The sequence below is a fragment of the Demequina maris genome (assembly GCF_000971155.1).
GTDB classification, from domain to species: Bacteria; Actinomycetota; Actinomycetes; order Actinomycetales; family Demequinaceae; genus Demequina; species Demequina maris.
This window is the reverse complement of the sequence record NZ_BBLX01000006.1, coordinates 168,804-225,350: the sequence shown is the minus strand read 5'-3', so window position 1 is coordinate 225,350 and position 56,547 is coordinate 168,804. Positions and strand designations below refer to the sequence as shown.

The window sequence follows — 56,547 nt, the reverse complement described above, 5'->3', positions numbered from 1 at the left end:
GCGGGGCCGAGCGCGGCGTTGGACTTGAGGTCGCTCAGCAGCAGCACGAGCAGGCCGAGGACCACGGTGCCGGCCGAGGCGGCGATGGGCTCGAGCGAGCGGCGCCACGCCTTCGCGAGGGCCGAGTAGGGCGAGCGGATGCGCAGCAGCTCCTCGCGGTAGCGGGCGACCAGCAGCAGCGCGTAGTCGGTGGTGGCACCCACGACGAGGATGAACATGATGCCCTGGCTCTGGCCGTTGAGCGTGATGACGTCCGCGGAGGCGAGCGCGTAGACCGCGATGATCGCGCCGGTGAGCGCGAGCATCGACGTCGCGAGCACGAGGAACGGCAGCACGGGGCTGCGGTACACGATCAGCAGGATGACGAGCACGACGCCGAGCGCGACCAGGAGCAGGATGCCGTCGATGCCGCCGAAGGCCTCGACGAGATCCGCGACCAGGCCCGCGGGGCCCGTGACGTAGCCGGTGAGGCCCGTGTCGGCCTCCTCCCACGCGGTGCGCAGCGTGTCGACGTAGAGCTGGCCGAGCGACTCCTCGCCGACCATCTCGTCGAAGACCTCCGCGTCGACCGCGAGGGACACGAGGATCGCCTCGCCGTCCTCCGACGGGATCGCCGTCGGCCCCTGGCCCTGCGGGCCGGTGAGGGTGACGTCGCCGACGGTGCGGCCCTCGGGGTCGCCCTCGAGGGGCATGGTGAGGACGTCGTCGACGAACGCCTGCACCGTCGCGACGTCCTGCGCGCCGCCCTCGACGGCGAGGAGCGCGGGGACGGACTCGGTGGGGGCGAACTCGGCGTGCGCGTTCGCGGCCTCTGTCGACTCGGCGCTGGACGGCAGGAACGCGGCGGAGTCGTTCTCCTGCACCTCGGAGAGCTTGCCGAACGTCTGACCGCCGGCGCCGCCGATCGAGAGCCAGCCGAAGATGACCAGGACGATGAGCAGGGGACGTGCCCAGGATCGTAGTTTCACATCCGGAATGATGCCCGATGCCCCCGGAAGTATTCCCACCCTCGCCAAGAGTTACCATCCTGTGATGCAGATCGTCCCCCTCGACCTCGGCACGCGCCTCGTCCCGTACGAGGAGGCGTGGGCGCTGCAGCGCGAGATCCATGCCCGGGTGGTCGCCGGCGAGTCGGAGGACACGCTCCTCCTCGTCGAGCACGAACCCGTCTACACCGCGGGCAAGCGCACGGCCGCGTGGGACCGTCCCGTGGACGGCACCCCGGTGGTGGATGTCGACCGCGGCGGCCGCATCACGTGGCACGGCCCGGGCCAGCTGGTCGGCTACCCGATCGTGCGGCTCGCGGAGCCCGTCGATGTGGTGCGCTACGTACGTTCCCTCGAGCAGGCGGTCATGGACGTGTGCGCGTCGTTCGGCCTCGAGACGATGCGCGTCGAGGACCGCTCCGGCGTGTGGCTGCCCGGGACGGACGAGCGTCGCGAGCGGAAGATCTGCGCGATCGGCGTGCGCGTGGCCAAGGGCGTGACGATGCACGGCTTCGCGCTCAACTGCACGCCCGACCTCGGCTGGTTCGACCGCATCGTCCCGTGCGGCATCTCCGACGCCGACGTGACCTCCCTGTCCGCCGAGCTGGGACGCGACGTGCCGCTCGCCGAGGCCGTCGAGCCGACGGTGCGATTCCTGGAAGCCGCCCTCGCCGACGTAAGGTGGGCCCAGGCGCCCACCGGCGCATCGTCCGACCTCCCCACGAAGGAGCCCGTGTGACCATCGCCCCCGAGGGCCGCAAGATGCTGCGCGTCGAGGCCCGCAACGCCGCCGTCCCCATCGAGCGCAAGCCCGAGTGGATCCGCACCAAGGCGACCATGGGTCCCGAGTACAAGGACCTCAAGGGCCTGGTGAAGACCGGCGGCCTCCACACCGTGTGCGAGGAGGCGGGCTGCCCCAACATCTTCGAGTGCTGGGAGGACCGCGAGGCGACGTTCCTCATCGGCGGCGACCAGTGCACGCGCCGCTGCGACTTCTGCCAGATCGACACCGGCAAGCCCGCGGACTTCGACGCGGACGAGCCGCGCCGCGTCGCGGAGTCCGTCCAGCAGATGGGCCTCAAGTACTCGACCGTCACGGGCGTGGCCCGCGACGACCTCGAGGACGGCGGTGCCTGGCTCTACGCGGAGACCGTGCGCCAGATCCACACCCTCAACCCGGGCGTGGGCGTCGAGCTCCTCATCCCCGACTTCAACGCGGACCCCGACCAGCTCGCCGAGGTGTTCTCGTCGCGCCCCGAGGTGCTCGCGCACAACCTCGAGACCGTGCCCCGCGTCTTCAAGCGCATCCGTCCCGGCTTCCGCTACGAGCGGTCGCTGTCGGTGCTCACCGCGGCGCAGGAGGACGGCCTGGTCACCAAGTCGAACCTCATCCTCGGCATGGGCGAGACGTTCGACGAGGCGGTCGAGGCGCTGCGCGACCTGCACGCCGCCGGCTGCGACCTCATCACCATCACCCAGTACCTGCGCCCCTCCCCGCGCCACCACCCCGTGGACCGCTGGGTCAAGCCGCAGGAGTTCGTCGAGCTGTCGGACGTCGCCGAGGAGATCGGCTTCCTGGGCGTCATGTCCGGCCCGCTCGTGCGCTCCTCGTACCGCGCCGGCCGCCTCTGGGGCCAGGCGATGAAGCGCAAGGGTCGTCCCATCCCCGCGTCGCTCGCGCACCTCGGCGAGGAGACCGAGTCGCGCCAGGAGGCGTCCGCGCTGCTCAAGGCGCGTCCCGAGCTCGGCTGATCGGCGCATCGTCCCGCGGCCGCCGGGGCCGTCCCTGAGCGCGCGCCGGCTGCGACTAGACTGTGCCGCATCATGGCTAAGAACGACGCACCGAAGCCCAAGAAGCAGCGCTGGTACTCCCTGATCATCCAGGCGTACAAGGTCACGGCCCCGCACGACAAGTACCTGCTGCCCGGCATCCTCGCCATCCTCATCGGCGGCATCGCGCTCGCGGTGCTGATCGGCCTGCTGGTCGGCGGCACCGCTGCGATCATCTACGCGTCGATCTTCGGCGTGCTCACGGCCGCGCTGGGGGCGATGTACTTCCTCACCCGCCGCTTCGAGCGCAACGCGTTCATGCGTATGGAGGGCCAGACCGGCGCGTCGCTCGCGGTCGCCCAGACCATCCGCTCGGGCTGGAAGTTCGAGGACCAGCCGGTGAACATGGACACGCGCGGCAAGGGCGTCGTGTTCCAGGGCGTCGGCAAGGGCGGCATCCTGCTGCTCGCCGAGGGCGGCTCGATCATCCACAAGCCCGCCGAGCAGTCCAAGAAGCGCATCGAGAAGCTCGTGCCGGGTGTCCCGGTCACGATCATCTACGTCGGCACCGGCGAGGGCGAGGTGCGCCTCGCGGGCCTCACCAAGGCCATCCGCCGCACCAAGAAGGCCCTGGGCCGCAACGACCGCCCGACGGTCGAGGCGCGCCTCAAGGCGATCGGCGGCGCGAAGCCCCCGATGCCCAAGGGCATCGACCCGGTGCGCGCGCGTCCCGACCGCAAGGGCATGCGCGGCCGCTGAGCCACCCCTGTCGGAGACCGTCCGTGACCCCCTGCGGGGAGCTCACGGACGGTTTTTCGCTTTCTGGGACTCCTGCGGGGAGTTCAGCGACGCCGGTCAGCCGATCGCGACGCTCACCCCGGTCGCGGTCGAGCCGAAGCGCACCTCGGTGAGGTCGCGCACCCGCACCAGCCCCTCGGTGGCCGGGGTTGCGAGCGATCCCACCACGATCACGGTCGCTCCGGCGGCCCTGGCCGCGCGGATGCCCGCGTCGGAGTCCTCGAGCACCACGCAGTCCTCGACGTCGAAGCCGAGCGCGTCGGCGCCGCGGCGGTAGGGCTCCGGGTCGGGCTTGCCGTGCTCGACGTCCTCGGCCGCGATGAGCGTGGCGACCTCGGGGAAGCCGAGGCGACCCATGCGCCGCAGCGCGGCGTCGCGGACCGCGGAGGTGACGACGGCCCAGCGGCCCGCCGGGAGGTCGTGCACCGCGGCGACCGCGCCGGGGATCTCGACGTCCGCGTCGAAGCGCTCGTTCTCCCACTCCTCGATGCGGCGGTACCACGGCTCGATGTCCGCCTCCTCGCCGAGGAAGTGGCGGAGCGTGGCGCGCGCGGGCACGCCGTGGACGTACGCGAGCACGTCGGCGACGTCGAACCCGGCCTGGCGGGCGAAGTCGCTCCACACCACGTCGACGGTGGCGGTGGAGTCGATGAGCGTGCCGTCCATGTCCAGCAGCACGGCGGCGACGTCGAGCTCGATCATGACGAGGTCCTCTCTCCCCCGACGCGCACCACGCGGGTGCCGGCGAGGCGGTCGTGGAGCCCGCGCCCGTCGGGTCCCCACACGACCGCGGGGATGACGAGCGCGAGCAGCCCGGTGCGGATCGCGGCCTTGCCGAAGCCGACGGCGAGCGCGCCGTCCTCGCGCACCACGCGCACGCCCATGAGGCGGTGCCCGATCGTGGTGCCGAGGGTCGACACCAGCAGCAGGTGCTGGACGGCCCACACCGCGAGCGTCGCGAACGGCACGCCGGCGAGCAGGGCCCGCTCGATACCGGTGACGCCCTCGGTCGCGTAGGACGGGTCCGGGAAGAACGCCGACGAGATCAGGAGGCACAGCACCCAGTCGATGGCGATGCCGGCGAGGCGGCGCGGGACGAGGGCGGAGGGCACGGTCTGCTCGGTCACCGAGCAAGCCTAACGGGACGATGCGCGCCCGCCCGGCCGTCGCATCGTCCCGCCGGAGGCCCCTTCCGATACCACCCCGCGAGGGGTGCCACATGTAACACTCTCGAAACATCGCGTGTATGCGCAGGCAACGGAGCGCCCCTAGGGTGTGAGGTGCCACCGAAGGCCTGTCCAACCTCTTCAAGGAGTACCGGATGTTCAAAGACGCCAACGAGGCGATCGAGTATGTGAAGAACGAGGGCGTCGAGTTCGTCGACATCCGCTTCTGCGACCTGCCCGGCCAGATGCAGCACTTCAACATCCCCGCGTCGCAGTTCACCGAGGACGTGTTCACCGAGGGCGCGATGTTCGACGGTTCGTCGATCCGCGGCTTCCAGGCGATCAACGAGTCCGACATGAAGCTGCTGCCGGATGTCGCCACCGCGTTCATCGACCCGTTCCGCACGGCGAAGACGCTCGTCATCAACTTCTCGATCGTGGACCCGTTCACGAACGAGCCCTACTCGCGCGACCCCCGCAACATCGCGGCGAAGGCCGTGGAGTACCTGAAGTCCACCGGCATCGGCGACACCGCGTTCTTCGCGCCCGAGGCCGAGTTCTTCATCTTCGACTCGGTGCGCTTCGACACCGCGCAGAACGAGGGCTACTACCACATCGACTCCTCCGAGGCCTGGTGGAACACCGGCAAGGAGTTCGAGCAGGACGGCACCCCGAACCGCGGCTACAAGACGCGCTACAAGGGCGGCTACTTCCCCGTCTCCCCCGGCGACCAGTTCGCGGACCTCCGCGACGAGATGTGCAAGGTCCTCGGCGAGGTCGGCCTCGAGCTCGAGCGCGCGCACCACGAGGTGGGCACCGCCGGCCAGCAGGAGATCAACTACCGCTTCAACACGCTGCTGCACGCGGGCGACGACATCCAGAAGTTCAAGTACGTCGTCAAGAACGTCGCGTGGCGCGCGGGCAAGACGGTGACCTTCATGCCGAAGCCGCTCTTCGGCGACAACGGCTCGGGCATGCACGTGCACCAGTCGATCTGGAAGAACGGCGAGCCGCTCTTCTACGACGAGTCGGGCTACGGCGGCCTCTCGGACATCGCCCGCTGGTACATCGGCGGCATCCTGAAGCACGCGCCGTCGCTGCTCGCGTTCACCAACCCGACGGTCAACTCGTACCACCGCCTCGTGCCGGGCTACGAGGCCCCGGTCAACCTGGTGTACTCGGCGCGTAACCGCTCCGCCGCGGTCCGCATCCCGATCACCGGCTCGAACCCGAAGGCCAAGCGCATCGAGTTCCGCGCGCCCGACCCGTCGTCGAACCCGTACCTCGCGTTCGCTGCGCTCCTGATGGCCGGCATCGACGGCATCAAGAACCGCATCGAGCCCCCGGCCCCGGTCGACAAGGACCTGTACGAGCTGCCCCCGGAGGAGCACGCCCAGATCCAGCAGGTGCCGGCCTCGCTCCCCGCGGTGCTCGACGCCCTCGAGGCGGACCACGGCTTCCTCACCGAGGGTGGCGTGTTCACCGAGGACCTCATCGAGATGTGGATCGACCTCAAGCGCACGCAGGAGATCGACCCGCTGCGCTTCCGTCCGCACCCGCACGAGTTCGAGCTCTACTACGACTGCTAAGCAGCTCTCGTAGCGCTCTTCGGAGGCCCGCCATCCCGTCAGGGGTGGCGGGCCTTCCGCTTTCCCGGGACGCCCGTCCCCGCGCTCCACTGACACATGGGTCCACGATTCTGGGCCGAAAACGGCGCCCATGTGTCAGCGGAGCGCAGCCGGGGGCGCGGGCACGCGGCGGACGCGACGGGTCAACCCCCGACGGCCCTCCACATCAGCGTCACCGGCGACTGGTCGATCACGGTGGGGAACCGGCCCGCCTCGACGTAGCCGTGACGGGCGTAGCGGGCGTTGTTGGCCGGGTTGCTCGACTCGAGGTAGGTGGGCATGCCCTGCGCGTCCCAGCGCTCGAGGTCGGCCGCCAGGTGCGCCATGCCGAGCCCCCGGCCCGCCGCGCGCGGGTGCGTCGCGAGCAGGTTCAGGTAGGCGTGCGGCGGGCGGAGGGCACGATGCTCCTCGAACCGGGACCACAGCGTGAGGAGGTCCGCGACCCGGGACGCCGGCAGGGACGCGTCGAGGTGGCGACGCAGTGCCTCCGCCTGGTCCTCGGACATCTCGGGCTCGCCGTCGGGGAGCCACACCGAGACCGCGTCGGCCTCGCCCGAGACCCACACCGTCCCGTGGCGCATCGCCCCGTCGACGAAGAACCGCCAGAACGCCGGGATGTGGTCCAGCGCCCCGTCGGGCCGCGCTAGGGCCACCTCCCACACGGGGTCGTGCGCGAAGGCCAGAGCGACGGTGTCGACCACCGCGTCCAGGTCGTCCGCCGTGGCGGGGCGAGCGGCCATCGTCCTACCGCACCGCGTCGACGAGCGCGCCGGCCATCGCGACGATGCGGTTGTCGTCGGCCTCCGGCGTGAACCCGAGCCGTGCGATCACCACGCCCTCGGACGGCACCACGACCACCTTCTGACCGTCGTGGCCGGACGCGAAGTACGTGTCCGCCGGCAGCTCCTCGTCGATCACGGAGCCGTCCGCGCGCGTGTTCGACCACCAGCCGGACGCGTAGCCGTCGGAGCCGGGCTCGATCTCGGTGTCGACCGCGACCGTGGACGCGGCCATCCACCCCTCGGGCAGCAGCCGCTCTCCGTCCCACACGCCGTCCTGCAGCACGAACTGGCCCACGCTGGCCCACTCGCGCGGCGTCGCCCACATGTACGAGCCGCACACCGGGGTGCCGGACGCGTCGGCCTCGAGCACCGCGCTCCCCAGCCCCAGCGGGGCGAACAGCTCGCGGCGGGGCAGGTCCGCTCCCCCGCGGCCGTCGGTCACGACGTCGCACAGCAGGGTCGTCGAGCCGCTCGAGTACTGGAGGTAGGACCCAGGAGAATGCGCGAGCTCCTGCGAGGCGACGTACGCGCCCATGTCGGGCTCGAGGTACAGCATCCGGGTGATCGGGGTGCCGAGATCGTAGGTCTCGTCCCACTCCAGCCCGCTCGTCATCTGCATGAGCTGCCGGATGGTGATCGCGGAACGCTCGTCCGTCCACGCGTCCACGAGGTGGTCGTCGTCGAGCGACACCTCCCCCTGCTCCACGAGCCGTCCCACCAGCAGGTTGGTGACGCTCTTCGTCATCGACCAGCCCAGCTGCGGGGTCTCCGGTCCGAAGCCGTCCGCGTAGCGCTCCGCCACGAGCGCGCCGTCCTTGAGCACGACGACCCCGCGGGTGCCCAGTGCCGCGCGCTCCTCCTCACCGAGGTCGTCGCCGAAGCCGTACGCCAGGGCGTCGGCGACCGCCGCATCGTCGCTGGTGACGAGGGGCGAGGCCGCGTACGGGTTGGCGTCGGCGGTGACCGCGGTCGGCTCCGGGAGGCCGGTGGGACGCTCGGACGCGAGCGTGCAGCCGTAGCCCACGGTCGCCCACGCGTCCTGACCGGCCAGCACCCCGAACACGCCCGCGCTGGCGCCGCTGCCGTCCGACGCCACCTCGGTGCGCATGACGGGCACCAGGGGGTTCGGCGGCAGGTCGTCCGCCGCATCGTCCCGTCCGGCGATCGCCTCGAGCGCGCACGCGTTGTGGGCGGCGTACCCGGTGCCGGTGACGAGCAGCGGTCGCTCGTACCAGTAGGCGGCGGTGATGCCGACGGCCACGGTGGCGGCGCCGGCGAGCAGGATCGTGCGGATGCGTGGCATGGAGGCCGGGGGTCCCTTCGGTGTCGACCCGATCGCGCCCGGCTCCCGCCGTCCTCGTTGAGGCGGGCCACCCTGGTGGCGCCGATCGAGCGGGCCAAGACTACGACACCCTGCGGGTGCCTCCCGACACGCGGGGGACGATGCGGCGGCTCAGTCGCCCTCGAGCGCCTCCCCCGGCGCGGGCGCCGGCGCGGCCCCGCGTGCCCTTCCCCCGATCACGGCGACGACCACCGGCCCGAGCACCGCACCCGCTCCCACCACGGCCACGAGCGACCACGGCGATCCGGCGGCGCCCGCGAGCGGCGACGCGATCGCCCCCGCCGTGAACTGGCAGATGCCCAGCAGGCCCGACGCGGCGCCCGCCCGGTCGCGCGCCGCTCCCATCGCCAGCGTCGTCGCGGACGGGATGACGAGGCCGACGCACGAGATCGCGAGGAACAGCCCCGCCATCACGAGGGCGAGCGTGTCGACCGCGACGCCGACGGCGAGGATCGCGGCGCCCAGCAGCGAGGCCACGTGCCCCACCGCCAGGATCCGCACCGAGCCGACGCGCGCGATCAGGTGCCGCGTCGTCATCGAGGCGATCACGATCCCCACGGCGTTGAGCGCGAACACGTAGCTGTACTGCTGCGGCGTGAGGCCGAAGCCGTCCTGCAGCACGAACGACGAGGCGCCGATGTACCCGAACAGCACCACGCCCAGCGCCGTGATCGCCCCGAGGTACGCGAGGAACGGCCGGACGGTCAGCACCGAGCCGAGCTCGCGCGCGATCGCCCCCGGACGGGGCGCGATCCTCCGCTCGGGCGGCAGCGTCTCCGGCAGGGCACGCGCCGCGACCGCCGTGAGCACCACTGCCGCGCACGCGAGCACGACGAACATGCCGCGCCAGCCGGTGAAGCGCGCGAGGAACCCGCCGAGCAGCGGTGCGACGACCGGGGCGACCGCGGCCACGGCGCCCAGCGTCGCGAACGCGCGACCCGCGGCGGCGCCCGGGTACGCGTCGGCGACGATCGCGCGGGTCACGACGATGCACGCGGCCGCCGCGAGCCCGGTGAGGAACCGCAGCGCGAGGAGCGTCTCGATCGTGGGGGCGAGCGCGCTGAGCACGTGCGCGACCGCGTAGGCGAGCGCCCCGGCGAGCAGCGGCAGCCGCCGCCCCACCGCGTCGCTCAGCGGGCCCAGCACCACCTGCCCGCCCGCGACGCCCACGAGCACCGCGGACAGCGTGGCCGCGGCGGCCGCCGCGGAGGTGGCGAGGTCGTCCTGCAGCGTCGGCAGTACCGGCATGTAGACGTCGGTGGTGAACACGACGAGCGCGGTGAACGCCGCGAGCAGCAGCACCAGGTGGCGCGGGACGTCCCGGGCCGACGCCTCGCTCACCCGTCCGCCGGGCGCTCGAGCAGCTCGACGAGGTTGCCCTCCGGGTCCGCGACGAACGCCATCCGGATGCCGGGCTCGGGCGACGGCCGCGGGGTCATGACCGGGCGCGCGCCGAGCGCGAGCAGGCGATCGAAGGCCTCGTCGAGGCCCGCGACGTCGAACGCGACATGGCCGAAGCCCTCGCTGAGCGCCGCCTCCGCGGGGTCCGCGGCCCGCAGGCCCGGGCGCGACCCGGGACGATGCAGGAGCTCGAGCCGGCGGCCCGCGCCCGGCTCGCGCAGCATCACGAAGTCGAGCGCGACCGCGTCGACACGCCCCTCGAGCTCGACCTCGTAGCCGAACGCCGTGGCGTACCAGGCGGTCGCCGCCGCGAGGTCCGCGACGTTGAGACCCACGTGATCAAGCCGGGGACGGTCACCCATGGATGTTCAGCCCCTCCCGGTCCTTGCAGAGGTAGCCGGCGATGCGGCCCTCGGGGTCGCGTCGCGCCCGGATCTCCTCCAGCCGCGCGTAGTGCTCGGGGCTGAGGAAGCGGTCCTGCCGGGCGGTGAAGTCGGTGTCGCCCAGGTAGACCCCGACTCCCCCGTCCCGCGCGATCGCCGCGGTCCGCTCGTGGACGCGCGCCCGGTAGCGCGCATCGTCCGCCGCGTCCGGGTAGATGAGATAGGTCGCGACGTACACGTTGCCCTCGACGGAGAAGGCCATGTCCGGCAGCTCGCGGGTCGGGGCCCAGCCGTACCAGATCGAGAACGAGTGCTCGGTGTCGAGCTCGCGCCAGATGTCGAGCAGCAGCGGGGCGAGCACGTCGGCGGAGGCGTTGGTCCAGGCGCAGTCCACCGCGTACCGGTAGCCGTCGGGGTTCTGGTCCATCTGCGCGACGCTCTCCTGCGCCATCGACGTCGGGCCGGTGACGTGCCCGAGCTCGCGCCCGGCGACCGGGCACTCGCCCAGCCCGGCCAGCAGGGCCTGCGCCTCCTCGGCGGAGCCCGCCATGCACGTCGCGTGCAGCAGCAGCACGGTGCCGCCGGGATGCGCGACGCCGTCGTACAGCGGCACGTCGGGCAGCCGGGTCGCCGCCATCACGGGCTCGACGCGACGGTCGAGGCGCGGCAGCACGTCGTGCAGCCAGTGGATCACCGCCTCCGCGTCGTCGAGGTGGAAGGTCCACGTGTCGTGCCACATGACCTCGGGCTCGGGGTACGTCTGCAGGTGGAAGCGGGTGACGATGGCCGGGAAGCCGGGTCCGGCGCCGCGCGCGGCCCAGTAGAGGTCGGCGTTCTGCTCGGCGTCCGCGCGCAGGTGCTCGCCCTCCGCGGTCACGACGTCGACCGCGACGACGCTCTCGCACGCCCAGCCCTTGGCACGGCCGTTCCAACCCTGGCCGCCCTGCAGCAGGTAGCCGCCGATCCCGACCGTCGCGCAGTGGCCGCCCGGGAACGCTCGACCGCGCTCGGCGAGGAACGGCGCCAGCTCGAGCGCGCCCATCGTCGCGGGGCCGGCGGCCACGACACCGGTCTCCTCGTCGTAGGACAGCGACCGCAGGTGGCCGAGGTCGAGCAGCAGCGCCTCGTCGCGCACGCTCCACGCCGCCCACGAGTGGCCGCCGGAGCGGACGCTCACGGACCAGCCGCGCTCGATCGCGAGGCGCACGCCGGCGACCACGTCGTCCTCGTCGGCGACCTCGAGCACCGCGGCCGGGTACCGGTCGGGCTTGCGGGCGTTGAACACGCGCCCGACGCGCGCCTCCTCGTAGCCGGGCTCCCCGCGCAGCGTCAGGCGGCCGCGCACGGTGGGCGTCGTCGCGGCGCTCATCCGACGACCGCCGCGCCGCCGTCGACCGGGATGTTCGCGCCGGAGACGTGGGCGGACTCGGGGCTCGCGAGGAACAGGATCGCGTTGGCGACGTCCTCCGGCTGGCCCCACCTGCGCAGCGGCACGCGCGACAGGATCTGCTCGGCCGGCCCGTCGGGATCCTCGAGCATGGGGGTCGTGTGCGGCGTCTGCGTCATCGCCGGCGACACGGCGTTGACGCGGATCCCGTGCGCGCCGCCCTCGACCACCAGCTGGTACGTGAGCGCGAGCACCCCGCCCTTGGCGGCGCCGTGCGCGTTCTGCGGCATGAACCACGCGCCGCGGCTCGCGGTGATCGACGCGACGTTGACCACCGACCCGCCGCCTCGGGCCACCAGGTGCGGCCACGCGGCGCGCGTCACGAGGAAGACGATGTCGAGCTCGTTGCGCATCGTGAACGACCAGTCCTCGTAGGACAGCACGTCGATCGCGCCGAAGCGGATCGCCGAGGCGTTGTTCACCAGCACGTCGACCCCGCCCGCGAGCGAGGCCGCCTCCTCGACCCACGCGGTCGCGCCCTCGGGCGTCGACAGGTCGACCGGGGCGACGGCGTCCATGGTGCCGCCCGCGGCACGGACGAGCGCCACCGTCTCCTCCGACGGCCCCGGGTTGAGGTCGCAGCCGACCACGTGCGCGCCCTCCCGGGCACAGGCGAGCGCGGTCGCGCGGCCGATGCCGCCGCCCGTGCCCGTCACCAGCACCGAGAGGCCCGCGAGGCGCCCGGTCACCTCGCGACCGCCCCGTCGGCCGGGCGCGGGGCGCCGCGGGATGCGGTTGTCGCATGCGATGGCTGAACGGTCACGTCTGCACTCCTTTGTGCGCGCCGGCTCCCGGAGGACCGGGCGACTTTCGTTTCATGAAAGCCACTTTCAGGCCGATGCTAGCCCGTCTCGCGCGACGAATCCAGCCGCCGACACGCCCGGCACGGCCGTCTGGACAGCCGCGGCCGGCGTGCCCTACTGTTTCTGAAAGTTGCTTTCACGATGTGAGAACTCAAGGAAGAGTGGGCACATGACGGGCTGGTTGGACCTGGAGGGCAAGGGCGCCCTCGTCGTCGGAGCCGGAGGCCTCGGCGGCGCGACCGCGCTGAGCCTCGCGGCGGCAGGCATGCGCACCGCGGTGGTCGATCGCGATGCGGACGCGCTCGCCGCCCTCGCGGGGAGGGCCGCCGCGGCGGGCACGGAGATCGTCCCCCTGACCGCGGACATCTCCACGCCGGAGGCCTGCCGCGCGGTCGTCGCCGAGGCGTCCGCCGCGGTGGGCGCGCCCCGGGCGTTCGTGCACGCGGTCGGGCGGAACGACCGCCGCCCGGTGCTCGAGCTGGGCGACGCGGACTGGGAGTCGATCCTCACCCTCAACCTCTCCACCGCGTGGTGGCTGGGCCAGGAGGTCGGGCGCCGGATGGTCGAGGCGGGCGCGGGCCGGATGGTGTTCGTGTCCTCGGTGTCCGCGCTGCTGGCGCATGCCCACCACGCCCCGTACGCGGCCACCAAGGGCGGGATCAACCAGTTGATGCGTGTGATGGCGCGCGAGTGGGCGCCGCACGGGATCACGGTCAACGCGGTGGGCCCCGGCTACATCGAGACCGACCTCACCCGCGCCTACCTCGACCGCGACGGCCACCGCGAGCAGCTCGAGTCGCTGGTGCCCGCGCGTCGCCTCGGCAGCCCCGAGGAGATCGCGGACGCCGTGACGTTCCTGCTGTCCGACCGGGCCCGCTTCATCACGGGCCAATGCCTCTACATCGACGGCGGCCGCACGCTCGTGTGAGCGCCCCCTCCCCCGCTTCGACGGAAGGACACAGCGTCGTGGACCATCCCCGGGACCTCCCGCTCGCGCAGGCGCGCGAGCTGGTGGAGCGCGCCGTCGCCAAGGCCGAGCAGCTGGGCATGCGGGGCGGCATCGCGGTGGTCGGGGCGAGCGGCGCGCTCATCACGGCGTCGCGGCTCGACGCCGGCGGCGCGGGCGGGATGGCGCGCGCCCGCTCCAAGGCCTGGATCTCCGCGACGCAGCAGATCCCGAGCGCCGAGCACCTGCGCCGCATGACCAGCCTGCCCGCGCCCATCTCCGCCGGCTTCGTCGCCGCCTCCCCGGAGGCCGTGTTCCCCGGGGCCGGGGGCATGCCGGTGCGCGTCGACGGCATCGTGGTCGCGGGCATCGCGGCATCCGGCGCGACGGTGAGCCCGTTCCTCCCCGACGGCGTCGCGCCCGAGGTCGTGAGCGCCGACGGCGAGCCGGCCAACCCCGAGGACCTGCTCATCGCGTACGCCCTCGGTACCCCGTACGCGGGCCAGCACGGCGACGACCGCGCGCGCTGGACCGAGCGTTTCGGCGACCTCGTGGTCGCGCCCGGGGAGGCGCTCGGGATGCGGGACGCCCCGCGGGCCTCCGCCCAGCTCGAGCTCGCCTGGGCCACCGCCCTGTGCGACGCGGCCATCGCGGCCGCCTCCGCGGCCGGGCTTCGCATCGGCGTCGCCGTCGTCGACGCGGGCGGCGACCCGATACGCGAGGACCGGATGGACGATGCGGCGGCGGGCGGGGTCGACGTGGCGCGGGCCACCGCTGCCGCCGCCGCCCGCTTCGCCGTCGCGAGCGGCGACCTCGTCGCGGCCTACGGCACCGCCGCATCGTCCCTCAGCACGCTCGCGCCCACGCCGATCCTCGCCGCCCCGGGCGGCGTCCCGCTCGTCGCCGACGGACGCGTGGTCGGGGGCATCGGCATCGGCGGCGCCTCCCCCGAGGCGTGCGCCGCGATCGCCGCGGAGGTGGCGCGATGACCGTCGGCACCCGGGTGGCCGTGCTCGGCTGCGGCGCGATCGGCAGCCTCTACGCCGCGCACCTCGCGCGGGTCCCGGGTGTCGAGGTGTGGGCCGTGGACCCCTGGGCGGAGCACGTGGGCGCGATCGCGCGGACGGGACTCCGGGTCACGGGCGCCGCCGACTTCACCGCGCCGGTGCGCGCGATCACGGATGCCGCCGACCTGCCCGCCTGCGACCTCGGCATCGTCGCGACCAAGGCCCAGCACACCCGCGCCGCGGTCGGGGCGGCGGCGCACGCGCTGGGCGACGCGGCCGTGGCGAGCGTGCAGAACGGCCTGGGCAACGAGGAGGTCGTCGCGGAGGCGGTCCCGCGGGTGATCCGCGGCAGCATCGTCACCGCAGGCGCCGTGACGGAGCCCGGCACCGTCCGCTACGACGCGCCGGGCGACTCGTGGCTCGGGCCGTTCGAACCGAGCCCTGCTTCGATGGCGGAGGTGCGCTGGCTGGCGGACCTGCTCACGGCGGGCGGGCTCCGCACCCACGCGGTGGACGATGCGCGCGGTCCCCAGTGGACCAAGGTCGTGTTCAACGCCGCGACCAGCGCGATCGCCGCGCTCACCGGGCTGAGCATCGGGCAGGTCTGCACGCATCCCGAGCTCCGCGCGCAGGTCGACGCGCTGATCGACGAGGCGCTCGCGGTGTGCGACGCCGCCGGGATCACCCTGCTGCGCGACCCTCGGGACGCGGTCGCGGAGGCCATCGCGGAGGCCTTCGGCCATCGGCCGTCGATGCTGCAGGACGTGGTCGCGCATCGCGTCACCGAGGTCGACGCGCTCAACGGCGGGATCGCGCGCGAGGGCGCGCGGGTGGGCGTCGCGACCCCGCGGCACGAGGCGATGGCCGCGCTGATGCACGGCCTCGAGAGCAGCTGGACGGGCGTGCCGACGGCAGCCCACGGAAGGGGATGATGACCATGACGATGCGGGTGCTGGGCCTGTCGTGCGGGAACCCGGGCGGCAGCGCGGAGATCCTGCTGATCGAGGCGCTGCGGGCCGCCGAGGCCGACGGGGCGGAGGTCGAGCTGGTGAGGCTCGACGACCTGCGGCTCGACGGCGGCGACGACGACGCGGAGTGGTTCTGGGAGAAGCTGATCGAGTGCGACGCGTGGATCATCAGCGCGCCCATCATCAGCCGCACGGTCCCGGGCCGGCTCAAGGTGCTCGGCGACCGCCTGCTCGGCCCCAACGCCGACGCGGCGATCATCGAGGGGCTGCTCGAGGTGCGCCGCAGCGGCGGCGAGCCCGCCGTCCCCTTCCGCGTCGACGAGCGCGTGCTGCGGCCACGGGTCGCCGGCTTCATCGCGTGCGGGGGTGCGCTCACCACGCAGTGGAAGTCGCTCGCCCTGCCCGTCATGCACACCCTCACGTTCTCGATGAGCACCGCCGTGGTCGACCAGATGGTCGTCGAAGGTGCCGGCACGCCCCGGTCGGTCGTGCTCGACCCGGGCGCGATCGCGCGCGCCGGGACGCTCGGCCGCCACGTGGCGAGCCAGCTCGGCCGCGGGCTGGGCGAGGCCGAGTACCTCGGACCCGCGGGCGCGTGCCCGATGTGCCACCTCGACGTCGTGATCCTGCGCGGCACGGACGTGGAGTGCGCGACCTGCGGTGCACGCGGCCGGCTCGCGGGTGACGGAATCGAGTGGACGGACCTGACGCTGTCCGTGATCTCCATGGACGAGCGGCACGCGCACTACCGGGAGATCGTCGAGACCGCCCAGGCCCATGCGCTCCGGCGGGCGGTCGTCGCCGAGCGTGCCGCGCCCTACGAGGGCTTCCCCGTCACGCGTCCGACCCCGGTCTCGCCACAGGGTTAGGTCACATCTTCGTCACGACGGCCAGGATTGTAGACAATCCGCACCTGCAGCCCTAGCATGGGCCTCGCTGGCGAAAGTTGCTTTCATAAAGTGAAAGTTGGCAGTTCCACCACAGATCGCGGACATCAAAGGAGATTCCCGTGAGCATGAATCGTCGTTCACTCAAGCGTTCGGCGCTCGCCGTCGGCGCCGCCACCACCCTGGTCGTGATGACCGCTTGCAGCAGCAGCACGAACGAGGGCACCGGCGACGCCTCGCCGTCCGCCTCGGATACCGCGATGGAGTCGGAGGCTCCCGCCTCAGACCTGCCCAAGACGCTCGTGTTCTCTCCCATCGGCCTCCAGATCCCCGCCATGAAGGGCCTGTCCGAGGGCGTCCAGGGCTACGGCGGCAGCCAGGGCTGGGAGATCATCGTCCAGGACCCGAACATGGAGCCCACCGAGCAGGTCCAGCAGGTGACCGAGGTCCTCGAGTCCGGCCGCGCCGGCGCGCTGTGGATCATCGCGATCGCCCCCTCCTCGATGACGGATGTGCTCCACACCGCGCAGGAGAAGGGCGTGCCGGTCCTCATCAACGGCGTTCCCGCCGACTACGGCTTCGACGGCGCACAGGCCGGCATCAGCTTCGACACCATCGACTACGAGGCCGGCGGCACCGCGCTCGGCGAGCAGACCGGCATGTGCATCAACGAGAAGCTCGACGGCAAGGCCACCGTGATCTACGGCGAGTCGGCTGCGGGCACGGCCGGCAAGAAGGAGTCCGACGAGGCGTTCCTCACGGCGCTCGAGGCGACCGCCCCCGACGCCGAGGTGGTCCAGAACTGGACCATCTCCGACCGCGCGGCCTCCCAGACCGACGTGGGCACCATCCTCCAGGGCAACCCGGACGTCAACGTCGTCGCCGCGGCGAACGACGAGGGCGCGCTCGGCGCGATCGGCGCCTTCAAGGCCGCCGGCAAGGACCTGCCGTGCGTCGTCAACTTCGGCGGCAACGACGAGGTGCTCGGCCTCGTCGAGGACGGCACGATGTACGCGACGGTCGCGCTGCAGTTCGAGGACGACATGGTGCAGTCCTTCAACACGCTCGCGGAGATGCAGATGGACCCGACGGCTGAGGGCCCGCTCCTCACCGTGCCGATCAAGTCGATCACCGCGGGCAGCTGATCGGCGCGTGGCGGAAAGACATGACGATGACCAGCCCTGCTGAGGCCGGCGGCGCGGCGACTCCCGGAACCCCGGGAGCCGCCGCATCGGCCGCGCCCACCCCGCCCCAAGGCCCCGCGCCCGCCGCGGCCCCACCCAAGGACAGCGCGGGCGTCCGCGGCATGATCTTCCTGCGCGACCGCGGCATCTTCGTGCTGTGGGGCCTCCTGATCGTCGGGTTCTCGCTGTGGGCGAGCCCGTACTTCGCGACGCTCAACAACGCGATCCTCATCGCCAACGCCGCGGCGATCAGCGCGATCTTCGCCGCCGGCGTCGCGGTCGGCATCATCTGCGGCGCGCTCGACCTGTCCATCCCGGGCGTCGCGGCGCTGTCGAGCTGCGTCGCCGGATGGATGATCATCAACGACCTGCCGGTGTGGCTCGCGCTCACCGTCGGCATCGTGATCGGCGCCCTCGTGGGGCTCGCCAACGGGCTGATCTCGCTACGCGGCTTCAACCCGATCATCGTGACCATCGCGATGCTGTCGATCACGTCGGCCGCCGCTGCGATCGTCGCGGGCGGGTACACGATCCCCGGCCTGTCGAAGCTCGACTTCATGGGCACCCAGCGCTACCTGGGTGTGCCGGCTCCGGTGTGGATCACCGCGGGCGTGTTCGTCGTGGGCACGGTGTTCCTCACCAAGACGCGCGACGGAATCCGCCTCATGGCGGTCGGCGGCAGCGCGGAGGCGGTCCGCCGCTCCGGCATCCACTCCGACCGCTATAAGGTCTTCGCGTTCGTGATCTCGAGCACCTGCGCGGCGCTCGGCGGTCTCGTCACCACGGCGACGGTGACCGAGGCGAACCCGGGCGCGAGCCCCGCGCTCATCTTCACCGCGTTGACCGCGGTCGCCCTGGCGGGCGTCTCGCTCGTGGGCGGCAGGGGAAGCCTTCCCCGCGTCCTCGTGGGCGCGCTGGTGCTCGCGACCATCTCCAACGGGCTCACCATCAAGGGCGTCCAGCCGTACTGGGCCACCGGCGTCACCGGCGTGCTCCTCATCGGCTCGCTCACCCTCGAACGGTGGGTCACGATGTCGGTGTCGAAGCGCCTCATGGCGACCGCCCAGGCATCCGTCCACACGGGAACGAGGTGAGCGGCATGCAGGAGAACACCACTCCGGCGCTCGAGCTGACGGGCGTCGACATGCACTACGGCTACGTGCGCGCGCTCGACTCGATCGACTTCCACGTCCGTCAGGGCGAGGTCGTGGGCCTGCTCGGCGACAACGGCGCCGGCAAGTCGACCCTGCTCAAGATCATGTCCGGCGCGCACCGGCCCAGCGCCGGCACCCTCAAGGTGCACGGCAAGGCGGTGGAGCTCCACTCCCCCAGCGCCGCCACGCACGCGGGCATCCAGATGGTCTACCAGGACCTCGCGCTCGTCGACGCCCTGGACATCGCGACCAACCTCAACATCGGCCGCGAGATCCTGCGGCCGGGCATCTTCGGCCTGCTCGGCTTCGTCGACCACAAGGCGCAGCGCAAGCGCTCGGAGGCCGAGCTCGACAAGCTCGGCGTGCGGACCGCGGCGATGACGCGTCCCGTGGAGATGCTGTCCGGCGGTCAGCGCCAGGTGGTGGCGCTCGCCCGCAGCGCCACCCGCGTCACCGGCGACCAGAACGGCGTGCTGTTGCTCGACGAGCCCACCGCGGCGCTCGGCTACGAGCAGACGCAGGTGGTGCAGTCGCTGGTGCGCCGCATGGCGGACCAGGGCATCGCGATCGTGCTCGTGACGCACAACCTCGCGCTGGCCAACGCGGTCTGCGACCGCATGGTGGTGCTCAACCGCGGCCGCAAGGTCGCGGACGTCGCGACGCAGGACACCGACAACGACCACCTCGTGGGGTGGATCACGGGCGCACGGGACTCCATGTTCGCGTGACGCCGAGGGGGGCGAGGCCGGCAGGGGAACGATCCCCCGCCGGCCTCGTTCCGTCTGCGGCGGCTTAGAGCGCCGCGGGCTCGCCGATCGCCAGCCGGCGCACGACGCCCTCGGGGCTGAAGGCCGCGAGCATGCCCGCGAGCTTGGCGGGGTCGGTGGTCTCCCCCTCGTGCATCGGGACGGCCACCCGCGGCCCCACCGCGCGCACGTAGTCGACGGCCTCCGCGAGCTTCAGCCACGGGGCGTCGATCGGGACCGCGAGCACGTCCACGGAGACCTCGGGAGCGACGAACGAGTCGCCGGGGTGAAGGAACGCGCCGCCGTCGACGAGGTATGCCGCGTTGGTGCAGCCGGGGACGTCGGCATAGACGTCGGCGTGGAGGTCCCCGAGCACCTCGACGGTCGCGCCGCCCAGCGCGAGCCGCTCGCCCGGGCGTGCGACGACGGCGGGCCGAGGCAGGCCCGCCACCGCGGTCGCGGTGTCCGGATCGACCACCAGCGCCGCACCGGGATTGGCCTCCAGCAGCGGCCGAAGGCGCTCGACGTCGACGTGATCGGCGTGCTGATGCGTGACCAGCACGGCGTCGAGGCCGCGCAGCTCCTCGAAACGCGAGTGCACGCCGGGGTCGATCAGCAGGCGTGCGGCGCCCGTGTCGACCAGGAAGCACGCGTGACCGAGGTGGGTGAGCTCCATGGGACCCCTTCGTCTCATTCTGCGAAACCGACTTCCAGCAAGTGAGTCTAGCCTGGGAGGTCGCCGCGCGGACGATGCGGCGGTCCGGCGACGTCGGCGGGTTGCGGCAGGATGTGCGGATGCCTCGCACGTGGACAGGGACCGGCGGATGGTCCCTCGCCTACGCGCGGGACCGGCTCAAGCTCGAGACCGACGGCACCGTCGAGGAGCTCGTCGGCACCGAGGCGTCACGGGTCCGGGTCGCGCGCCGCTGGCTCGAGCACGGACTCGTCGTCGCGTCGGCGGACGGCATGCCGGCCCTGCGGCTCGCCGGCCTCGACCCGCGCGACGCGCGCGAGATCCGCGCCGCGGTCACGCGCATCGTCACCCGCACGAAGCTGCGCGACGCGCTGGCCCTCGCCGCGCATCGTGAGCAGGTCTTCCACCGGCTGCTCGAGACGCGCGTGCGCAAGCAGCGCTGGATCGCCCACGACGACGCCGTGGCGATCCTGGCCGGGCTCCCCCACCACGCCGACCTGCTCGCCACCCTCACGCCCGACGAGCGGGCGGCGCTTCCCCGGCACCTCTCCGCGGCGGAGCAGCGGGCGCTCGCGTTCCTCGCGCAGGACCACCTCGCGCGCGTGGGCGCCGCGAACGAGGAGATCCTGCGCCGCGAGCTGATCGCCGGACGGGACTTCTTCGCGGGCGTCGAGCGCTCGCCGTTGACCGTCGAGCAGGCGCGCGCGGTCGTGTCCCACGACAACCGTGTCCGCGTCATCGCCGCGGCGGGGTCCGGCAAGACCTCGGTGATGGTGGCGCGCGCCGCGTACGCGATCCGCCGCGGCCTCACCACCCCCGACCGGATCCTCATGCTCGCCTTCAACGCCGACGCGGCCCGCGAGCTCCAGGAGCGTGTCGACGCCCGGATCGGCGCGCTCGGGCTGCGCGCGGACGGCCTCCGCGCGGCGACCTTCCACTCCTTCGGCCTGTCGCTGATCGCCGAGGCGACGGGACGCCGGCCCCGCATCGCGCCCTGGGTCGAGGACGGCAAGGACGTCGAGAAGGTCCAGGCGATCGTCGACCGCCTGCGCGACACGGACCTCGACTTCCGGTTCCGGTGGGACCTGTTCCGCCTGCTCTACGGCAAGGCCTCGGGATCCGCCGAGAACGGCGACCACGACAGCTACGACCCCGACACGCAGGTGAGCGGCTTCGCGACCTACCGCGGCGAGACGGTCCGCAGCGAGGGAGAGCGGCTCGTCGCCGACTGGCTGTTCCTCAACGGCGTCGACTACCGCTACGCGCACCCGTACCCCCACAACGTCGCGGACCGGGTCCACGGGCGCTACACCGCCGATTTCTACTACCCCGCCGCGGACGTGTGGCACGAGCACTGGGCGCTGGGCGCCGACGGGACGGCACCCTTCCGCGGCTACGCCGAGGCGATGGCGTGGAAGCGGCGCGTCCACGCGACCCACGGCACCGCGCTGGTCGAGACCGCGTGGCACGCGATCCAGGATCACAGCGGCTTCGAGGCGTTCGCGCGCGACCTCGAGCGCCACGGCATCACGCTCGACTGGAACCCCGACCGCCCCCTCCCCGGAGCCGACCCGCTTGAGCACGAGCGCCTCGCCCGGCTGGTCCGCACCTTCATGTCGCACGTGAAGGCGGGCGCGCTCACCCGCGCCGCGCTGCAGGAGCGCCTCGCGACGATGCCCGCGCTCGACACCCCGCGCACGCGACTGTTCCTCGACCTCTACTGGCGCATCCACGAGCGCTGGCAGGACGAGCTCGACGCGGCGGACGCCGTCGACTTCGACGACATGCTGCTGCGCGCCGCCGAGCTCGTCGAGCGGGACCCGGGCCTGGCGCGCTGGGACCTGGTCATGGTCGACGAGTTCCAGGACTCCAGCCGCGCCCGCGCCCGCCTCACCAAGGCGCTCCTGCGCGACCGCGGGACGCACCTCCTTGCCGTCGGCGACGACTGGCAGGCGATCAACCGCTTCGCCGGCGCGGACCTGTCCGTGATGACGGGCTTCTCCGCGTACTTCGGACCGGCGCTCACGCGCCGCCTGCAGACGACCTTCAGGACGACGCAGAACGTCGCGGACGTCGCGAGCCGCTTCGTGTCGCGCAACCCTGCGCAGCTCACCAAGACGGTGCGCGCGGCACGCGGCCCGGGCGGCGCGCCCGTCACGGTCGTGCGCGTGGAGCGGCACGATGCGCTGCCGGCGGCGATCGAGGCGCACCTGCAGCGGCTGTCCGGCGGGCCGGGCGCCACGGTGGACGTGCTCGGCCGGTACGGCTTCGACCGGAAGCTCGTCCCGGCCACGGCGCCCCCCGGCCTCGACGTGCGGTTCCGCACCGTGCATCGGTCCAAGGGGCTCGAGGCGGACCACGTGATCCTGCCGAACGTCACCACAGGGCGGTACGGCTTCCCGAGCACGATCCCCGACGACCCGGTGCTCGCGCTCGCGATGTCCGCGGACGACGGCTACCGGCACGCGGAGGAGCGCCGCCTGTTCTACGTCGCGCTGACGCGGGCCCGCCACACCGTCACGGTGTTCACCGTCGCGGGTCGCGAGTCGCCGTTCGTGCTCGAGCTGCTGGAGGACCCGGGCGTCGAGGTCCGCGGCACGGACGGCGGCACCGAGGAGATCAGGGTGTGCGCGGGCTGCGGCGAGGGCACGCTCGTGAGGCGCTCGGGCAGGCACGGCGAGTTCTACGGCTGCAGCACCTTCCCGCGGTGCCGGGAGACGGCGTGGGTGTAGCGACCGGCGTGTGGGGATCCCGCGCCTACCAGGCCTCCTGCATGATGGAGCGGTGACGATGCAGAGAGCGGTGCTGTTCGACGAGACCGGCGGCCCGGACGTGCTGCGCGTGGCCGAGGTGCCGGTGCCGAAGCCCGGGCCCGACGGCGTGGTCGTGGAGGTCCGCGCGGTCGGCATCAACCCCTACGACGCCAAGGCGCGGTCGGGGCTCATCCCCCTGGACACCCCCTTCCCGCGATCGCTCGGCGGCGACTTCGCCGGCGTCGTGAGCGCGGCGGGCGCCGACGCCCGGTACTGGGACGGCACCCCCGTCGTCCCCGGCGACGAGGTCCTCGGGTGGGGCGCCGGAACGCTTCGGGAGCACCTCGCGGTGCTGTCCTCGCATCTCGCGCGCAAGCCTGCGGGCGTGCCCTTCGAGGTCGCCGGCTCGCTCTCAACACCCGGTCAGACGGCCAACGCGGCGATGGGCGTGCTGGAGCCCGGCGAGGGCGACGTGGTGCTGGTGAGCGCGGCCGCCGGCGCGGTCGGCTTCCTGTTCTGCCAGCTCGCGCTCGCGGCGGGCGCCGCAGTGGTCGGCACCGCCGGGCCGGGCAACCACGCGCGATTGCAGGCCATCGGCGTGGTCCCCGTCGAGTACGGCCCCGGCCTCGTCGACCGCGTGCGCGCGGCTGCCCCCGCAGGCATCACCGCGGTGCAGGACAACTTCGGCCGCGAGGCGATCGACGCGGGACTCGCGCTGGGGGTCGCGCCCGACCGCATCTGCGCCATCGCCGACCGTGCCGCCGTGGCCGAGCTCGGGCTGAGGAGCCCCGGCCGCTACGAGCGCCGCGCCGATGTGCTCGACCGGCTTGCGCGCATGGTGGCGGACGGCGGCCTGGTGCTGCCCGTCCAGGCCGTCCTCCCGCTCGAGCGGGTCGCCGAGGCCTTCAGCCTGCTCGAGACGCGCCACCTGCACGGCAAGGTGGTCGTCGCGCCCTGACGACGCCGCGACGCCCCCGGAGGAAGGCCCCCGAGGGCGTCGCGATTCGACGAGGTGACGTCAGGCGCGCTCGGCCTCGTCGTCCGCGGGACCCGCCGCCGCGGTGGCGGGGATCGCCGCGGCGTCGGCGCCCGAGATCTGCTCGCCCGCGGCCGCGATCGCCGGCTCGAGGGGCTCGCCATGCGCGCCGCCCGGCATCGGCCGGGACTGCACCAGCAGCGCGGCCGACACGAAGGCGAGGAGCACCGCGCCCACCGAGATCCACATCGCGGTCGAGAAGCCCTGCACCGTGGCCTCGGCCATCTGTGCCGGGGTCGAGGCGCCGTTGTCGACGATCCAGTTCGCGGTCACGGTGGCGGCCACCGTGTTCAGGAGCGCGATGCCGATCGAGCCGCCCACCTGCTGGGTCGTGTTGAGCGTCGCGGACACGACACCCGCATCGGTCCCCCGCACGCCGCCGGTGGCGGTCGCCATGGACGGCATGAACGTCATGCCCATGCCGAGGCCCAGGAGCACGAGCCCCGGGAACACGTGGAGCCAGTAGGTCGAGTCGACGTCGATCTGGGTGAGGAACGCGAGGGCCGCCGCCGCGATGAGCATGCCCGGCAGCATGAGGCGGCGCGGTCCGACGCGCGGCAGCAGGCGGGCGGAGATGCCGACCGCGCCGGTCATCATGCCGACCACCATGGGCAGGAACGAGATGCCGGTCTTCATCGGCGAGTAGCCCTGGATCCCCTGCAGGTAGTACGTGAGGAACAGGAAGACGCCGAACATGCCGATCTGCGTGAGCCCGACCGCGGTGAGCGCGCCCACGCGGTTGCGCTCGCGGAGCAGGTGGAGCGGCAGCAGCGCGTGCGGCGTGCGGCGCTCGACGAGCACGAACACGACGAGAAGCGCGGCGCCGAGCGCGAGCATCGACAGCACCAGCGCCGAGCCCCAGCCGTGCTGCTCGGCCTCGCTCAGCGCGTAGACGATCGCGAGCACGCCGCCCGTCGCGAGCAGCGCGCCGGGGATGTCGAGGCGCGTGCGGATGCCCGCCGTGCCGTGGTTGTGCAGGAACAGCGATGCACCGATCACCGCGACGACCGCGACGGGCACGTTGACCATGAGGGTCCAGCGCCAGTCGAGGTACTGCGTGAGCGCGCCGCCGAGGATGAGGCCGATGGCGGCGCCGCCGCCCGCGACCGCGCCGTAGACGCCGAGCGCGCGGGCGCGTTCCTGGGGATCGGTGAACGTGACGTTGAGCATCGACAGCGCCGCGGGCGCGAGAAGCGCCGCGAACACGCCCTGGAGGGCACGCGCGATGATGAGCATCGCGAAGGTCTGCGAGACGCCGCCGAACGCCGAGGCGGCGGCGAAGCCGACGAGCCCGATGATCAGGGTCTGCTTGCGCCCGAACACGTCGCCGAGGCGGCCGCCGAGCAGGAGGAGCCCGCCGAACGCGAGCGTGTAGGCGGTGATGACCCATTGACGGTCGGCGTCCGAGATTCCGAGGTCCGTCTGCGCGGTGGGCAGCGCGATGTTGACGATGGTCATGTCGAGCACGACCATCAGCTGGGCCAGGCCGATCGCGGCCAGTCCCCACCAGCGGCGGGGATCGGGGGTGGTGTCCATGGGGTGCCTTTCGTGTCCGCGCCGGGGTGCGCGGCAGATCCGGGGAGGCGGCTTCGCCAGGAGGGGGTCCTCCCCCGCGGCATGGATGAGCGCGGGGGACGATGCGGGGGCCGGGGAACTTCCTAGCCGCCCGGTAAGTTACAAGGGCGACGCTATGCTGGAACTGACCGGCCGTCAAGTTGATTCCCAAGATTCGCGGAAGACGCACCAGAGAGGAAGCGATGTCCGAGACCGCCACCCGCCGCCGAGGGGACACGCGCGAGCGCATCCAGGACGTCGCGCTCGACCGCTTCACCACCAACGGTTACGACCAGACCTCGCTCCGCGAGATCGCCGAGGACCTCGGCGTGACCAAGGCCGCGCTGTACTACCACTTCAAGTCGAAGGAGGAGATCCTCGAGTCGCTGCTCGCCGAGGCCTCCTCCGAGATCGATGCGCTGGTCGAGTGGATGCGCGCCGAGCCGTCGACCCGGGAGCGTCGCCTCGAGATGATCCGACGCCTCGGCGACATCACCCACGGGGTCCCGGGCGACGTGATGCGCTGCGTCCAGCAGAACGAGGTCGCGCTCCAGAACCTCGCGTCCACCAGCCTCATCCACGACATCAAGGTGCGCCTGTGGGAAGCGGCGATGCCCGACGAGGCGTCGATCGAGGACCGTCTGCGGATCCGCATGGCGATCATGACCGTGCTGATCGCGAACAAGCCGGGCAGCGACCTCGGCGGCACCGCCGCCGAGCGCGAGGCGGCCGCGCAGTCGATCGCCGCCGACCTGGTCCCCTAGGAGCTCAGCCGGCCAGCTCCTCCTGACGGGTCGCGGCGGCGACCGCCGCATCGTCCGCCACGTACCCCGCGAGGTGGCGCTCCCCCACCCCGTCGTAGACCGACAGCGGCCGGATCAGCGCGTTGTCGGCGAGCTGCTCCTGGATGTGCGCGGTCCACCCGGCGATGCGCGACGCCACGAAGAGGGGCGTGAACAGCTCGGTGTCGAAGCCCATGAGGTGGTACGCCGGGCCCGACGGGTAGTCGAGGTTCGGGTAGATCCCCTTGCGCGCCACGAACTCGCCCTCGAGCGTGTCGTAGAGCGCGGCGATGTCGGGGCGGTCGAAGTGGTCGATGAGCGTGTCGAGCGCGGCCTTCATGGTCGGCACCCGCGAGTCGCCGCGCTTGTAGACGCGGTGGCCGAAGCCCATGATCTTGCGCCTGTGGGCGAGCGCATCGTCCAGCCACGGGACGACGTTCTCCGCGGACCCGATCTCGTCGAACGTCCGCATCACCGCCTCGTTGGCGCCGCCGTGGAGCGGGCCCTTGAGCGCGCCGATCGCCGCGACGACCGCGCTGTAGTAGTCCGACAGGGTCGAGGTCACCACGCGGGCGGTGAACGTCGACGCGTTGAACGAGTGCTCGGCGTAGAGCGTCATGGACACGTCGAAGGCCTTGCGGACCACCTCGTCGGGCTCCTCGCCGAACGTCATCCACAGGAAGTTCGCCGCATAGCCCAGGTCCTCGCGCGGCGCGATCGCGGGCAGGCCGCGGCGGTGCCGCTGGATGTATGCGACGACCGCGGGGACCTTCGCGATCAGCCGGAGCGCCTTCGCGCGGATCTCGTCCGGGTCGTCGCTCCAGGCGGTCGGGTCCTCGCCGCCGATCACGCTCACCGCGGTGCGGACCACGTCCATGGGGTGGGTCGAGTCGGGCAGCCGCTCGATGACGCCGGTGAGCCGGGCGCCCAGCTCGCGGTTCGCGTGCTCGAGCGCCGCCGCGCGCTCGCGCTCCTCCGGCGTGGGCAGGTCGCCGTTCCACAGCAGGTGGACCACATCCTCGAACGAGCACATCGTCGCGAGCTCCTGCACCGGGTAGCCCCGGTACAGCAGCGAGTTGGTCTCGGCGTTGACCTTGGACACGGCGGTGCGGTCGGCGATCACGCCGACCAGGCCCTTCCTGATCTCGGTGCTGTCGCTCATGATCACTCCTTTGTGATGGCCGAGGTGCGGTCGCGCGGGGTCAGTCCCGCGCGACGGTGAAGGTGTAGACGTCCTCGTCGAAATGCGCGTAGCCCTCGTAGTCCAGGAGGTCGTAGAGGTCCGCGCGGTGCTGCATGTCGCCCAGGCGCGCCGCGAGCGTGCCGTCCGCCTCGAGCGTCTCGAGCCCGCGCAGCGCGGCCCCCATCGCGAGCCTCAGGAGCGACACGGGCCAGATGACCACGTTCACCCCGACGTCGCGCAGGCGGTCCACCGCGAAGAGCTCGGACTTCCCGAACTCCGTCATGTTGGCGAGGATCGGCACGTCGACCGCCGCGCGCATCGCGGAGAGCTCCTCGAGCGTCGCCATCGCCTCGGGGAAGATCGCGTCGGCGCCGGCGTCGACGAGCTCCTTGGCGCGTGTCACGGCGGCGTCGAGCCCCTCGACGCCGCGGATGTCGGTCCGCGCCATGATGAGGAGGTGCGGGTCGCGGCGCCCGTCGACCGCGGCCCGGATCCGCTTGAGCGCGGTGTCGCGGTCGACCACCTCCTTGCCGTCGAGATGGCCGCAGCGCTTGGGGTTGACCTGGTCCTCGATGTGGAGGCCGGCGACGCCCGCGTCCTCCATCTCCTGGACGGTCCGTGCGACGTTCATGGGCTCGCCGAAGCCGGTGTCGGCGTCGACGAGCGTCGGCAGGTCCGTCATGCGGGCGATCTGCCGCGCACGGCCGGCGACCTCGGTCAGGGTGGTGAGGCCGATGTCAGGCAGCCCCAGGTCCGCGGAGATCACGGCGCCGGAGATGTACGCGCCGTCGAAGCCGCGACGCTCGATGAGGCGCGCCGACAGCGGGTTGAAGGCCCCGGGCATGCGGAGCAGCTCGCCGCTCGCGAGGCGGGCGCGGAACGCCTCACGCTTCGCCGCTGCGGTCAGGGTCGAGTAGAGCATCGCGCCTCCTAGAGCAGACCCTCGGGCGCCGGAGCGGCCGCGCGGACCGCGTCCGGCACGGTGAACGTGAGCGCGCCGAGCTCCTCCGACGAGAGCTCGGGCAGCCGCTGGGCGACGTCGAGGAAGCGCGCGATCTCGGCCTCGTCGAGCACGCCCCCCGCGAGGACGCGGAACTTGTTCACGTACTCGTCACGGCCGAAGGGGCGCGCGCCGAGCGGGTGGGCGTCTGCGACGGCGATCTCGTCGCGGTACACCGAGCCGTCCGTGAACGTCACCTCGATCGAGCCGCCGAACGCCTTCTCGGCCGGGTCGTTCGAGTGGTAGCGGCGCGTCCACTCCGCGTCCTCGGCGGTGACGATGCGGCGCCACAGCGCGACGGTGTCCGGGCGGGCGGCGCGCACGGGCTCGTACGAGCCGCGGTGGTCGAAGGCGCCGTCCTGGAGCGCGACCGTGAAGATGTACGGGAGCGAGTGGTCGAGGGTCTCGCGCGACGCGGCGGGATCGTACTTCTCCGGGTCCCCCGACCCGGAGCCGATGACGTAGTGCGTGTGGTGCGACGTCGCGAGCACGATGCGCTCGACGCGGTCCGGGTCCGCGATCTCCGGGTGCTCCCGGTGGAGCCGGCGCGCGAGGTCGATCCACGCCTGCGACTGGTACTCCGCCGAGTGCTCCTTCGTGTACGAGTCGAGGATCGCGCGACGCGGCTCCCCCGGCTCGGGCAGCGGCACCAGGTACTCGTCGTCGAAGCCGCCGAGCATCCACGCGATCAGGCCGTCCTCGCCCTCGTAGATCGGCGTCGGCGAGGTCTCGCCGCGCATCGCGCGGTCGACCGCCTCGACGGCGAGCTTGCCGGCCAGCGCGGGGGCATGCGCCTTCCACGACGAGATCTCGCCCTTGCGCGACTGGCGCGTCGCGGTGGTCGTGTGCAGGGCCTGGCCCACCGCCTGGAAGATCGTCTCCGCGTCCAGCCCCAGCATCGTGCCGATACCGGCCGCGGCGGAGGGGCCCAGGTGCGCGACGTGGTCGATCTTGTGCCGGTGCAGGCTGATCGCCTTGACGAGGTCGATCTGGATCTCGTAGCCCGTGACGATGCCGCGCAGCAGGTCGGCGCCCGTGAGGCCGCGCGCGGCGGCGTGCTGCGCCACCGCGACGATGGGCGGGATGTTGTCGCCCGGGTGCGAGTACTCCGCGGCGAGGAACGTGTCGTGGTAGTCGAGCTCGCGCACCGCGACGCCGTTCGCCCACGCCGCCCATTCCGCGCTCACGCGCGTCGCGAGCGGCTCGCCGAAGACCGTCGCGCCCGCGCCGCCGGCCGAGGCGCCGTGCGCCAGGGCCTGCGCCCGCGCCGCGGACGGCGCGCCTCGGGAGTACGAGGCGACCGCGACCGCGGCGTTGTCGATCACGCGGTTGACCACCATGTCGGCGACGTCGGGCGCCACCTCGACGGGGTCGACGGCGACCTCGGCGATGCGCCAGGCGAGCTGCTCGCGGCGGGGCAGCGCCTCGGCGGACGTGTGGGCGCGGACGGAGTGGGTCTTCACTGACGGTGCTCCTCGGGGACGGGCTGGCGGTCGATCGTGCGCAGGATGCTGGCAAGGCTGCGGTGCAGGTGGAGCTCGGTCGCATGCGCGGCCATCGTGGGAGCGCCCTCGATGATCGCGTCGAGGATCATGAGGTGCTCCTGGGTCGCCTCGCGCAGGCGCGCGGCGTCGTCGCTCGACAGGCGGCGCAGGCGCGCCACGTGGGCCCGCACCCCGCGGAGGGCCGCGAGCAGGTACGGGTTCGCCGCGGCGCGGTCGATCGCGGCGTCCATGCGGGCGACGAGGGCGTAGAAGCCGGCGCGGGAGCCGTCGTCGCCGAGGCGCTCCCCCGCCGCCCTGACCTCCTCGCGCAGCGCCTCGAAGACCGCGGGGTCGCGGCGCTGCGCGGCGAGGCTCGCGGCCTTGACCTCGAGCGCGGCGCGGATCTCGAACAGCTCGTGCACGTCGTCGAGCGACAGGCCCGCCACCACGAGGCCGCGGCCGCCGCGCGCCGCGACGAGCCCGTCGCCCTGCAGCCGGGACAGAGCCTCTCGCAGCGGCGTGCGCGACACCCCGAGGCGCTCGGACTGCTCGATCTCCGCCAGCGGCGCGCCCGGGGCGAGCGTGCCGTCGAGGATCTCCTCGCGGAGCAGCTCGTACACGCGCTCGCTGGTCCTCACGCCGCCTCCTCGCGTCTGTGCATACATCGAATCGCCAACTCCGCTGAAACTACCACCCGGATCCATTCTATGTATACAGAAGGGCGTGCTTCCCCCCGTTGCGCGGGCACGATCCACCTCTCGACCGTCGCGGCCCTCGCGCCCTAGGGTGAGCATGTGATCCAGGCCCTTCTGGTCGGTGTCGTCGCGCAGTCGTCGCTGCTGCTCGCAAGCCTCGTCGTGTACCGGCTGCGCGTCTCCGACAGGTTCGTCGGGCAGCTCGCCGGGCTCGGCTCCGGCGCCCTGCTCGCCGCCGCATCGTTCCAGCTGGTGCCCGAGGCGCAGGCCTCGCTGGACAACCTCGAGCTCGGCATGTGGCTACTCGTCGGCGGCGCGGTCTTCGTGGTCGCGGACGCGATCGTCGAGCGGCGCTTCGGCGAGTCCGGCGCGATGGGCATCGTCGTCGGCAACATCGCCGACGCCCTGCCCGAGTCCCTCATCTTCGGCATCCAGATGGCGGCCGGGCTCGTGAGCCCCGCGCTCGCCGCATCGGTGTGGGTGTCGAACATCCCGCAGGCGCTGCCCCCGGCCGCCGACCTCCGCGCGAACGGCTGGCCGGTGCGCCGGCAGATGCTGCTGTGGGGCTCCGTCGTGGTCGCCGCGGGCCTGTTCGCCGCGGCCGGCTACGGCGTCGCGGAGGTGATGAGCGACGCCGACGGCGCCCGCCTCGCGGCGTTCACGACCGGCGCCCTCCTCACGATGCTCACCACGTCGATGATCCCGTTCGCGTACCAGAAGGGCCGCGTCGCCGCCGGCGTGTGGGCGGTCGTCGGATTCGGGCTCACCCTCGCCGCGTCCTGACGACCCGCCCGGCGCATCGTCCCGACGCCGCCACCCGGCGCATCGTCCCTGGCCTTGCTAGGTTTCGAGAGGGACGGGAGGAGGGCGGATGGCGGACACCACCGAGCGCGCGCCCGTCAAGCTCTCGCTGCTGACGATGACCACGATGGTCGTCGGCACCATGGTCGGCGCGGGGGTGTTCACGCTCCCCCAGCGCTTCGCCGCGGCGACCGGGGTCACCGGCGCGCTGATCGCGTGGACCATCGCGGGCGCGGGCACCCTCACGCTCGCGCTGATGTTCCAGGCGCTGTCGAACCGCAAGCCCGAGCTCGACGCCGGCATCTACGCCTACGCGAAGGCCGGGTTCGGCGAGTACCTGGGATTCTTCTCCGCCTTCGGGTACTGGGCGACCACGTGCGTGGGCAACGTCGCGTTCTGGGTGCTGATCATGTCGACGCTCGGCGGGCTGTTCCCCGCGCTCGGCGAGGGCGACACGATCCTCGCGGTCGCGCTGTCGAGCGCGGGGCTGTGGGGCTTCTACCTGCTCGTGCGCCAGGGCGTGCGGGAGGCCGCGGCGATCAACCGCATCGTCACCATCGCCAAGCTCGTCCCGATTCTCGTCTTCATCGTGATCGCGCTCTTCTACGTCGACCCGCTGATCTTCCTCGACAACATGTCGGGCCCGAGCGACGAGCCGCTGTTCCAGCAGGTGCGCGCGACGATGCTCGTGATGGTCTTCGTGTTCCTCGGCGTCGAGGGCGCGAGCGTGTACTCGCGGCACGCGCGGCGGCGCCGGGACGTGGGCCGCGCGACCGTGCTCGGCTACCTGAGCGTGTTCGCGATCTTCGCCTCGGTGACGATGGTGTCGTACGGGATCATGCCGGTCGCGGATATGGCGGAGCTGCGGCAGCCGTCGATGGCGGGCGTGCTCGAGGCCGCGGTCGGGGGCTGGGGCTCGGTGTTCGTGAGCGTCGGGCTCATCGTGTCGATCCTGGGCGCGTACCTCGCCTGGACGATGATCGCGGCGGAGCTGCTGTTCGTGGCCGCCAAGGACGGCGACATGCCGCGCTTCCTCGCGCGGCAGTCCGCGCGCGACGTGCCCGTCGCGGCGCTGCTCACGACCTCGTGGCTCACCCAGGCGATGGTGCTCGTGGTGCTCGTGTCGGCCGACGCCGTGAACTTCATGGTCGACCTCACGAGCGCGCTGTCGCTCATCCCGTTCCTGTTCGCGGCGGGCTACCTGCTCAAGATCGCGGCGACGCGCGACGGCTACTCCGTGGTGCGCGAGAGACGGCGCGAGCTCGCGCTCGGCGTGCTCGCGACCGCGTACGTGGTGTTCCTGCTGTTCGCGGCCGGGCTGACGTTCGTGCTCGTGTCCTCGATCATCTACGCGCCCGCGTCGATCCTGTTCATCATGACGCGCCGCGAGCAGGGGCGGCGCTGGTTCAGCCCGCGGGAACTCGTGATCCTGGTTGTGTCGCTACTGGCGGCCGTGGTGGGGGCGGTCGGGCTCGCGACGGGGTGGCTCACCATCTAGGCACGCCTCAGACCTCCGTGTCGGGGATCCCGCCGTCGATCGCGGGCCCGAGCTTCGGCGGGCGATAGCGCTCGTCCCCGTCGTAACGCGCGCGGGCAGTCCGTGACAGCGTCTGCCCCCACGGCGCCTTCGTCGCGATCTCGCGGTCGAACGGCGGCCAGCGCGTGAAGAAGAAGCCCACGCGTCCCACGCCGATCTTGCCCTTGAGCGCGTTCCCCGGCAGCTCGCCCAGGTCGATGTGGAGGCCCTGGCTCACCGCCTTCCGGCCCATCCATCGGAGCGTGATGTCCGAGAGCCCCGGGTCCGGGCTGCCTCCGCCGATGTTCGCGTGGCCACCGGCGAACCACACCTGCTCGACCACCTGGTCCGGAGCGTCCTCGGGGACGATCCACAGCGTGGGCGCGAAGGTCTTCCGCTGCTCGTCGATCGCGAGCGCCTGGAACGCCGCCCGCACCGTCGAGGACAGCGCCGTGTCGTGGAAGCTCCACCGCTCGTTGAGCTTCTTCACCCAGCCCCAGTCCACGCCGGGGATGCCGAGCGAGCCGACGGTGTCGAAGACGCCGATGAAGCGGATGCCGAAGTCCGGGTACGAGTGCGCGTCCCGGAACCTCTGCGCCTCCTCGCCGGTCGGCGCGGTCGACTGCCGCCAGTCGCGGTACAGCCGGTACGCCGCGTCGACCTTGTCGCGATGCTCGGGACGGAGCACGCCGGCATTGCGGATGAAGCCCGCGAGGCTGCGGGCGGTGTACGCGCCGCGGCTGTACCCGAACAGGTAGACGTCGTCGCCGGGCTCGTAGTGCTCGACGATGTGCCGGTAGCCTTCGCGCACGTTCGCCGACAGCCCCCAGCCGAACGCCCCGCCGAGCAGCTGGGTCACGCGCGCCCCGCCGACGCCGACGCCCTTGACGTACCCGACCTTCTGCACGACGCCATCGGCGCCGACCTCCGGGATCACATCGTCGAGCTTGGCGATGTTGGTCTGGTTCTTCTGGTCGTGCTTGCTCCAGGTGCCGTCGCAGAGCACCACGATGCGCTTGGCCACGATGCCTCCCCCGATAACCGCGCCTCATTCAAGCAGACGCCTGCCAGGGGGAACTGTCAACCGGTGGGGCCGCTCAGGCGCGGTCGGGCAGCGCGATCGTGTGGTCGGTGTGCTCGACCTTCGCGGCCAGGTAGCGCGCGTTCGCGTCGGTCACGTGGACGCCGGTGGGCACCCGCTCGTCGACCGCGACGCCGAGCAGCTCGAGCTGCGCGCCCTTGTCCGGGTTGTTGCTGAGCAGGCGGATGCGGTCCGCGCCCACCGCGCGCAGCATCTGGGACGCGGGCGCGTAGTCGCGCTCGTCCTCGCCGTGGCCGAGCGCGACGTTCGCCTCGTACGTGTCGAGGCCCGCGTCCTGCAGCGCGTACGCGTCGAGCTTCGCGTACAGGCCGATGCCGCGTCCCTCCTGGCGCAGGTACAGCAGGAGGCCGCCGGTCTCGGCGATGCGCTCGACGGCCTCGCGCAGCTGCGGGCCGCAGTCGCACCGCTCCGAGCCCAGCACGTCCCCGGTGAGGCACTCCGAGTGCGGGCGCACCAGCGGCGCCTCTCCCCCGGCGGCCGCACGCGCCAGCGCACCCTCCCAGTCGCCCAGGCCGATCGCGAGGTGCTCGCGCCCGTCGACGAGCCCGTCGAACGTCATCACGCGCCCGGTCGCGGCGTACCCGTCGGGGAAGCGCAGCGGCACGGTGACGGCCGTGCGCACCTCGGCGGCGGGCGGGTCGAGCGGGCGGTCGGACGATGCGGCGGCGGGCCCGGTCACGGGAGTCGCCCGCGCATCGTCGCGGCGGCTGGGGCAGATCGCGGTCATCGGTCCTCCTCGGGCGGGCGCGCACGCGCGTGGTTGGGTGACGCAACAACCATCCAGGGTCGGCGATTCCCACCGCCCGCGCGCCGGTTTGCGCCGCGAGACTGCAACCGCTTACATTGGGCGGGACCCCGCGAGGCTCGACGACGCGCACGCGGGTTCCTTCGTGCCCGAGATCCGGGCCGGATGTGAACGAGAGGACACCGTGGCCCCCACCGACGCACGCGACCAGGAGTGGTGGCGCTCCTCCGTCATCTACCAGATCTACCCCCGCTCGTTCGCGGACTCGAACGGCACCGGCGTGGGCGATCTGCGTGGCATCACGGCACGCCTCGACTCGCTCGCGGACCTCGGCGTCGACGCCATCTGGCTGTCGCCCTTCTACCGCTCCCCGCAGCGCGACGCCGGCTACGACGTCTCCGACTTCCGCGACGTCGACCCGCTGTTCGGCACGCTCGAGGACTTCGACGCCATGGTGGCCCGCGCGCACGAGCTCGGCCTGCGCGTCGTCGCGGACATCGTCCCCAACCACTCGAGCTCGGACCACCCGTGGTTCCAGGCGGCGCTCGCGGCCGCGCCCGGCTCCCCCGAGCGCGCGCGCTACATGTTCCGCGACGGCAAGGGCGAGAACGGCGAGCTGCCCCCGAACAACTGGGAGTCCGTCTTCGGCGGCCCCATGTGGACCCGCGTCACCGAGGCCGACGGCACGCCGGGCCAGTGGTACCTGCACATCTTCGACTCGTCGCAGCCCGACTTCAACTGGGAGCTCGAGGAGGTCCGCGCCGAGTTCGACGACGTCCTGCGCTTCTGGCTCGACCGCGGCGTCGACGGCTTCCGCGTCGACGTGGCGCACGGACTCATCAAGGCCGACGGCCTGCCCGACTTCGTCCAGGCGGACGACGAGGCCTCCATGGGCGGCGGCGCCGCGACCCAGTCGCCGTACTGGGCCCAGGACGGCGTCCACGAGGTGTGGCGCCGCTGGCGCCGCATCGTCGACGAGTACGACGGCGACCGCATCCTCGCGGCCGAGGCCTGGGTCTACCCGCTCGACTTCATGGCCAACTGGGTGCGTCCCGACGAGATGCACCAGACCTTCAACTTCGGCTACATGGAGACCGGCTGGGACGCGGCCGCCCTCCGCGCGGTCATCGACGACTCGATCGCGACGTTCGGCGCGGTCGGCGCCCCGTCCACGTGGGTGCTGTCGAACCACGACATGATCCGCCACGCCACGCGCCTGTCGCTCGGCGAGGACACCCCGCAGGGTCACGGCGTCGGTCCCGAGACCCCTGGCCTGCCCGACATCGACGAGGGCATCCGCCGCGCCCGCGCCGCCTCGCTGCTCATGCTGTCGCTGCCCGGCGGCGCCTACCTCTACCAGGGCGAGGAGCTCGGCCTGCCCGAGGCCGTCGACATCCCGGGCCACGCGCGCCAGGACCCGACGTGGCACCGCACCGAGGGCGAGCGCTACGGCCGCGACGGCTGCCGCGTGCCGCTGCCGTGGGAGGCCGACGGGCCCGCGTACGGCTTCTCCCCGACCGGCGACGCGTGGCTCCCGCAGCCCGAGATCTACGGGGTGCTCGCGCGCGACGCGCAGCTGGGCACCGAGGGCTCGACGCTCGAGATGTACCGCGCGGCGCTGCGCCTGCGTCACGAGCTCGGGCTCGGCACCGGCGCCGGCGCCGTGACGTGGGACGAGACCCCCGAGGGCGTGCTCGCGCACCGGGTGGGCGACGTCCACATCGTCGCGAACGTGAGCGGCGAGCCGTTCCCGGTCGAGGGCGAGGTGCTCGTCTCCTCGCACGCGCTCGAGGACGGCATGCTGCCCAAGGACGCGACGATCTGGGTGCGCGTGCCCGAGTAGGATTCCCGCAGGATTGCGGGCGGCCGCCTCGCTCAGGCGGGGCGGCCGGCACGGACGGAAGGAGCCGAGGGTGGCGACGATCCAGCGGGTGGCCGAGCTGGCGGGCGTGTCGACCGCGACCGTCTCGCGGGCGCTCGCGGGCAAGTCCACCGTCTCGGAGTCCACGCGCCTCAAGGTCGAGGAGGCCGCCCGGGAGCTCGGCTACGTCGCCTCCGCCACCGCATCGTCCCTCGCCTCCGGCCGCACCCGGAACGTCGGCATCGTGATGCCCTACCTGGGCAGCTGGTACTACGCGAGCGTGCTCAAGGGCGCCCACCGCGCGCTCGCCGACGCGGGCTACGACCTCACGCTCTACCACCTCGAGGACACCGACCGGCATCCCGAGCGGCGCCGTCGCCTGTTCTCCGAGTTCCTGGGCCGCAAGCGCGTCGACGCGTTCATCGCGGTGTCGCTCGAGCTCACCGACGAGGAGCTCGACCGGATCCACGACCTCGGCAAGCCGATGGTCGGCCTCGGCGGCCCGCTGCGCGGCGTTACCACGCTGAGCCTCGACGACCGCGCCGTCGCGAACCTCGCCACCTCCCACCTCACGTCGCTCGGTCACCGGCGCATCGCGTTCATCGGCGGCTCCGAGGGCTTCAACCTCGACTTCCACCTGCCGGCCCGCCGCCGCCAGGGCTACGAGGACGCGCTCACCGCGGCCGGCATCGAGCTCGACCCGGCGCTGCGCCTGGACGGCGACTTCACCATCGAGGGCGGCCACCAGGCGGCGCTGCAGATCCTCGGCGACCCGCGCCGCCGGCCCACCGCGATCTTCGCGGCGTCGGACGAGATGGCGATCGGCGCGATCCTCGCCGCTCGCTCGCTCGGGCTGCGCGTGCCCGAGGACCTCTCGGTGATCGGCATCGACGGGCACGAGCTGGGCACGTTCTTCGGCCTCACCACCGTCGACCAGCGGCCCGTCGAGCAGGGCCGCCTGGCCGCCGAGCTGCTGCTCGCTGAGCTGCGCCCCCAGGGCCCGCACGAGCACACCGCGCGCGAGCTCCCCTACGACCTCACCGTGCGCCGCTCCACCGCCGTCGCGCCGGGCCACCATGACTGACGTCGACGTGCTCGTCGTGGGCCCCACGAGCGAGAACCAGATCGTCCTGCTCGACGAGCTCCCGCGCCCCGAGCCGCACACCGTCTTCGCACGCTCCACGACCACCGCGCTCGGCGGCACGTCCGCAGGCAAGGCGCTCCACCTGGTCGATCGCGGCGTCGCCACCATGCTCCTCACCACGCAGGGGGACGATGCGACGGGCGAGGGCCTCATGGACGCCCTGCGCGGCTGCGGCATCGATCTGCGCGCCGTCCGCACCGACGGGCCGAGCGAGCGCCACCTCAACCTCATGTCCGCGCGGGGCGAGCGCGTGTCCATCTACCTCCAGGCCGCCGGCGCGATCCCCGAGGAGGAGCTGCGGCGTGCCCGCGCCACCGCGCGGGAGGCTCTCGCGCAGGCCCGCGCCGTCTTCCTCGACCTGTCCGAGCTGTCGCGCCGCCTCATCCCCGAGGTGTCCGCGCTCGCGCACGAGGTGTGGGTGGACCTCCACGACTACGACGGCGAGGAGGCCTTCCATCGGCCCTTCCTCGAGGCCGCGGACGTGGTGCTGATGAACGGCGACCGGATCGACGCACCGTCCACGTACCTGCGCGGCCTCGTCGCCGACGGCAAGACGCTCGCGGTCTGCACGCTGGGCGCGCGGGGTGCGATCGCCGTCGGCCCGGACGGGTCCTTCGCGCGGGTCGAGGCGCCCAAGGTCGACGTGGTCGACCCCAACGGCGCCGGCGACGCCTTCGCCGCCGGCGTGATGTCGCACGCGCTGCGCGTGGGAGGCGCCGCCGCGCTCACCGGCGACGCGCTGTGGGAGGCGCTCGAGGCGGGGTCCGCGCAGGCGGTCCGCGCGATCACGAGCCGCCAGCTGTCCCCGCTGCTCGACGCCCCGCGCGCGCCGCGGCCGTAGCCCGCCGCCGCGGACCCCACCACCGACCCCCACCACCGCAAGTCACACATCTGGCGACCGGTGGCTCCGCACCGCCGCACGATCGCGCGCACACCCGGCGTCAGATGTGTGACTTGCGAACCTGGGGCGAGGGTTGGGGCGGGCGGGTTGGAGCTGCCGCGTTACGCCGCCCGCGGGCGGGCCACCAGCGCGACCACGAGGAACACCGCCGCCACCGCGAAGGCCACGAGCGCGACGACGCTCAGCCGGTCCTCGAGCATCGCCACCGTGTCCTCGCTCACGATGCGGATCAGCGCGCTGCCGGCCGTGCCCTCCGCGCCGCCGGGCAGCACCGCGGCGATACCGTCGACTCCCCACCACCGCAGCGCGAGCCACAGGCCGCCGGCGATGACCCCGACCGCGAGCCCCGCCTTCGCCATGAACCAGCGGGTGCGGTGCGTCACCACGAGCCCGACCAGGATGAGCGCGATCCCGGCCCACAGCGCCCACCGCTCCGCGAGCTCCATGAGGCGGTAGCCGGTGCGGACGTCGTCGAACGTGTCGGCGTCCATGACCTCGACGGGCACCGGGGCGATCGTCACCTCGGGCGCACGCTCCCCCACCACGGGGATCTGGTCGATCTGCCCGTTGACGTACGCGGACGCGTCGATCTCGATGACGAGCGGTCCCGGGTCCCTGTCCTCCGCGGTGAGCTCGGCCGCGAGCTGGCCGTGCGCATCGTCCACCTGGTCGAGGACCGCCTCGCGGAAGTCGCGCGTGCGCGCCGCGCCCTCGATCGCGTTGCGGACGACGTCGTCGAGGCCGAGGATCGACAGGTCGAGGCCGGCGTCGGCGAGCGCGTCGAGCGTGCCGTCCGCGATCGCGGTGCCGACCGCGTCGACGATCACGTCGTTCGCGAGCGCCCGCTCGGCGATGCCCTGCACCGCGGTGCCGTCCTCGACAGCCTTCACCACGACGCCGCTCACCGCCCACAGCGCGATGAGCGAGCCGCCGAGGATGATGAGGAGGGCGGACAGCACGGTCCGCAGCGCGCTCACCGGGCGTCCTCGTCCCAGCCGAAGAACAGCCGCTCGGTGACCCCGCGGGCGCGGCGGGCGTTGCGCGAGTAGCGCTCGTCGAGCTGCGAGCCGGTCAGGCTGCTGCCCAGGATCCCCGCGAGCACGCCGAGCTCGCGCACGTCGCCCGGCAGCACGTCCGTGTCGCGCACGTTGCCGCGCAGCGCGAGGGCGCCGCGCAGGTCCGTCGCGAGCACCCAGGCGGAGCGCAGCTGCGTCGCGTCCGGACGCGAGATGAGGTCGAGGTCCGCGGCGGCGGCGAGCGCCTCCAGCGTGATGGTGGTGCGCAGCTCGGGGTGGGCGTGACCGTGCCGGAGCTGCGTCAGCTGCACCACCCACTCGACGTCGGACAGCCCGCCGGGTCCGAGCTTGAGGTGGCGGCGCGGGTCGATGCCGCGCGGCAGCCGCTCGGCCTCCATGCGGGCCTTGAGCAGACGCATCTGCTTGAGGGCGCCGTCGGGCAGCCGCTCCGGGTAGCGGACCCCGTCGATCATGCGCACGAACGCCTCGCGCAGGTCGGTGTCGCCGGCGCAGGGGCGGGCGCGCAGCAGCGCCTGCGCCTCCCACGGGTCCGCCCAGCGGCCGTAGTACTCGGTGCACGAGGCGAGCGAGCGCGCCAGCGGCCCGTTGCGACCCTCGGGGCGCAGGTCGGCGTCGATCTCGAGCGGCGGCTGCGGCCCCACCTTCTGCAGGAGGGTGCGCAGCTCCTGCGCGATCTGCACCGCGATCGCCTGGCCGTCCTTGGTGTCGCCGTCCCACACGAACTGCACGTCCGCGTCGGACTGGTAGCCCATCTCGAGCCCGCCGTAGCGGCCCATCGCGATCACCGCGAAGCGGATGGGGAGCGCGTCGAGGCCGCGGGCCTCCCGCACCTGGTGCTGGGCGATGCGCAGCGCGCCCTCGATCACCATGTCGGCCGCGTGCGACACCGCGAGCGCGGCGCGCGAGGCGTTGATCATGCCGAGCACGTCCGCCGCCGCGACGCGCGACAGCTCGCGCCGGCGCAGACCGCGCAGCGCCGTGATCGCCTGCGGCGGGTCGTTCGAGCGGCGCAGTACCGCGTCGGCCTCGCCCCACAGCCGGTCGTAGGCGCGCGGCACGAGGTCCTCGTCGCGGTCGAGCCACGTCACCGCCTCGCCCGAGGCGAGCAGCGCCCGCGCCACGTAGCCGGAGGTCGACAGCAGCCGCGCCAGTCGCTCGGCCGCCGTGGCGGAGTCGCGCAGCAGCTTGAGGTACCACTGCGAGCTCGAGAGCTGCTCGGACAGCTGACGGAACGCGAGCAGGCCCGCGTCCGGGTCCGCGCCCTGCGCGAACCAGCCGATCATCGCCGGCATGAGCTGACGCTGGATCGCCGCCGACCGGGACACGCCCTCGGTGAGCGCCTGGATGTGCCGGTAGGCGCCCGCCGGGTCGACGAAGCCCACCGCCGCGAGGCGGGCCCGGGCCGCCGCATCGTCCAGCCGCGCCTCGTCGGCGGACAGCCGCGCGACTACCGGGAGGATGGGCCGGTAGAACATCTCGAGGTGCATCGCGCGCACGTCGCGGCGGATGTCCGTCCACACCTCGTCCATGTAGTGCACCGTCGCGAAGCCGGACGCGCGCGCGAGCACGCGACGCTCCTGGTCCCCCTCGGGCATGAGGTGGGTGCGGGTGAGCTTGCGCATCTGCAGCCGGTGCTCCCACACGCGGAGCTGGCGGTACGACCGGTCCATCGTCGCGGCCTGCGGGCGGCCGACGTACCCGCCGGCGCGCAGCCGCGCGAGCGCGTCGAGCGTGCCGCGCACGCGCAGCGACTCGTCGGCGCGGCCGTGCACCAGCTGCAGCATCTGGATGGTGAACTCGACGTCGCGCAGGCCGCCGGGACCCAGCTTGATCTGGCGGTCCGCCTCGGCGGCCGGGACGTGCTGCTCGACGCGGCGGCGCATCGCCTGCGCGGACTCGACGAAGCCGTCGCGCTCGACCGCGCTCCACACCATGGGCCACATCGCCTCGATGTAGCGCTCGCCCACCTCGGGGTCGCCGGCGACGGGTCGCGCCTTGAGCAGCGCCTGGAACTCCCAGGTCTCCGCCCACCTCTCGTAGTAGGCACGATGCGCGGACACGTTGCGCACGAGCGGCCCGTCACGTCCCTCGGGACGCAGGTTCGGGTCGACCTCCCACAGCGCGGGCTCGACGCCCATCCCCGAGCAGGTCTTCGCGGCGGCGACCGCGAGCCGGGTGGCGACGCGCAGCGAGCGGTCGTCCTCGACGCCCTCGGCGGGCTCGGCGACGTAGATGACGTCGACGTCGGACACGTAGTTGAGCTCGCGCGCCCCGCACTTGCCCATCGCGATGATCGCGAGGCGCGTTGCGGCGTGGTCCGGCTCGTCGTGGCGCGCGATCGCGAGGCCGGCCTCGAGCGCGGCGCCGGCGAGGTCCGCGAGCGCGGCCCCGACCGCGGGCATGAGCGTGGGCGGCGCGTGCGAGTAGAGGTCCTCGGAGGCGACGCGCATGAGCGCGCGGCGGTACGCCACCCTCATGGCGCGCTGCCCCTCGGCGCCGCCGATCGCGGCGACCGGCGCATCGTCCGCGGGGTCGGCGCCGACGGCCTCGAGGAGCGCCGCCCGCACGTCGATCTCGGGGAAGGGCGGCGCGTCCGCCCATGCCTCGAAGTCACCGAGCAGCTCGGGGTGGCGGATGAGGAAGTCGCCGAGCGCGAGCGAGCCGCCCAGCAGGACGCCCAGCTTGGCGCCGGCCTCCGTGGCGGCGAGCCCGCGGAGGGTGTCGACGTGGCCCGCGTCGCGCGCCGCCTCCGCGAGGCGGACGAGCTGGAGCAGGCCGGCGTCGGGGTCCGCCAGGTACGACACCAGCGTCGCGGGGTCCTGGAACTCGATCCCGACGATCTCCTGGATCTCCTCGACGAGCCCCGCCGCCCGCGTGGGGTCGGCGGCACCCGCACGCCGCAGCAGCGTGGTGAAGGAGACCTCGCGCGCGCTCATGGCGCCCCTTCTAGAGGACCGAGAGGTAGGTGTCGAGCTCGTATGGCGTGACCTGGGCGCGGTAGGACTCCCACTCGGCACGCTTGTTGCGCAGCACGAAGTCGAACACGCGCTCCCCCAACGTCTCCGCGACGAGCTCGGAGCGCTCCATCTCGGTGATCGCCTCGGCGAGCGAGGTCGGCAGCGGCTCGTAGCCCATCGCGCGACGCTCGGCGTTGGATAGCTCCCACACGTCGTCCTCGGCGCCCTCGGGCAGCTCGAGGCCCTCCTCGATGCCCTTCAGGCCCGCGGCCAGCAGGACGGAGAACGCGAGGTACGGGTTCGCCGCGGAGTCCATGGCGCGGTACTCGACGCGCGCCGACTGGCCCTTGCCGGGCTTGTGGACCGGCACGCGGACGAGCGCGGAACGGTTGTTCGAGCCCCAGCACACGTACGACGGCGCCTCCGCGCCGCCCCACAGGCGCTTGTACGAGTTGACGTACTGGTTGGTGATCGCGGTGATCTCCGGCGCGTGCCGGAGCAGGCCGGCCATGAACTGGCGGGCGACGAGCGACAGGCCCATCTCGCCGCTGGGCTCGTGGAACGCGTTGCGGTCGCCCTCGAACAGGCTCATGTGGGTGTGCATGCCCGAGCCGGGCGCCTCGAAGAGCGGCTTGGGCATGAACGAGGCGAACACGCCCTGCTCGAGCGCCACCTCCTTGATGACCGTGCGGAACGTCATGACGTTGTCCGCGGTGGTGAGCGCGTCCGCGTAGCGCAGGTCGATCTCGTTCTGGCCGGGGCCCGCCTCGTGGTGGCTGAACTCGACCGAGATGCCCATGTTCTCGAGCATCGTGATCGCCTCGCGGCGGAAGTTGTGCGCGGTGCCGCGCGGCACGTTGTCGAAGTAGCCGGCGCGGTCGACGGGGACCGGCTGCTGCCCGCTCTCGAACTGCTTGAACAGGTAGAACTCGATCTCGGGGTGCGTGTAGAAGCTGAACCCCTGCGCCGACGCCTTGTCGAGCGTGCGCTTGAGGACCTGGCGCGGGTCCGAGAGCGCGGGCTCGCCGTCGGGCGTGAAGATGTCGCAGAACATGCGGGCCGCGCCCTGGCGCTCGCCGCGCCACGGCAGGATCTGGAACGTCGCCGGGTCGGGCTTGGCGATCATGTCCGCCTCGTAGACGCGCGTGAGGCCCTCGACCGCGGAGCCGTCGAAGCCGATGCCCTCCGCGAACGCGTTCTCGAGCTCCGCCGGAGCGATCGCCACCGACTTCAGGATCCCGAGCACGTCGGTGAACCAGAGGCGGATGAACCGGATGTCGCGCTCCTCGACGCTGCGGAGCACATATTCCTGCTGCTTGTCCATGCGGCCTATCCTGCCCCATCCATGTGACGAACGTGTGTCCTGGTGAGGCGCGCCGCGCGCCCTACGCTGGACCCATGTCCGACCTTCGCATCGCGCTCGCCCAGATCAACACCTGCGTGGGCGACATCGCAGGTAACGCCGCCCTCATCCTCGACCGCTGCCGCGCCGCGCACGCGCTCGGCGCGCACGTCGTGGCGTTCCCCGAGATGACCACGACCGGCTACCCGATCGAGGATCTCGCGCTGCGCGAGAGCTTCCAGCGCGCCGCCGCACGGTCCGTCGACGACATCGCGGCCACGCTCGCCGCGGAGGGCCTCGGCGAGCTCATGGTGATCCTCGGCACGCTCGGGGTGTCCGAGGGCGGGATGCCGTTCAACCAGGCGGTCGTGCTGTCCGGCGGGGACGTCGTCGCCCGCTACAACAAGCACCACCTGCCCAACTACGGCGTCTTCGACGAGCGCCGTATCTTCGCCGCCGGCAAGGAGGCCTGCGTGGTCTCCGCCGCATCGTCCCCGGTGGGCCTCGCGATCTGCGAGGACATCTGGCAGGAGGGCGGCACCGTCGCCGCGCTGTCGGGGAGCGACCTGCGCCTGCTGGTGGTGCTCAACGGCTCACCGTTCGAGGAGGGCAAGGGTCACACGCGCGTCGAGCTCGCCGCCAGGCGCGCCCGCGAGGTGGGCGCGCCGCTCGCCTACGTCAACATGTGGGGCGGGCAGGACGACCTGGTCTTCGACGGCCACTCGTTCATCGTGTCCGCCGAGGGCGAGGTCGTGGCCTCCGCGCCGGGCTTCACCGACGCGCTCATGATCTGGGACGTGCCCGAGGCCGGTGTGCCCGCAGCGCCGTCCGGGATCGCGCCCGACGAGTCCCTCGACGAGCAGACCTACTGGGCCTGCGTGACCGGCCTGCGCGACTACGTGCTGAAGAGCGGGATGTCCAAGGTGGTGCTCGGGCTGTCGGGCGGCATCGACTCCGCGCTCGTCGCGGCCATCGCGGCCGATGCGCTGGGCGGCGAGAACGTCATCGGCGTCTCGATGCCCTCGCGCTACTCGTCGCCGCACTCGCGGGACGACGCGATGGACCTGGCGCACCGCATCGGCGCCGACTACCGGGTGCAGCACATCATGCCGATGGTCGAGGCCTTCGAGCAGCAGATGGACCTGTCCGCGGTGGCGGCCGAGAACATCCAGGCGCGCGTGCGCGGCATGATCCTCATGGGGATCTCGAACTCCGAGGGCGTGTTCACGCTCGCGACCGGCAACAAGTCGGAGCTCGCGGTCGGCTACTCGACCGTCTACGGCGACGCCGTCGGCGCCTTCGCCCCCATCAAGGACCTCGACAAGACCCGCGTGTGGGAGCTGTCGCGGTGGCGCAACGCGTTCGCGCGCTCCCGTGGCGAGGTGGAGCCGATCCCGCAGAGCTCGATCGACAAGGAGCCGTCCGCGGAGCTGCGCCCCGACCAGCGTGACAGCGACTCGCTGCCCGACTACGAGCTGCTCGACCAGGTGCTCGACGCCTACGTGGAGCACGCCGAGGGCCGCGAGGAGCTGCTCGCGCGCGGCTTCGACGCGGCCGTGGTCGACAAGGTGCTGTCGCTGGTCGACCGCGCCGAGTGGAAGCGTCGCCAGTACCCGCCGGGTCCCAAGGTGACGGCGCTCGCCTTTGGCCGTGACCGGCGGCTGCCGATCACGAGCCGCTGGGTGGAGTAGGGCCTCCTTGCCCTCGCCCCGCCGGGCTCCGCCCCGTCCTGCGCGGTGCGGGGAACTCAGCGACGGTTTCCGAAGGTTTGGGACTCCTGCGGGGAACTGAGCGACGGTCGCGTGCGGAGATGGCGGTAGGTGGCCGGTCCGCCCCGGCCACCGACACGATCCCCGGCCTCAAGCCGGCCGCCGCACCACCAGCGGTACCGGGGACCCCTGAACCGCGATGAAGCGCACCACCAGCGGTATCGCTGGCGTCGCAGCCGCGTCATGCCGCGTGAGACAGTGGAGCCATGAGCCGCAAGAAGGTCAGGATCCACCACTTCAAGGAGATGAAGCAGCGGGGCGAGAAGATCGCCATGCTGACGGCCTACGACTTCCCCACCGCCCGCGCGTTCGACGCCGGCGGCGCGGACATCCTCCTCGTGGGCGACTCCCTGGGCGACAACATGCTGGGCATGGAGTCGACGGTCCCGCTGACTCTCGACGAGATGATCCCGTTCGCCCGCGCCGTGGTGCGCGGCGCCGAGCACGCGTTCGTGGTCGCCGACCTCCCCTTCGGGTCCTACGAGGTCTCCCCCGAGCAGGCCGTCGAGTCGTCGATCCGCATGGTCAAGCTCTCGGGCGCGCACGCGATCAAGTTCGAGGGCGGCCGCCGCATCGCCCGCCAGGTCAAGGCGGTGACCGATGCGGGCATCCCGTTCTGCGGCCACCTCGGCTTCACCCCACAGTCCGAGACCGCGCTGGGCGGCCGCCGCATCCAGGGCCGCGGCGAGCACGGCATCGAGGACCTCGTCGCGGACGCGCTCGCGCTCCAGGAGGCCGGCGCCTTCGCCGTCGTCCTCGAGATGGTGATCGCGCCCGCCGCGAAGGCCGTGACCGAGGCGCTCGACATCCCCACCATCGGCATCGGCGCGGGCCCGGACACGGACGGCCAGGTCCTGGTGTGGCTCGACATGGCCGGCGTCGGCGAGTGGCACCCGCGCTTCTCGAAGCAGTTCGGCACGGTGGGCCAGGCCATGATCGACGCATCATCCGCGTACGTCGATGAGGTCAAGGCCGTGACGTTCCCCGCCGCCGAGCACACGTTCGAGTCCTGAGCCCATGGCCTCGATCGTCGTCACCGGGTCCGAGGGCAAGCTCGGCCGTCACGTCGTCGCGCGCCTGCGCGAGGACGGCCACCAGGTCCACCGCCTCGACGCCAAGCCCATCGCCCCCGCGATGGACTACACGCGCATCGACCTCGCGGACGCGGGCCAGGCCATGGACGCGATGTTCGGCGTCCAGGACCGCTACGGGAGCGTCGACGCCGTGGTCCACCTCGCGGCTCTCCCCGCGCCGGGCCAGATGACGGACACGGCGACGTTCCAGAACAACATGCTCGCGACGTTCAACGTGTTCCAGGGCGCGCGCCGTGCCGGCATCACGAATGTCGTCTACGCCTCGTCCGAGACCGTGCTGGGCCTGCCGTTCGAGACTCCCCCGCCGTACATCCCCGTCGACGAGGAGTACGACGCGCGCCCGGAGTCGAACTACTCCCTGGTGAAGCACCTCGAGGAGCAGATGGCGATCCAGCTGTGCCGCTGGGACCCCGCGCTCAAGATCATCGCGCTGCGCTTCTCCAACGTCATGGACATCGAGGACTACGCCGCCTTCCCGGCCTTCGACGAGGACCCCCAGGCCCGCCGGTGGAACCTCTGGGGCTACATCGACGGCCGCGACGGCGCGCAGGCGGTGGCGAGGGCGCTCGACTACGAGCCGCGCGGCTTCGACCGCTTCATCGTCGCGAACGCCGACACGGTGATGTCGCGCGCCTCGGCGGACCTGGCGGCCGCGGAGTTCCCCGGCGTCCCGGTGGTCAAGGAGCTCGGCGAGCACGAGACGATGCTCAGCATCGACAAGGCGCGCCGCCTGCTCGGCTACGAGCCTCAACACTCCTGGCGCCACCACGTGTAACTTCCCTCGTATGAGGGACGATGCGGCGGTCACCGGGCGTGCGGCACGCGCCGGCGCGTGGGTCGCCGCATCCGCCGGCGCGGTGCTGTGGGTGCTGCTGGTGCAGGCGGCGCAGGGCTTCGCGGAGTCGAGGAACCGCGGCTGGCTTGGCAACGCGACGGGTCTGGAGACGGCGGCGCCGTGGCTCGCGCTGCTGCTCGCCGCGATGGCGGCGGTCGTGGTCCTCACCGTCGTGGCCGCCCGACCACGCGCGTCCTGGCGCACCTCGGTCGCGGGTCTCGTCGCGGCCGCCGTCGAGCTCGTCGCGGCGATCGTCGTCGTGAGCTGGGACTATCCGGAGTCAGGGCTGGGCATCCTCGGCTTCGTGTTCGCCCTGTGGCTGGCGATCGTCCACGCCTTCGCCTCGATCGCGGGCTTCGGGGGCGCGTGGATCGACCGCCTGCCGCCGCGTCGCACCGCGGAAGAGGTCATCCCTCCAGCGGCGTGAGCGCCGGCGCCTCCCAGGTCCCGTCCACGATCTCGGGCCGCGGCCGGTAGAGCCGCAGCACGATCCCCCAGGCCTCGGGCAGCGGGACGTCGTTCGGCCCCGCGGGCTCGCCGTGCACCAGGCGCACCACCACGGCCCCCGCATCGTCCGGCGTCGCGGTGACGCTGTTGACCGTGTACCGGTCGTAGGCGTTGGGCTCGAAGAAGCCGTCGCCGTTGTAGACGGAGATGGACCAGAACGCGTCGACGGGCACGTCGGCGAGCACGATCTCGTGGTCGACGGTCGCATCGTCCGGCGCGAGGGACACGTAGACGGCCTCGCTCGTGGGCAGCCCGCCCCAGCCCGACGCGGTGCCGATGAGGTGGTGGATCGGGTCGACCTCCCCGGCCCGGCCGAACGCGCCCGTGTAGTTGCTCAGCCCCGCGGCGAGGGCGAGGAGCGCGGCGCGGGTCGCGTCGAGGCTCTCGCCGTCGTAGTCGGGGTAGACGAACGGCTCACCTCCGCCGCCCGACAGCGACACGTGGTCCTGGAGCGCGCCGACCGCGGCGACGTCGGCGGCGTCGGCGGGGTCCACCAGGATCCGCAGCGCGACCAGGGCGTACCGGGTCCCCACCGTCGCCTCGTCGAGGACGTGCTCCCCCGCATCGTGCAGGATCACGGGGATGTGGTGGTCGTTGCTCACGATCATCGCGGACAGGTACCGGGCGCCCGCGTCCGGCAGGGTGAGCGTGACCGGGCTCGCGAGGTCGACGACCCCGAAGCTGTAGAGGGTGTCGCGGTTCATGCGGATGACGGTCTGCTGGTCGATCGGCGTGGGCGCGCGATGGTGCATCAGCACCCCCAGCCCGCCGGCGCCGCGCTGGATGTCCGCGAACATGCGGTCGGTCTCGGCGCGCACGAAGGTGTCGACGTTCACTCGGATCGCCATGACAGTGCCTCCTCGTTGAGGCGGATCCACCGACGCGGGGCCTACGACTCGTTCCGCCAACGGTCGTCGTCGTCCTCCCACTGCTCGTTGCGCGCCTTCGCGATCTCGAGCGCGCCGGCCGCCTCCTCGTAGGAGGGATACGGACCCAGGAGGTGCTCCCACGAGGACTGGCGCCCCTTCTCCACCATCTTGGTCCGGGTGTTGAAGAAGTACTCGACCGGCTGGTCGCTCTCGGGTGACATCGGCATCGCCTCCGTGAATAGACTGCCAGGCATGAGCCCCGTACGCGAGAGCATCACCAAGGGCGCCGTGTCCTCCATCCTCGAAGTGCCCGCCTCGATCGCACGGCCGGAGTACGTGGGCCGCAAGCGCGCCTCCACGTGGGGCGGCGGCGACGTCCACGATGCCGAGACCATCGAGAAGATCCGCATCAGCGCTCGGATCGCCGCGCAGGCCCTCGCGGAGGTGGGCCGCCACGTGGTCCCCGGTGTCACCACGGACGAGCTGGACCGCATCGGCCACGAGTTCGTCCTCGACCACGACGCGTACCCGTCCACCCTGGGTTACCCGGGCGCCGCCGGCCGGCCGGCCTTCCCGAAGTCGCTGTGCACCTCGGTCAACGAGGTCATCTGCCACGGCATCCCGGACTCGACCGTGGTCGAGGAGGGCGACATCGTCAAGGTCGACATCACGGCCTTCAAGAACGGCGTCCACGGTGACAACTGCGGCTCGTTCATCGCGGGCGAGGGCTCGCCCGAGGCGGTCAAGCTCGTCGAGGTGACCCACGAGGCGATGATGCGCGGCATCAAGGCGGCGCAGCCGGGCCGCGAGGTCAACGTCATCGGCCGCGTCATCGAGAAGTTCGCGGCGCGCCACGGCTTCGAGTCCGTCCGCAGCTACACCGGACACGGCGTGGGACCCGCGTTCCACACCGGCCTGGTCATCCCCCACTACGACGCCGCGCCGTACCACGACGACGTCATCGAGGTCGGGATGGTCTTCACCGTCGAGCCGATGCTGTGCATGGGCTCGGAGGAGAACCACGAGTGGAAGGACGGCTGGACGGTCGTCACCGACGACGGCTCGTGGGTCGCGCAGTTCGAGCACACCATCGTCATCACGGAGACCGGACCGGAGGTCCTCACGCTGCCATGACCAAGAACATCGCGATCGGCGTCGACATCGGCGGCACCGGCATCAAGGCCGCACCCGTCAACCTCAAGAACGGCAAGTTCACCGACGACCGCTACCGGATCCCGACGCCCCAGCCGTCGACCCCGGATGCGATCGCGCGCACCGTCGCGAAGGTGATCGCCAAGTTCAACCCGTCCAAGAAGGTACCCATCGGCGTGGCCTTCCCCGGCGTGGTCCAGCACGGCATCGTCAAGACCGCGGCCAACGTCGACGACTCGTGGATCGGCACGGACTTGCGCGCGATCATCCGCGACTACGCAGGCCACGACGTGCACGTCCTCAACGACGCGGACGCCGCGGGCTACGGCGAGTACAAGTTCGGCGCCGCGAACGGCCGGAGCGGGTCGATCTTCATGACGACCCTGGGCACCGGCATCGGCACCGCGATGATCGTCGACGGCACGCTCGTGCCGAACCTCGAGCTCGGGCACCTCATCATCGACGGCCACGACGCCGAGGACCGCGCCGCCGAGTCCGCGCGCGACCGCTACGGCTACGACTGGGACCAGTGGATCGAGCAGCTGCAGACGTACTACTCGGAGATCGAGCGGCTGTTCTGGCCCGACCTCTTCATCGTGGGCGGCGGCGTCTCGAAGTCGCACCACATGTTCCTGCCCAAGCTGCGCCTGCGCGCCCCGATCGTCCCGGCCGAGCTGCTCAACGGCGCAGGCATCGTCGGTGCCGCCGCCGCGGCCGCCGCCGAGGCGAAGCGGGAGCGCGAGGAGGAGAAGGCCGCCGAGAAGGCCAGCAAGAAGCAGGAGAAGGCCGCCGAGAAGGCGAGCTCCAAGGCCTGAGCCCAGCGACGCCGAGGCCCTAGGCTCGCGCCATGGCCTTCCACGATGCCCCGACGCTCGAGCACCCGCTCGTGCGCCTCGAGCCGCTCTCCCTCGCCCACCGCGACGACCTCGCGGCCGCGGTGACGCCGGGCGACCTGTGGCGCACCTGGTACACGCGCATCCCCTCGCCCGACGGCATGGCCGAGGAGATCGAGGCGCGCCTCGCGTCGCAGCGCGCCGGCCGGGTCGCTCCGTGGGCGATCGTCGACGCGGCCATCGGTCGGGCCGTCGGCATGACCACGTACCTCAACCTCGACGAGGTCAACGGGCGCCTCGAGATCGGCAGCACGTGGCTGGGCCGGGACGCGCAGGGCACGGGGGTCAACCCGGCAGCCAAGCTGCTGCTCCTGTCACGGGCCTTCGACGACCTCGGATGCATCGCCGTCGAGTTCCGCACCCACTGGCACAACCACCAGTCGCGGACCGCGATCGCGCGGCTCGGCGCGCACCAGGACGGCGTGCTGCGCCAGCACCAGCGGTGGCACGACGGCACCCTTCGCGACACCGTCGTGTTCTCGATCCTCGACCGCGAATGGCCCGCCGTGCGTAGCGGGCTCGAGGCGCGCATCGTCCCGCGGCTCGCCGCCGGTTCGCCCGCCTAGCAGGGACGATGCGCGGACCGGGTCAGCCGTCCGCGTCGGCCAGGAGCCGGTAGAGGTCGCGACGCGCCGTCGAGACCACCTCGACCGCCTTCGCGGCGACCTCGGCGCCGTGGTCATGGCGCATCACGTGGGAGGCGGCGTCGCGCAACGCGTCGAGCTCGCGACGCAGCGCCATCATCTGCTGCTCGCGGTCGTCGACCTCGAACAGCGCGTCGAGCTCGGCGGCGTGCTCGGCGGCCCACTCGTCGCCGGCCTCGGTGAGCGAGGCGACCTTGCGCCCCTCGACCGTGTCGACCGCGACAAGGCCCTCATCCTCGAGCGCCTGGAGCGTCGGGTAGATCGAGCCGGGACTGGGCACCCATGCTCCCCCGCTGCGCTCCTCGATCTCGCGGATGAGGTCGTAGCCGTGGCGCGGCTGGTCGGCGAGCAGCAGCAGGATCGCGACGCGGACGTCGCCCCGCGGCCGTCCGCCGCTGCGACCGCGGCCGCGTCCTCGACCGCCACCGGGCCCGTGGCCATGGCCGCCGGGACCGTGACCCGGACCGCCGCGGCGGCCGCGGCCCCGCGGGCCATCGAGCCCCTCCGCCTCGTCGTGGTCACCGAAGCCACCGCGTCGGCGCCGCGCGCCCGGCGCGGCGGACTCGGTGCCGTCGGCCCACACGGGGCCGGGGATGTCGCCGCGGAAACCGCGCGGCCCGGGGTGCTGGTGCGAGTGCCTCATGACCCGCTCCCTTCTGTCGTATCTATCGTTGCGCTATCACGATATATCGCGATAGCCGCGCTGACAACCCCCATCGGCCACGACACCGCCAACGGATCCCGCCGCGACAGGCTGCCGCGACCGGCGCATCGTGCCCGCGCACCCGGCGTGTCGGGATCCACTCCGTTGGGACTGTCGGGAGGGTGTGGCGAGGCGGGACCTACGGCGCCGTAACTTACGGTCGCGTTGCTTAGGATTGCAGGCATGAGCGAGTCCCCCCGCACCGAGTCGGCGACGCCTCAGCTGGTCCGCAAGCCCGACGACTACACCTTCACCTCGCTGCTGCGCGATCGCGTGACCGAGGATCCCGAGCGCATCTTCGGCGAGTACAAGGACGAGTCCGGTGCCTGGGTGATGGTCTCCCGCGCCCGCTTCCAAGCCGACGTCTCGCGCGTCGCGAAGGGCCTGCTCGCGTACGGCATCGCGCCCACCCAGACCGTCGGCCTGCAGGCGAACACCCGCTACGAGTGGGTGGTGCTCGACTTCGCCATCCAGGCGGCCGGCGCCATCACGGTGCCCGTGTACCCGACCTCGTCGGCGCACCAGCTCGCGTGGATCCGCGAGGACGCGGACCTGGCGATGCTCATCGTCGAGAACGACACCATGGCCGCCGCGGTGCGCGAGATGGATACGCCCCCGCGCCTGCTCATCATCGACGGCGACGAGGAGCCCGCGCTCGACGTGCTCGCCGAGGCCGGCGCGATCATCGACGACGCGACCCTCGCGGACGCGTCGAAGGACGTCCGCGCCGACGACGTCGCGACCATCGTCTACACCTCGGGCACCACCGGCCGCCCCAAAGGCGTCGCGCTGAGCCACCGCGCCTTCGTCGAGCACGCGCTCAACGGCGCCGCCCACTCGGAGTTCGGCACGCTCGCCCACAACGACGCCCGGATCCTGCTGTTCCTGCCCCTCGCGCACGTGCTCGCGCGCCACGTCGAGATCCTCGCCCTCGCGTGCGAGGCCGTGATCGGCTTCGCGCCCACGCACAAGACGCTCGCCTCGGACCTGCAGACCTTCAAGCCCACCTGGCTCATGGCGGTCCCCCGCGTGCTCGAGACCTTCTACAACGTGGTCGACGAGCGCACCGGCGGCGGCATCAAGCAGAAGCTCTTCCGCTGGAGCGCTTTCGTCGCGCGCAAGGTCGACGAGGCGCGCGTGCGGCGCGGCCGCCACGGCATCGTCCTGCGCGCGCAGATGGCGGTCGCGAACGCGCTCGTCCTCAACAAGGTGCGCGCGGCGCTCGGCGGCAACCTGCGCCACATCGTGTGCGGCGGCGCCCGGCTCGTGCCCCGCGTCTCCCACTTCTACGGCGGCCTCGGCATCGCGGTGATGGAGGGCTACGGCACCACCGAGCTCGCCGGCCCCATGACCGTCAACCCGCCGACCGACGTGCGCGTCGGCACCGTCGGCTACCCCTACCCCGGCGGCGCCGTGCGGATCGCCGAGGACGGCGAGGTGCTCGCCCAGGGCCCGAACCTCTTCTCGGGGTACTGGAAGAACCCCGAGGCGACCGCCGAGGTCATGACCGACGGCTGGTACCGTACCGGCGACCTCGGCGCGATCGACGAGGGCGGCTTCCTCTCGATCACCGGCCGCAAGAAGGAGATCCTCGTGACGGCGGGCGGCAAGAACGTCCAGCCCGCGAGCCTCGAGGACGCGATCCGCCCCTACGCGCTCATCCAGGAGGTCGTGGTCGTGGGCGACGGCAAGCCGTTCATCGGCGCGCTGCTGTCGATCGACGAGGCGATGCTGCCCGGCTGGCTCAAGTCCAAGGGCCTGTCGCTCATGTCCGCCGCCGAGGCCGCGAAGGACGCGACCGTGCGGGAGCACATCCAGCACATCATCGACGGAGCGAACGCCCTGGTCTCGCGCGCGGAGGCGATCCGCGAGTGGCGAGTGCTCCCCCGTGAGCTCAGCGAGGCCCACGAGGAGATGTCCGCCTCGCTCAAGGTCCGCCGCAAGCAGGTGGAGGACCACTTCGCCGACATCATCGACGGCATCTACGCGAAGGCCTGATCACCGCTCGCAGACGATGCCGTCCCCGTCGCCGTCGCGGTACCAGCCGTACTCCTCGTCCTCACCTCTCACGTACGGGCCGTAGCCGGCGTCGATCGCCTTCGCGCACGACGAGAAGCGCGGGTCGGACGATGCAGCGGTGGCCGTGGGCGTGGGGCTCGCGGTCGTGGACGGCGCGACGCCGGGGTCCAGCGCGACCCCGCGCGCGGGCAGCGGCTCGTCCGGGCAGGTGTCGAGCACGAGGAGCATCGCGTCGAGCTCGGCCTGCGTGACCCAGACGGCGTACTCGGTCTTCACGGCGACCTGGCGCGCGACGTACCCGCAGCGCGCCGCAATGTTCGACGGCAGCCACGACGCCGCGTCCGCGTCGCCCTTCTGACGATTCGCACCCGCGTCCACCGGCTCGAGGTTGAGCGGGTCGTTGGCGAACTCCACGCGCGTGTCCTCGTCCCACGCGAAGGCACCCTTCTGCCAGGCGTCCGACAGCGCCACGATGTGGTCGATGTCGACCTCGCTCGCGCCCCCGCGCTGGAAGCGGATGGTGGTCGCGGTGTACGGGTCCTCCAGTGTCCCCGCCAGCACGATGCAGCCGCCCTGCACCTCAAGGTCCGTGAGGCGCAGCGCGAGCATGTCGTTGCGCGCGTCGCAGCCGTTGCCGTCGGTGTCCTGCCACCCGTCGCCGAACTCCTCGCGCGAGTAGCCCGTCTTGGGCGCGCGACCCTTCACGGTGAGCGCAAGGGCGGCCGCGTAGGCGTCGCCATGCGACGGGGCGGGCGAGCTCTCCGCGGTGGCGGTCGCGCTCGGCGTCGGGGCGGGCGTCGTGGTGCCAGCGGACGATGTGACGGGCACGGGGCTCCCGACCGGCGACACCGTGCCCGTCGGCGTGGAGCACGCCGCGACCGCGAGCGTCGACGCCGCGACGACGGCAAGCAGGCGGGCGGAGGTGGGGAGGCGCATCGTTCTCTCGGGTCGGAAAGGGGGCCTCACCACGCTACCGCCGGGGACTCCGTCCCGGCGCGAGCGACACTGGGCTACCCATGGGAGGCACAGATCGCCTCAGAGCGACCAAGGCCTACCACCTCCGGCAGGGCGCGAGGTGAGTGAAGCTACGGGCGCAGCATCACCTTGATCGCGGTGCGCTCGTCCATCGCGCGGTACGCCTGCGCGGCCTCCTCGAGCGGGAGCTCGAGGTCGAAGACGCGGCCGGGCTGGATGCGGCCGTCGAGCACCTCGGGCAGCAGCTCGTCGATGTAGCCGCGCACGGGAGCGACGCCGCCGCGCACGCCCACGTTGGTGTTGAACATCTGGCGCACGGGCAGCTCGGGCCCGCCGTTGGGCACGCCCACGAAGCCCACCTGGCCGCCGGGCCGCGCGGAGCGCAGCGCCTGGTCCATGGACTCCTTCGTGCCGACGCACTCGAGCACGATGTCCGGGCCGATGCCGTCGAACATCTCCTTGAGCCGCGCGATGCCCTCGTCCCCGCGCTCGGGGACCACGTCGGTCGCGCCGAACTCGCGCGCGAGCGCCTGGCGCGGCTCGTGGCGCGACATCGCGACGATGCGCGACGCGCCGAGGCGCTTGGCGGCGATGATCGCGCACAGGCCGACCGCGCCGTCGCCGACGACCGCGACGGTCGAGCCCTCGGTCACGCCTGCGGACACGGCCGCGTGGTGGCCGGTGCCCATGACGTCGGACAGCGTCAGGAGGCCCGGGATTAGCGCATCGTCCGGTATGCCGCCGGGCACGACGGCGAGGGTGCCGTCGGCCATCGGGACGCGCACACGCTCGCCCTGGCCGGCGTCCGCGAAGCCGAGCCCCTCGGTCTCGCGGCCCCACCAGCCGCCGTGCAGGCAGTGGACGGTCATGCCGTTCCGGCAGTTCAGGCAGGTGTTGTCGCACTGGTAGAACGGCGCGATCACGAAGTCGCCGGGGCGCACGCGCTCGACCGCGTCGCCCACCTCCTCGACCACGCCGACGAACTCGTGCCCGATGCGCCTGGGGGCCGCGACCTCGGTGACGCCCCGGTAGGGCCACAGGTCGGAGCCGCACACGCAGGCCGCGACCACGCGGACGATCGCGTCGACGCCCGTCGACAGCA

The 56,547-nt window shown here is 72.5% G+C and carries 52 protein-coding genes (2 of these 52 running past the window's edge); 27 read left to right on the top strand and 25 right to left on the bottom strand.

The window, feature by feature from the left end; translation table 11 throughout:
* Positions 1-968, bottom strand: partial view of an MMPL family transporter gene (locus AOM02_RS09275; protein ID WP_062298866.1) — the 5' end (the start) only. 1,219 nt of this gene lie to the left of the window's left edge; 968 of the gene's 2,187 nt are visible here — the first part of the coding sequence; it begins with the start codon at positions 966-968; the stop codon falls past the left edge of the window.
* A 64-nt stretch (positions 969-1,032) separates the two neighbouring features.
* Here AOM02_RS09275 and lipB point away from each other — a divergent pair, with 64 nt between their 5' ends.
* The 3 genes from lipB (at position 1,033) to AOM02_RS09260 (ending at position 3,515) form a co-directional block, all read left to right on the top strand.
* Positions 1,033-1,725, top strand: coding sequence for a lipoyl(octanoyl) transferase LipB (gene lipB, locus AOM02_RS09270; protein WP_062298865.1), 693 nt, complete (start codon positions 1,033-1,035; stop codon positions 1,723-1,725).
* Entirely contained in the window at positions 1,722-2,738 is a 1,017-nt protein-coding gene (gene lipA, locus AOM02_RS09265; RefSeq protein ID WP_062298864.1) for a lipoyl synthase, read from the top strand. Before lipB ends, lipA begins: the two co-directional genes overlap by 4 nt.
* Positions 2,739-2,810: 72 nt before the next feature.
* On the top strand, positions 2,811-3,515 hold the full coding sequence (locus AOM02_RS09260; RefSeq protein ID WP_062298863.1) for a DUF4191 domain-containing protein: 705 nt from the start codon (positions 2,811-2,813) through the stop codon (positions 3,513-3,515).
* Between the two features lie 96 nt (positions 3,516-3,611).
* Here the strand turns inward: AOM02_RS09260 and AOM02_RS09255 are convergent, their stop codons facing one another.
* Together AOM02_RS09255 and AOM02_RS09250 are read right to left on the bottom strand one after the other, a co-directional pair.
* Positions 3,612-4,256, bottom strand: a complete 645-nt coding sequence (locus AOM02_RS09255) for an HAD-IA family hydrolase (protein WP_062298862.1) — start codon at positions 4,254-4,256, stop codon at positions 3,612-3,614.
* Entirely contained in the window at positions 4,253-4,681 is a 429-nt protein-coding gene (locus AOM02_RS09250) for an RDD family protein (RefSeq protein ID WP_062298861.1), read from the bottom strand. Before AOM02_RS09250 ends, AOM02_RS09255 begins: the two co-directional genes overlap by 4 nt.
* Positions 4,682-4,875: 194 nt before the next feature.
* Here AOM02_RS09250 and glnA point away from each other — a divergent pair, with 194 nt between their 5' ends.
* Positions 4,876-6,309 carry a type I glutamate--ammonia ligase gene (gene glnA, locus AOM02_RS09245; RefSeq protein ID WP_062298860.1) on the top strand — a complete coding sequence of 478 codons (1,434 nt, stop codon included), beginning with the start codon at positions 4,876-4,878 and terminating at the stop codon, positions 6,307-6,309.
* 182 nt (positions 6,310-6,491) lie between these two features.
* On the opposite strand, the gene AOM02_RS09240 is transcribed toward glnA, so the two are convergent.
* The 6 genes from AOM02_RS09240 to AOM02_RS09215 form a co-directional block, all read right to left on the bottom strand.
* The gene (locus AOM02_RS09240) at positions 6,492-7,088 is read right to left on the bottom strand and encodes a GNAT family N-acetyltransferase (protein ID WP_062298859.1); all 597 of its coding nucleotides are present in this window, start codon (positions 7,086-7,088) and stop codon (positions 6,492-6,494) included.
* 4 nt (positions 7,089-7,092) lie between these two features.
* On the bottom strand, positions 7,093-8,433 hold the full coding sequence (locus AOM02_RS09235) for a serine hydrolase domain-containing protein (protein ID WP_062298858.1): 1,341 nt from the start codon (positions 8,431-8,433) through the stop codon (positions 7,093-7,095).
* A gap of 150 nt (positions 8,434-8,583) precedes the next feature.
* Entirely contained in the window at positions 8,584-9,813 is a 1,230-nt protein-coding gene (locus AOM02_RS09230) for a Bcr/CflA family efflux MFS transporter (protein ID WP_062298857.1), read from the bottom strand.
* Complete coding sequence (locus AOM02_RS09225; RefSeq protein WP_062298856.1) at positions 9,810-10,235, bottom strand: VOC family protein; 426 nt, start codon at positions 10,233-10,235, stop codon at positions 9,810-9,812. Before AOM02_RS09225 ends, AOM02_RS09230 begins: the two co-directional genes overlap by 4 nt.
* Entirely contained in the window at positions 10,228-11,625 is a 1,398-nt protein-coding gene (locus AOM02_RS09220) for an FAD-binding oxidoreductase (protein ID WP_082104999.1), read from the bottom strand. Before AOM02_RS09220 ends, AOM02_RS09225 begins: the two co-directional genes overlap by 8 nt.
* Entirely contained in the window at positions 11,622-12,392 is a 771-nt protein-coding gene (locus tag AOM02_RS09215; RefSeq protein WP_062298855.1) for an SDR family NAD(P)-dependent oxidoreductase, read from the bottom strand. The genes AOM02_RS09220 and AOM02_RS09215 overlap by 4 nt, the downstream gene beginning before the upstream one ends.
* A 283-nt stretch (positions 12,393-12,675) precedes the next feature.
* Between AOM02_RS09215 and AOM02_RS09210 the strand changes: the two genes are divergently transcribed.
* The 7 genes from AOM02_RS09210 to AOM02_RS09180 all read left to right on the top strand — a co-directional run bounded on the left by AOM02_RS09210 (position 12,676) and on the right by AOM02_RS09180 (position 19,380).
* Entirely contained in the window at positions 12,676-13,434 is a 759-nt protein-coding gene (locus AOM02_RS09210) for an SDR family NAD(P)-dependent oxidoreductase (protein WP_174442419.1), read from the top strand.
* Between the two features lie 38 nt (positions 13,435-13,472).
* Positions 13,473-14,441: a GlcG/HbpS family heme-binding protein gene (locus tag AOM02_RS09205; protein ID WP_062298854.1), complete on the top strand. Its 969-nt coding sequence runs from the start codon at positions 13,473-13,475 to the stop codon at positions 14,439-14,441.
* Entirely contained in the window at positions 14,438-15,391 is a 954-nt protein-coding gene (locus AOM02_RS09200) for a ketopantoate reductase family protein (RefSeq protein WP_062298853.1), read from the top strand. Before AOM02_RS09205 ends, AOM02_RS09200 begins: the two co-directional genes overlap by 4 nt.
* Complete coding sequence (locus AOM02_RS09195) at positions 15,388-16,296, top strand: NAD(P)H-dependent oxidoreductase (RefSeq protein WP_082104997.1); 909 nt, start codon at positions 15,388-15,390, stop codon at positions 16,294-16,296. Before AOM02_RS09200 ends, AOM02_RS09195 begins: the two co-directional genes overlap by 4 nt.
* A gap of 146 nt (positions 16,297-16,442) precedes the next feature.
* The gene (locus tag AOM02_RS09190) at positions 16,443-17,459 is read left to right on the top strand and encodes a sugar ABC transporter substrate-binding protein (protein ID WP_062298851.1); all 1,017 of its coding nucleotides are present in this window, start codon (positions 16,443-16,445) and stop codon (positions 17,457-17,459) included.
* A 26-nt stretch (positions 17,460-17,485) separates the two neighbouring features.
* A complete protein-coding gene (locus AOM02_RS09185; RefSeq protein ID WP_156156163.1) occupies positions 17,486-18,592 on the top strand; it encodes an ABC transporter permease in 1,107 nt (368 codons plus the stop codon).
* A 5-nt stretch (positions 18,593-18,597) separates the two neighbouring features.
* Entirely contained in the window at positions 18,598-19,380 is a 783-nt protein-coding gene (locus AOM02_RS09180; protein ID WP_062298849.1) for an ATP-binding cassette domain-containing protein, read from the top strand.
* Positions 19,381-19,444: 64 nt separating this feature from the next.
* Here the strand turns inward: AOM02_RS09180 and AOM02_RS09175 are convergent, their stop codons facing one another.
* A complete protein-coding gene (locus AOM02_RS09175) occupies positions 19,445-20,074 on the bottom strand; it encodes an MBL fold metallo-hydrolase (RefSeq protein ID WP_062298848.1) in 630 nt (209 codons plus the stop codon).
* 119 nt (positions 20,075-20,193) lie between these two features.
* On the opposite strand from AOM02_RS09175, the gene AOM02_RS09170 reads away from it, so the two are divergent.
* Together AOM02_RS09170 and AOM02_RS09165 are read left to right on the top strand one after the other, a co-directional pair.
* A complete protein-coding gene (locus AOM02_RS09170; protein WP_062298847.1) occupies positions 20,194-22,824 on the top strand; it encodes a UvrD-helicase domain-containing protein in 2,631 nt (876 codons plus the stop codon).
* Positions 22,825-22,882: 58 nt separating this feature from the next.
* Positions 22,883-23,803 (top strand): NADP-dependent oxidoreductase, encoded by a 921-nt coding sequence (locus AOM02_RS09165; protein WP_228373809.1) that lies wholly within the window; start codon positions 22,883-22,885, stop codon positions 23,801-23,803.
* Between the two features lie 60 nt (positions 23,804-23,863).
* Here AOM02_RS09165 and AOM02_RS09160 read toward each other — a convergent pair whose 3' ends face one another.
* Positions 23,864-25,417, bottom strand: a complete 1,554-nt coding sequence (locus AOM02_RS09160; RefSeq protein WP_082104994.1) for an MFS transporter — start codon at positions 25,415-25,417, stop codon at positions 23,864-23,866.
* Positions 25,418-25,638: 221 nt separating this feature from the next.
* Here AOM02_RS09160 and AOM02_RS09155 point away from each other — a divergent pair, with 221 nt between their 5' ends.
* The gene (locus AOM02_RS09155) at positions 25,639-26,199 is read left to right on the top strand and encodes a TetR/AcrR family transcriptional regulator (RefSeq protein ID WP_062298845.1); all 561 of its coding nucleotides are present in this window, start codon (positions 25,639-25,641) and stop codon (positions 26,197-26,199) included.
* Between the two features lie 4 nt (positions 26,200-26,203).
* On the opposite strand, the gene AOM02_RS09150 is transcribed toward AOM02_RS09155, so the two are convergent.
* The 4 genes from AOM02_RS09150 to AOM02_RS09135 are packed head-to-tail and all read right to left on the bottom strand — an operon-like array spanning position 26,204 to position 30,522.
* Entirely contained in the window at positions 26,204-27,379 is a 1,176-nt protein-coding gene (locus AOM02_RS09150) for a bifunctional 2-methylcitrate synthase/citrate synthase (RefSeq protein ID WP_062298844.1), read from the bottom strand.
* A gap of 40 nt (positions 27,380-27,419) precedes the next feature.
* The gene (prpB, locus tag AOM02_RS09145) at positions 27,420-28,322 is read right to left on the bottom strand and encodes a methylisocitrate lyase (protein WP_062298843.1); all 903 of its coding nucleotides are present in this window, start codon (positions 28,320-28,322) and stop codon (positions 27,420-27,422) included.
* Positions 28,323-28,330: 8 nt separating this feature from the next.
* On the bottom strand, positions 28,331-29,863 hold the full coding sequence (locus AOM02_RS09140) for an MmgE/PrpD family protein (protein ID WP_062298842.1): 1,533 nt from the start codon (positions 29,861-29,863) through the stop codon (positions 28,331-28,333).
* A complete protein-coding gene (locus AOM02_RS09135) occupies positions 29,860-30,522 on the bottom strand; it encodes a GntR family transcriptional regulator (RefSeq protein WP_062298841.1) in 663 nt (220 codons plus the stop codon). The genes AOM02_RS09140 and AOM02_RS09135 overlap by 4 nt, the downstream gene beginning before the upstream one ends.
* A gap of 156 nt (positions 30,523-30,678) precedes the next feature.
* On the opposite strand from AOM02_RS09135, the gene AOM02_RS09130 reads away from it, so the two are divergent.
* Complete coding sequence (locus AOM02_RS09130; protein ID WP_062298840.1) at positions 30,679-31,362, top strand: ZIP family metal transporter; 684 nt, start codon at positions 30,679-30,681, stop codon at positions 31,360-31,362.
* A gap of 88 nt (positions 31,363-31,450) precedes the next feature.
* Positions 31,451-32,878 carry a basic amino acid/polyamine antiporter gene (locus AOM02_RS09125; protein ID WP_062298839.1) on the top strand — a complete coding sequence of 476 codons (1,428 nt, stop codon included), beginning with the start codon at positions 31,451-31,453 and terminating at the stop codon, positions 32,876-32,878.
* Positions 32,879-32,885: 7 nt separating this feature from the next.
* On the opposite strand, the gene AOM02_RS09120 is transcribed toward AOM02_RS09125, so the two are convergent.
* Both AOM02_RS09120 and AOM02_RS09115 read right to left on the bottom strand, forming a co-directional pair.
* Positions 32,886-33,920, bottom strand: coding sequence for a T6SS phospholipase effector Tle1-like catalytic domain-containing protein (locus AOM02_RS09120; RefSeq protein WP_062298838.1), 1,035 nt, complete (start codon positions 33,918-33,920; stop codon positions 32,886-32,888).
* 73 nt (positions 33,921-33,993) lie between these two features.
* Complete coding sequence (locus tag AOM02_RS09115; protein ID WP_082104992.1) at positions 33,994-34,725, bottom strand: GTP cyclohydrolase II; 732 nt, start codon at positions 34,723-34,725, stop codon at positions 33,994-33,996.
* A 202-nt stretch (positions 34,726-34,927) separates the two neighbouring features.
* Here AOM02_RS09115 and AOM02_RS09110 point away from each other — a divergent pair, with 202 nt between their 5' ends.
* The 3 genes from AOM02_RS09110 to AOM02_RS09100 all read left to right on the top strand — a co-directional run bounded on the left by AOM02_RS09110 (position 34,928) and on the right by AOM02_RS09100 (position 38,589).
* Positions 34,928-36,586 carry a glycoside hydrolase family 13 protein gene (locus AOM02_RS09110; RefSeq protein WP_062298837.1) on the top strand — a complete coding sequence of 553 codons (1,659 nt, stop codon included), beginning with the start codon at positions 34,928-34,930 and terminating at the stop codon, positions 36,584-36,586.
* A gap of 70 nt (positions 36,587-36,656) precedes the next feature.
* Positions 36,657-37,688 (top strand): LacI family DNA-binding transcriptional regulator, encoded by a 1,032-nt coding sequence (locus AOM02_RS09105; protein WP_062298836.1) that lies wholly within the window; start codon positions 36,657-36,659, stop codon positions 37,686-37,688.
* Complete coding sequence (locus AOM02_RS09100) at positions 37,681-38,589, top strand: carbohydrate kinase family protein (protein WP_062298835.1); 909 nt, start codon at positions 37,681-37,683, stop codon at positions 38,587-38,589. Before AOM02_RS09105 ends, AOM02_RS09100 begins: the two co-directional genes overlap by 8 nt.
* Before the next feature lie 161 nt (positions 38,590-38,750).
* On the opposite strand, the gene AOM02_RS09095 is transcribed toward AOM02_RS09100, so the two are convergent.
* Genes AOM02_RS09095 through AOM02_RS09085 form a run of 3 tightly spaced genes read right to left on the bottom strand, consistent with a single transcriptional unit; the run spans position 38,751 to position 43,967 of the window.
* Entirely contained in the window at positions 38,751-39,626 is an 876-nt protein-coding gene (locus tag AOM02_RS09095) for a hypothetical protein (RefSeq protein WP_062298834.1), read from the bottom strand.
* On the bottom strand, positions 39,623-42,622 hold the full coding sequence (locus AOM02_RS09090) for a bifunctional [glutamine synthetase] adenylyltransferase/[glutamine synthetase]-adenylyl-L-tyrosine phosphorylase (RefSeq protein WP_062298833.1): 3,000 nt from the start codon (positions 42,620-42,622) through the stop codon (positions 39,623-39,625). Before AOM02_RS09090 ends, AOM02_RS09095 begins: the two co-directional genes overlap by 4 nt.
* A 10-nt stretch (positions 42,623-42,632) precedes the next feature.
* A complete protein-coding gene (locus AOM02_RS09085) occupies positions 42,633-43,967 on the bottom strand; it encodes a glutamine synthetase family protein (protein ID WP_062298832.1) in 1,335 nt (444 codons plus the stop codon).
* A gap of 74 nt (positions 43,968-44,041) precedes the next feature.
* Here AOM02_RS09085 and AOM02_RS09080 point away from each other — a divergent pair, with 74 nt between their 5' ends.
* The 4 genes from AOM02_RS09080 (at position 44,042) to AOM02_RS09065 (ending at position 48,110) form a co-directional block, all read left to right on the top strand.
* A complete protein-coding gene (locus tag AOM02_RS09080; RefSeq protein WP_062298831.1) occupies positions 44,042-45,676 on the top strand; it encodes an NAD+ synthase in 1,635 nt (544 codons plus the stop codon).
* 284 nt (positions 45,677-45,960) lie between these two features.
* On the top strand, positions 45,961-46,767 hold the full coding sequence (gene panB, locus AOM02_RS09075; protein ID WP_062298830.1) for a 3-methyl-2-oxobutanoate hydroxymethyltransferase: 807 nt from the start codon (positions 45,961-45,963) through the stop codon (positions 46,765-46,767).
* A 4-nt stretch (positions 46,768-46,771) separates the two neighbouring features.
* Positions 46,772-47,623, top strand: a complete 852-nt coding sequence (locus AOM02_RS09070; protein ID WP_062298829.1) for an NAD-dependent epimerase/dehydratase family protein — start codon at positions 46,772-46,774, stop codon at positions 47,621-47,623.
* A gap of 10 nt (positions 47,624-47,633) precedes the next feature.
* Positions 47,634-48,110 carry a hypothetical protein gene (locus AOM02_RS09065; RefSeq protein ID WP_062298828.1) on the top strand — a complete coding sequence of 159 codons (477 nt, stop codon included), beginning with the start codon at positions 47,634-47,636 and terminating at the stop codon, positions 48,108-48,110.
* On the opposite strand, the gene AOM02_RS09060 is transcribed toward AOM02_RS09065, so the two are convergent.
* Positions 48,091-49,038 (bottom strand): DUF1214 domain-containing protein, encoded by a 948-nt coding sequence (locus AOM02_RS09060; RefSeq protein ID WP_062298827.1) that lies wholly within the window; start codon positions 49,036-49,038, stop codon positions 48,091-48,093. The two genes, AOM02_RS09065 and AOM02_RS09060, sit on opposite strands and share 20 nt — an antisense overlap.
* Positions 49,039-49,079: 41 nt before the next feature.
* The gene (locus tag AOM02_RS09055; RefSeq protein WP_062298881.1) at positions 49,080-49,280 is read right to left on the bottom strand and encodes a hypothetical protein; all 201 of its coding nucleotides are present in this window, start codon (positions 49,278-49,280) and stop codon (positions 49,080-49,082) included.
* Between the two features lie 31 nt (positions 49,281-49,311).
* Here AOM02_RS09055 and map point away from each other — a divergent pair, with 31 nt between their 5' ends.
* The 3 genes from map to AOM02_RS09040 are packed head-to-tail and all read left to right on the top strand — an operon-like array spanning position 49,312 to position 51,670.
* The gene (map, locus tag AOM02_RS09050) at positions 49,312-50,193 is read left to right on the top strand and encodes a type I methionyl aminopeptidase (RefSeq protein ID WP_062298826.1); all 882 of its coding nucleotides are present in this window, start codon (positions 49,312-49,314) and stop codon (positions 50,191-50,193) included.
* Entirely contained in the window at positions 50,190-51,026 is an 837-nt protein-coding gene (ppgK, locus tag AOM02_RS09045; protein WP_062298825.1) for a polyphosphate--glucose phosphotransferase, read from the top strand. Before map ends, ppgK begins: the two co-directional genes overlap by 4 nt.
* Positions 51,027-51,058: 32 nt before the next feature.
* On the top strand, positions 51,059-51,670 hold the full coding sequence (locus AOM02_RS09040; protein ID WP_062298824.1) for a GNAT family N-acetyltransferase: 612 nt from the start codon (positions 51,059-51,061) through the stop codon (positions 51,668-51,670).
* Positions 51,671-51,692: 22 nt separating this feature from the next.
* Here AOM02_RS09040 and AOM02_RS09035 read toward each other — a convergent pair whose 3' ends face one another.
* On the bottom strand, positions 51,693-52,391 hold the full coding sequence (locus tag AOM02_RS09035; protein WP_062298823.1) for a PadR family transcriptional regulator: 699 nt from the start codon (positions 52,389-52,391) through the stop codon (positions 51,693-51,695).
* Positions 52,392-52,634: 243 nt separating this feature from the next.
* Here AOM02_RS09035 and AOM02_RS09030 point away from each other — a divergent pair, with 243 nt between their 5' ends.
* Complete coding sequence (locus AOM02_RS09030) at positions 52,635-54,449, top strand: AMP-dependent synthetase/ligase (protein ID WP_062298822.1); 1,815 nt, start codon at positions 52,635-52,637, stop codon at positions 54,447-54,449.
* Here the strand turns inward: AOM02_RS09030 and AOM02_RS09025 are convergent, their stop codons facing one another.
* Positions 54,450-55,406 (bottom strand): GmrSD restriction endonuclease domain-containing protein, encoded by a 957-nt coding sequence (locus tag AOM02_RS09025; RefSeq protein WP_082104990.1) that lies wholly within the window; start codon positions 55,404-55,406, stop codon positions 54,450-54,452.
* A 149-nt stretch (positions 55,407-55,555) separates the two neighbouring features.
* Positions 55,556-56,547, bottom strand: the 3' portion of a protein-coding gene (locus AOM02_RS09020; RefSeq protein WP_062298821.1) for a zinc-dependent alcohol dehydrogenase family protein. Its footprint extends 61 nt past the window's final position; 992 of the gene's 1,053 nt are visible here — the last part of the coding sequence; its start codon lies beyond the right edge, outside the window — the gene reads right to left on this strand; its stop codon occupies positions 55,556-55,558.

Coding starts and splice junctions, on each gene's coding strand:
- glnA (WP_062298860.1), top strand. CDS start 4,876: ATGTTCAAAGACGCCAACGAGGCGATCGAGTATGTGAAGAACGAGGGC.
- map (WP_062298826.1), top strand. CDS start 49,312: ATGAGCCCCGTACGCGAGAGCATCACCAAGGGCGCCGTGTCCTCCATC.
- AOM02_RS09165 (WP_228373809.1), top strand. CDS start 22,883: ATGCAGAGAGCGGTGCTGTTCGACGAGACCGGCGGCCCGGACGTGCTG.
- ppgK (WP_062298825.1), top strand. CDS start 50,190: ATGACCAAGAACATCGCGATCGGCGTCGACATCGGCGGCACCGGCATC.
- AOM02_RS09035 (WP_062298823.1), bottom strand. CDS start 52,391: ATGAGGCACTCGCACCAGCACCCCGGGCCGCGCGGTTTCCGCGGCGAC.
- AOM02_RS09240 (WP_062298859.1), bottom strand. CDS start 7,088: ATGGCCGCTCGCCCCGCCACGGCGGACGACCTGGACGCGGTGGTCGAC.
- prpB (WP_062298843.1), bottom strand. CDS start 28,322: ATGCTCTACTCGACCCTGACCGCAGCGGCGAAGCGTGAGGCGTTCCGC.
- AOM02_RS09040 (WP_062298824.1), top strand. CDS start 51,059: ATGGCCTTCCACGATGCCCCGACGCTCGAGCACCCGCTCGTGCGCCTC.
- AOM02_RS09195 (WP_082104997.1), top strand. CDS start 15,388: ATGATGACCATGACGATGCGGGTGCTGGGCCTGTCGTGCGGGAACCCG.
- AOM02_RS09160 (WP_082104994.1), bottom strand. CDS start 25,417: ATGGACACCACCCCCGATCCCCGCCGCTGGTGGGGACTGGCCGCGATC.
- AOM02_RS09220 (WP_082104999.1), bottom strand. CDS start 11,625: ATGAGCGCCGCGACGACGCCCACCGTGCGCGGCCGCCTGACGCTGCGC.
- AOM02_RS09115 (WP_082104992.1), bottom strand. CDS start 34,725: ATGACCGCGATCTGCCCCAGCCGCCGCGACGATGCGCGGGCGACTCCC.
- AOM02_RS09190 (WP_062298851.1), top strand. CDS start 16,443: ATGAATCGTCGTTCACTCAAGCGTTCGGCGCTCGCCGTCGGCGCCGCC.
- AOM02_RS09175 (WP_062298848.1), bottom strand. CDS start 20,074: ATGGAGCTCACCCACCTCGGTCACGCGTGCTTCCTGGTCGACACGGGC.
- AOM02_RS09055 (WP_062298881.1), bottom strand. CDS start 49,280: ATGTCACCCGAGAGCGACCAGCCGGTCGAGTACTTCTTCAACACCCGG.
- AOM02_RS09255 (WP_062298862.1), bottom strand. CDS start 4,256: ATGATCGAGCTCGACGTCGCCGCCGTGCTGCTGGACATGGACGGCACG.
- AOM02_RS09200 (WP_062298853.1), top strand. CDS start 14,438: ATGACCGTCGGCACCCGGGTGGCCGTGCTCGGCTGCGGCGCGATCGGC.
- AOM02_RS09260 (WP_062298863.1), top strand. CDS start 2,811: ATGGCTAAGAACGACGCACCGAAGCCCAAGAAGCAGCGCTGGTACTCC.
- AOM02_RS09070 (WP_062298829.1), top strand. CDS start 46,772: ATGGCCTCGATCGTCGTCACCGGGTCCGAGGGCAAGCTCGGCCGTCAC.
- AOM02_RS09235 (WP_062298858.1), bottom strand. CDS start 8,433: ATGCCACGCATCCGCACGATCCTGCTCGCCGGCGCCGCCACCGTGGCC.
- AOM02_RS09030 (WP_062298822.1), top strand. CDS start 52,635: ATGAGCGAGTCCCCCCGCACCGAGTCGGCGACGCCTCAGCTGGTCCGC.
- AOM02_RS09080 (WP_062298831.1), top strand. CDS start 44,042: ATGTCCGACCTTCGCATCGCGCTCGCCCAGATCAACACCTGCGTGGGC.
- AOM02_RS09060 (WP_062298827.1), bottom strand. CDS start 49,038: ATGGCGATCCGAGTGAACGTCGACACCTTCGTGCGCGCCGAGACCGAC.
- AOM02_RS09185 (WP_156156163.1), top strand. CDS start 17,486: ATGACCAGCCCTGCTGAGGCCGGCGGCGCGGCGACTCCCGGAACCCCG.
- AOM02_RS09025 (WP_082104990.1), bottom strand. CDS start 55,406: ATGCGCCTCCCCACCTCCGCCCGCCTGCTTGCCGTCGTCGCGGCGTCG.
- AOM02_RS09210 (WP_174442419.1), top strand. CDS start 12,676: ATGACGGGCTGGTTGGACCTGGAGGGCAAGGGCGCCCTCGTCGTCGGA.
- AOM02_RS09125 (WP_062298839.1), top strand. CDS start 31,451: ATGGCGGACACCACCGAGCGCGCGCCCGTCAAGCTCTCGCTGCTGACG.
- AOM02_RS09180 (WP_062298849.1), top strand. CDS start 18,598: ATGCAGGAGAACACCACTCCGGCGCTCGAGCTGACGGGCGTCGACATG.
- lipB (WP_062298865.1), top strand. CDS start 1,033: ATGCAGATCGTCCCCCTCGACCTCGGCACGCGCCTCGTCCCGTACGAG.
- AOM02_RS09155 (WP_062298845.1), top strand. CDS start 25,639: ATGTCCGAGACCGCCACCCGCCGCCGAGGGGACACGCGCGAGCGCATC.
- AOM02_RS09085 (WP_062298832.1), bottom strand. CDS start 43,967: ATGGACAAGCAGCAGGAATATGTGCTCCGCAGCGTCGAGGAGCGCGAC.
- AOM02_RS09090 (WP_062298833.1), bottom strand. CDS start 42,622: ATGAGCGCGCGCGAGGTCTCCTTCACCACGCTGCTGCGGCGTGCGGGT.
- AOM02_RS09065 (WP_062298828.1), top strand. CDS start 47,634: ATGAGGGACGATGCGGCGGTCACCGGGCGTGCGGCACGCGCCGGCGCG.
- AOM02_RS09225 (WP_062298856.1), bottom strand. CDS start 10,235: ATGGGTGACCGTCCCCGGCTTGATCACGTGGGTCTCAACGTCGCGGAC.
- AOM02_RS09100 (WP_062298835.1), top strand. CDS start 37,681: ATGACTGACGTCGACGTGCTCGTCGTGGGCCCCACGAGCGAGAACCAG.
- panB (WP_062298830.1), top strand. CDS start 45,961: ATGAGCCGCAAGAAGGTCAGGATCCACCACTTCAAGGAGATGAAGCAG.
- AOM02_RS09170 (WP_062298847.1), top strand. CDS start 20,194: ATGCCTCGCACGTGGACAGGGACCGGCGGATGGTCCCTCGCCTACGCG.
- AOM02_RS09150 (WP_062298844.1), bottom strand. CDS start 27,379: ATGAGCGACAGCACCGAGATCAGGAAGGGCCTGGTCGGCGTGATCGCC.